Source organism: Mammaliicoccus lentus, from assembly GCF_002902755.1.
GTDB lineage: Bacteria > Bacillota > Bacilli > Staphylococcales > Staphylococcaceae > Mammaliicoccus > Mammaliicoccus lentus.
Window position 1 is genome coordinate 1 of the sequence record NZ_PPRS01000008.1, and the last position, 57,671, is coordinate 57,671.

The window sequence follows — 57,671 nt, forward strand, 5'->3', positions numbered from 1 at the left end:
AATAAAGTATTGATATCTATTTTAATATTTCTAGTCATAATAAAACTCCCTGCTAAGTTTTCACTATTTAAGTGTTTACTTAACAGGGAGCATATCAAATTGCATTGGTGGGATTTTTTGATGTAAAATTATTGGTGATCAACCTGTTCTTTAGGTTCAGATTTGCCTATTGTTAGGCTGAATAATATAACTACAACTGTAAAAACGATAGCATAAATAGTAGGGTTAAGAACGTTAATAGATGCTTCAGAACCGCCTAAACTATGTAATACAAAGTTAATCATTTGTGATAACAAGAATGCCCATATAAACGTCATAATATAATGCATATCTTTTCCTCCGTTACATTTAGTATCATACATTTCATTATAATTAACTTTTTATAAAATGTATACCTTTAATCATGAAAACGATTTAAATATTTGGGTAAAGTTAATTGACTTGTATGTAATAGTAAAAGTATGATAAATTAGTACCTGATAATAATAACAGATTATAAGTAGGTGTCTCTAATGGATATTGGTATAAAAGGTTTTGGTGCATATTCACCAGAACGTGTAGTAACAAACGCACATTTTGAAAGTTATTTAGATACTTCAGATGAGTGGATTAGAAAAATGACAGGTATTAAAGAAAGACGTTTTGCTGCGGAGGACGAAGATACAAGTGATTTAGCATATGAAGCTGCAGTGAGAGCTATTGAAGATTCTGGTCTTGATAAAGATGAAATTGAAATGATTATAGTTGCTACTTCTACTGGAGATAAACCATTTCCAACTGTAGCTACAACATTACAAAAAAGATTAGGTTTAAATAAAATCCCTTCAATGGATCAATTAGCAGCATGTACAGGCTTCATTTATGGAATTGTTACAGCTCAACAATTTGTTAGTTCGGGACTTTATAAAAATGTCTTAGTAGTAGGTGCTGATAAATTAACAAAAATAACAGACATGAATGATCGTAGCACAGCGATTCTTTTTGGAGATGGAGCTGGAGCAGCTGTCATTGGAGAAGTGTCTGAAGGAAGAGGTATACTCGGTGTTGAATTAGGTTCTGATGGGAATGGAGGACCATATTTATACCAAGATATGGACGCTAATACGATACAAATGAACGGCCGTGAAGTATTTAAATTTGCAGTGAGAATTATGGGGGAAGCATCTACTAAAGTTGTAGAAAAAGCAGGTCTTGAACCAGAAGATGTTGATATGTTTGTGCCTCACCAAGCGAATATTAGAATTATGGAGTCAGCAAGAGATCGATTAGGTATTGAGAAAGAAAAAATGAGTGTAACTGTTGATAGATATGGCAATACTTCAGCAGCTTCAATACCCTTAAGTATTGCATATGAAATAGAACAAGGTAAAATAAAAGATAATGATACTTTAGTCCTAGTAGGATTTGGTGGCGGCCTAACTTGGGGTGCCATAACGTTACGCTGGGGTAAATAGGAGGAAATTTAATAATGACAGAAAAAAAACGTGTTGTAATGACTGGTTTAGGAACGTTAAATCCTTTGGGTAATGACGTCCCTACAACATGGAAAAATGCAATCAACGGCGAAAACGGAATAGATAAAGTCACAAGAATTGATGTATCTGAATTTCCAGCTAAATTAGCAGGTGAATTAAAAGACTTCGATATTGAAAATCACATTCCTAAAAAAGAATACCGTAAGATGGATAGATTTACTCAATATGCGATTGTAGCTGCACGTGAAGCTTTAAAGGATTCTAAATATGAAATTACTGATGAGAATAGCAACCGTGTAGGAGTATGGATTGGTTCTGGTATAGGTGGTATGGAAACTTTCGAATACTCTCATAATATGTTGTTAAAACGTGGACCAAAACGTGTAAGCCCATTTTTCGTACCTATGATGATTCCAGATATGGCTACAGGACAAGTTTCTATTGATTTAGGAGCTAAAGGGCCAAATGGTTGTACTGTTACAGCATGTGCTACAGGTACAAATTCAATTGGTGATGCTTTCAAAATCATTCAACGTGGAGATGCTGATGTTATGATAGCTGGTGGAACAGAGGCACCAATTACTGAAATGGCTATGGCTGGTTTCAGTGCTAACAAAGCATTATCTACTAATCCAGATAGAGACTCAGCATGCCGTCCATTCCAAGAAGGAAGAGATGGATTCATTATGGGAGAAGGCGCTGGAGTTGTTGTATTAGAGTCATTAGAATCAGCTAAAGCTCGTGGGGCTCATATTTATGCTGAAGTTGTTGGCTACGGTTCAACAGGTGATGCATACCATATTACAGCACCATCTCCAAATGGTGAAGGCGGTGCTAGAGCAATGCAAGCGGCTATTGAGGATGCAGGTATTAAAGCCGCAGACATTCAATATTTAAATGCTCATGGTACAAGTACACCAATTGGTGACTTATACGAGGTATTAGCAATCAACTCTACGTTTGGCGAAGCAGCTAAAAACCTTAAAATAAGTTCTACAAAATCAATGATGGGTCATTTATTAGGCGCAACAGGAGCAGTAGAAGCTATTTTAACAGGCTTATCTATACAAAATGGTATCGTTGCACCAACAATAAATGCAACTTCACCAGACCCAGAAATTAACTTAGATATTACACCTAATGAAGCGGCTAATTTAGACATTGAATATGCAATGAGTAACAGCCTAGGATTTGGTGGACATAACGCAGTATTAATCTTTAAAAAATTTAAATAAAATAAGAAGCTGAGACATTTTTAACGAATGTCTCAGCTTTTTTGTGGATAATGTTTATGAATGTTGCAAGACGAGGTCCACGTGCAACATAGAAGGTCAAAATGTTGCAAGACGAGATCCACGTGCAACATACGAGGTCAAAATGTTGCAAGACGAGGTCCACGTGCAACATAGAAGGTTATAATGTAGCAAGACAGAGTCCACGTGCAACATACGAAGTCAAAATGTTGCGAGACAGGGTCCACATGCAACATAGAAGGTCAGAATGTTGCAAGACAAGGTCCACGTGCAACATAGAAGGTCAAAATGTTGCAAGACAGGGTCCACGTGCAACATACGAGGTCAAAATGTTGCAAGACAAGGTCCACGTGCAACATAGAGCTTAACAGCTGTTTACTAACATTATAATGAAACAGGCTGAGACATGATTTTGTCCCAGCCTGTTTTTTACTTGTGTGTTGAACTTTTGGCGCACTCTACATAAGGAAGCGCACTAGACAACTTACGGTAATTTATTGACCATATTAATTAACACGAACAATCAGCTAAACTAAAAATCCTATTATAATAGATATGATAAAAAATACAGTACTAACAACAACAAACGGTATCACCCAATCATATACATTTCTTTCTTTAAGATTTATATCCTTCATATTTGGATTCATTACTTCATCGTCTTCTAAATATGATTGTGAAGCTTTAGATTTCATGTGAAAGTTAAATTTACGTATTGCTTGTCTAGATACTTCTCCAACACCATCCTGTTTCATTGCAATAAGCCAACTAACTGCAAATAAAATAGTCATCATATAAAAGAAAATATTACTCGCTTGATCTAAATCCTTCATAAATACTAAACATAAAATTAAAAATATGCCTATGTAACTGAAGGTAAAAATACTCCAAAATTTCATAATTACCTACCTCTAACGTTAAGAATTAATTGTATTATAACAGATTGAAAAATATTTTTTATATTTTAAGAAACTTAATAAAAATATTTGTGTAATTTTACGTATGTATATTTTATGTATGCAAATACATATAAATTAATCCTTTACTTGTAAAAATAGGTAATTATTATACTAGTATTGTATATTTATACCTATAAAATGAATAATTGCTTCGCGTTGTCGCTTTATTGTGATAAAACAACAAGTAGATATTGGGTAATGCTTATTCAAAATTCAGAATATTCGTGTTGATTTAAGTTGAATAAATTCTGTATAATGTATATAAATATTTCTGAATATTAAAAGAAATATGAATTCGATAAGGGGATTGGAGGCAAAACAATGGTTAAGTACACTTTGAAACGTATTCTTTATATGTTCATATCATTGTTTTTAATTATGACGATAACATTTTTCTTAATGAAATTGTTACCGGGTTCACCGTACAACGATGAGAAATTATCAGAAGAACAAAAAGTTATTATAAACGAAAAGTATGGTTTGAATGATCCTGTATCAGTACAGTATGCAAATTACCTAAAAAATGTAGCTAAAGGTGATTTCGGTATTTCATTCCAATACGATAACAGAGAAGTTTGGAGTTTAATAAAACCAAGACTAGGACCCTCTGTTGAAATGGGTACATACGCGATGATTTTAGGTACAATTACCGGACTATTGCTCGGTATAGTGGCCGCAATCAAGCAAAATACGATTATTGACTATGGAGCAACCTTCTTATCAGTTATTTTCATTTCGGTGCCGTCATTCGTTCTGGCAGTGTTGCTACAATATGTATTTGCTGTTGAATGGCAAATCTTCCCTGTAGCAGGTTGGAGTGGATTTATGACTGCAGTGTTACCATCCTTAGCTTTAGCAGCAGGTGTAACAGCAACAATTGCACGTTATATACGTTCTGAAATGATTGAGGTATTGGGCTCTGATTACATAGAATTAGCGAGAGCTAAGGGGATGTCCAGTTCAAGAGTAATATTCGGACATGCTGTACGTAATGGTTTAATTCCAATTATTACAATTATTGTTCCAATGTTAGCTGGGATTTTAACTGGTACATTGACAATTGAAAACATCTTTGGAGTGCCAGGACTAGGTGACCAGTTCGTACGTTCAATTCAAACGAATGACTATCCAGTTATTATGGCATTAACATTACTATTCAGTTTCTTATTTATAATTTCAATCTTTATTGTAGACGTATTGTATGGTCTTATTGACCCTAGAATTCGTGTTGAAGGAGGTAAAAAATAATGGCTAATAACGATCATGAGAAAGATAAATTAAACAATAGCGGTTATGACAATGCCTCAATCACACATTCTACACAAGGGGTGCCGGCTGAAAAGTTTGTTCTTCACGGTAGAGACAAAGTGGTTGAAGAGAAATTTGAAAGAAAGAGTCGTACATTCTGGCAAGATGCTTGGGCTCAACTAAAAAGTAATAAATTAGCAGTAATTGGTTTAATAGGGTTAGTATTACTTACTTTATTATCACTAGTTGGTCCACTTATGAATGATCATAAGTTTAGTGACCAAAACGTGTCACACGCTAACTTGCCACCAAAAATACCAGTATTAGATCAAGTTCCTTTCTTGCCATTTGATGGTACAGATAGAGACGGCTTCGATGTTTACGAAGGATCTAATGTAAATGAGAACTATTGGTTTGGTACAGATGAATTAGGACGTGACTTATGGACACGTACATGGAGAGGTACGCAAGTATCATTATTCATCGGTGTAATAGCAGCAGCATTAGATATATTTATTGGGGTAATATACGGTGCTTTATCTGGCTACTTCGGTGGTAGGACGGATGATATCATGCAACGTATTGTTGAGATATTATCTTCAATTCCAAACTTAATTGTTGTTATCTTGTTCGTGTTATTATTCGATCCGTCAATGTGGACAATTATTTTAGCCATGTCCGTTACAGGTTGGCTAGGTATGAGTCGTATTGTTCGTGGACAATTCTTAAAACTTAAAGAACAAGAATTCGTAATGGCTTCAAGAACATTAGGGGTATCAAATTATAAATTAATCTTTAAACATATTTTGCCAAACACACTTGGACCAATTATTGTAACGTCAATGTTTACAGTACCAAGTGCAATATTCTTCGAAGCATTCTTAAGCTTTATTGGTCTAGGTATACCAGCACCACAAGCATCATTAGGTTCTCTAGTTGATACAGGAAGAAAGATGTTATTGATCTTCCCACATGAACTATTTGTTCCAGCTGTGGTATTAAGCTTATTAATCTTATTCTTCTATCTATTCAGTGATGGTCTAAGAGATGCCTTTGACCCTAAAATGCGTAAATAATAAGGAGGAAATGAATTATGGCTAAGAGAATTTTAGAAGTAAATAACTTAAAAGTTTCCTTCGACATTGACGCGGGGGAAGTACAAGCAGTTAGAGGTGTAGATTTTTATCTTGATAAAGGTGAAACACTCGCAATTGTTGGTGAATCTGGTTCGGGAAAATCAGTTACTACAAAAGCTTTAATGCAATTACTACCAAGTAAAGTAGGCAGAATAAAAGAAGGTTCTATTTTATTTGATGGTAAAGATTTAGCGAAGTTAGAAGAAAAAGAAATGCAAAAAATCAGAGGTAAGGAAATAGGGATGATTTTCCAAGATCCAATGACTTCATTAAATCCAACTATGAAAATAGGAAAGCAAGTTATGGAACCTCTTATTAAGCACCAAAAATTATCTAAAAGTGATGCTAAGAAAAGGGCATTAGATATTTTAGATTTAGTTGGATTGCCTAACGCAAAGAATCGTTTTAATAATTTCCCACACCAATTTTCAGGTGGACAAAGACAACGTATTGTTATTGCAACGGCATTGGCTTGTGATCCAAAAATACTCATAGCGGATGAACCTACAACTGCTTTGGACGTTACTATACAAGCTCAAATATTAGAGTTGATGAAAGAGTTACAACATAAGATTGATACATCAATTATTTTTATCACCCATGACTTAGGTGTTGTGGCAAACGTAGCTGATAGAGTGGCTGTAATGTATGGTGGACAAATTGTAGAAACAGGTTCAGTAGATGAAATTTTCTATAATCCGAAACATCCGTATACTTGGGGGCTTCTATCTTCTATGCCAAGCCTTGAAACATCTCATGAAACAGAGTTGCTTGCAATTCCTGGTACACCACCAGATTTAATAAAGCCGCCTGTAGGAGACGCGTTCGCTAGGAGAAGTGATTATGCACTGGATATCGACTACAAGGAAGAACCGCCATGGTTCCAAGTTTCACCTACACATTTCGTGAAATCTTGGTTGTTAGATGAAAGAGCACCAGAAGTAGACTTACCAGAAGCGGTTAAAAATAAATTAAAAGAAACACCTGACCAGTTTGATAAGCCGAAGCGTGTAGAAAGGGTGACGTTCTAATGGCTGAGAAAAAAGAAATATTAATCGACGTACAGAATTTGAAACAATATTTCAACGAAGGCAAGAAAAATGAAGTAAAAGCAGTAGATGATATTTCATTCCAAATATATCGTGGTGAAACATTAGGTTTAGTAGGGGAGTCTGGTTGTGGAAAATCCACAACTGGACGAACACTTATTAAATTACATGATGCAACGGATGGAAAAGTTATATTTGATAATGTTGATATTCAAAACATCAAAAAACGTAAAGATTTATTAAAGTTTAATCGACGTATGCAAATGATTTTCCAAGATCCATATGCGTCTTTAAATCCAAGATTAAAAGTAATGGATATTATTGCTGAAGGATTAGATGTACATAAATTAGTTTCTAGCAACGAAGAACGAAAAAAGCGTGTTTACGAATTGTTGGAAACAGTAGGTTTAAATAAAGAACATGCAAATAGATATCCACATGAATTCTCTGGCGGACAAAGACAGCGTTTAGGAATAGCACGTGCTTTAGCAGTAGAACCAGAATTTATTATAGCAGATGAACCTATTTCAGCTTTAGACGTTTCAATTCAAGCACAAGTTGTAAACTTAATGCAAAGATTGCAAGAAGAAAAAGGAATTACATTCTTATTCATCGCGCATGATTTATCAATGGTTAAATATATATCAGATAGAATCGGTGTTATGTACTTTGGTAAATTAGTTGAACTTGGACCATCAGATCAAATATATAAACATCCACAACATGAATATACTAAATCATTATTGTCAGCTATTCCATTACCAGATCCAGAATCTGAAAGAACAAGAACAAGATCATCATACGATCCTGACGTACATCAATATACTGATGATGAAGAGCTAGAATTGAGAGAAGTAGGGCCGGAGCATTACGTATATTGTTCTGAGAAAGAATTTGCTAAGAAAAAAGAAAATTACAACAAGACATTTAATTTATCAGAAGCATAATATGTACTAATAGAATTATTATTACAACTAATTATTAATAATTTGAAAGTGTAAAATAACAATTATTTGAAAATTGTGTGAATTTCTATTGTTTTTCATACATTTTTAAAATATAATATTATTAAAGCTTCTGAATTTTCAGAAGACAGAAAACAAGGGGGAGTAACTATATGAGGAAAAGACTTTCTGTACTCATGTCAATCTTAGTTGCAGCTGTACTAACACTTGCAGCTTGTAGTGGTGGAGGTTCCAAAAAAGATGATAGTGGAGGTAAAGGCGGCGTTAAAAGTGAAAAATCTGAAAACGTCTTAAACTTATCTTCAACATCTGATATACCAACGATGGATTCATCGTTAGCTACTGACCAAGTTTCATTCTTTACATTTAACCAAACTTTAGAAGGGTTATACGTGTTAGATAAAGATGATAAACCTGTACCTGGTGTTGCGAAAGGCGATCCAGAGAAATCTGACGATGGCAAGACTTGGACGATGAAGTTACGTGATGATGCTAAATGGTCAAATGGGGACCCTGTAACTGCTCATGACTTTGTATATGCTTGGCAACGTACTGTAGACCCAGACACAGCTGCTGAATATGCATATATGTTTGAAAACATCGAAAATGCATCAGAAATTACATCGGGTAAGAAAAAACCTGAAGAACTAGGCGTAAAAGCTATCGATGATCAAACTTTAGAAGTTAAATTAGTGAAAGACGTTCCATGGATGCAAAGTTTATTCGCATTCGGATCATTCATGCCACAAAATGAAAAATTTGTCGAAAAACAAGGCAAGAAATTCGGTACTACAGCTGACACAACATTATCAAATGGTCCATTCAAAATGACACAATGGAAAACAGAAGACAATTGGAAATTAGAACCAAATGATAAGTATTGGGATAAAGACAAAGTTAAACTTAAAGAAGTTAACTATAAAGTAGTTAAAGAAGTACAAACAGCTATTAATATGTACCAAACAGGTAAATTAGATATGGTAGGCTTAGATGCTTCAAATGTTAGTAAGTATAAAGATAGAGAAGACTTCTCTACTGAACTCAACTCATCTAACTATTTCTTTAGAATTAACAATACTAAGAATAAAGACTTAAAAAATGAAGATTTAAGAAAAGCATTTGCTAAATCAATAGACAAGAAAGAATATGTAAATTCTTTATTAAATAATGGTTCAGTTCCTTCTGATAAATTAATGGTTAAAGACTTCGTTAAAGATGAAGACGGGAAAGACTACATCGATGGTGTTAAATCTCCATTAAACTATGATAAAGAAGAAGCTAAAAAACTATTAGAAAAAGCTAAAAAAGCAACTGGTAAAGATAAATTTGATATTGAACTATTAACTTATGATCAAGATGAATCTAAAAAAGCTGCTGAATTTGTTAAAGAACAAGTTGAGAAAAATTTACCAGGTGTTACATTAAAAATTAAACAACAACCGTTTAAACAGAAATTAGCTTTAGAATCTAAAGGGGACTATGATATCTCATTTGCTGGTTGGGGTCCTGACTATCCTGATTCAACAACATTCTTAGACTTATTTAAGAAAGATAGTCCACATAACCAAACTGGATATTCAAATGCTGAATATGATAAAGCGTTAAAAGAAGCAAATACTGATGAAATGCTGAAAGAAGAAAATAGCGAAAAACGTACTAAAATGTTACAAGATGCAGAAAGTAAATTCTTAGAATCTGCTTCTATTGGGCCACTTTACCAACAAGGTGTAGCACGTTTACGTCAACCTTATGTTAAGAATTGGCAACCACATAAATTCGGTGGTGACTACTCACTTAAAGAAGTAGAAATCGCAGGATCTAAATAATCAAACAATTAAGGCAATCGATGGGAATATTGATTGCCTTTTTGTATAAGCTTCTTAATTAATTAACTGAAAGCTATTAAATCACCAAATGTAAGGGGAGTAATAAAATGAAGAGAAAACTCACAGCTTTATTTGCAGTGATAAGTGCGATTATATTAACGTTAGCAGCATGCGGTAGCAACGAAAAAGAAGATAATAGCGATAACATTAAACAATCTAAATCCAAGAACGAATTAAATTTATCTTCTGGCGATGATATTCCTACTATGGATCCATCATTAGCTTCTGACCAAGTTTCATTTACGACATTTACACAAACATTAGAAGGTTTATATGTATTAGATAAAGATGATAAGCCAGTACCAGGTGTAGCAAAAGGTGAACCTGAAAAATCAAACGATGGTAAAACATGGACGATTAAGCTACGTGATGATGCAAAATGGTCTAATGGCGATCCAGTAACAGCTCACGACTTTGTATTTGCATGGAGACGTACTGTAGATCCAGATACTGCTGCTGAATTTTCATATATGTTTGAAAACATAGAAAATGCAAAAGAAATTACAAACAGTGATAAAAAACCTGAAGAACTAGGCGTTAAAGCAATTGATGATCAAACATTAGAAATTAAACTTGTAAAAGATGTTCCATGGATGGAAAGTTTATTAGCATTCAGCTCATACATGCCGCAAAATGAAAAATTTGTGAAAAAACATGGTGATGATTTTGGTACAACAGCTGAAACAACTTTATCAAACGGCCCGTTTAAATTAACAGAATGGAAATCTGAAGATAAGTGGAAATTAGAGAAAAATGATAAATATTGGGATAAAGATAAAGTTAAACTTAAAGATGTTAATATCAAAGTTGTGAAAAATACACAAACAGCAATTAATATGTACCAAACTGGTAAGCTAGATATGGTAGGATTGGATGCACAAAACGTAAAAAAATATAAAGATAGAGAAGACTTCTCTACCCAGTCTACTTCAGGAAGCTATTTCTTTAGAATTAACAAAGAGAAAAATAAAGATTTAGAGAATGAAGATTTAAGAAAAGCAATAGCAACATCAGTAAATAAAAAATCTTATGTCGATTCCTTATTAAACAACGGATCTAAACCATTAGATACATTAATGATTAAAGATTTCGTTAAAGATGGTAAAGGTAAAGATTATATAGATGGTGTGAAATCACCACTGGAATTTGATAAAGATGATGCTAAGAAATCACTTGAAAAAGCTAAAAAAGATTTAGGAAAAGATAAATTCACAATAGAACTCTTAACATATGATGAAGATGAATCTAAAAAAGCAGGAGAGTTCGTTAAAGAACAAGTAGAAAAAAATCTTCCAGGCGTTACATTAAAAATTAAACAACAACCTTTTAAACAGAAATTAGCATTAGAATCTAAAAAAGATTTCGATATTTCATTTGCTGGGTGGTTCCCAGATTATCCAGACCCAACAACATTCTTAGATTTATTTACATCTGATTCACCTCATAACCAAACAGGCTATGCTAATGAAGAATATGATAAAGCTTTGGAAGAAGCGAATTCAGATGAAATGCTTAAAGAAGAGAACGAAGATAAGCGAATTGAAAAATTACAAGATGCAGAAACGCAATTTTTAGATTCAGCATCTATCGCGCCGCTATTCCAAACAGGATCAGCACGTTTAAGACAGCCTTATATCAAAAATTGGCAAAACCATAAATATGGTGGAGATTATACCCTTAAAGAAGTAGAAATAAAAGGTGCTAAATAATATTTAATAGATAGAACCTTACAAAGCTTAAATGTTTTGTAAGGTTTTTTTATTTTATAAGTGGAATCACTAAATATATGAACAAGAAGAACATAATTTATACATATAATAGAAAAATTAAGTTGCGACAAATTATAAATATCTTTATAATTAAAGAAAGTTCAGAAAATGACTGAATTTTCAAAAATCGAATAAGGGGATATGTTTATGAGAAAGAAGAGGTTGAGATTAATTTCATTAGTACTTTTGTCGATAACTTTAGTTTTGTCAGCATGTAGCGGGGGTGGAAAGGAAAAGAAGGACAGTGATGCTGCAGGGGATGGCAAGTCATTACGTCTTATTTCAATTTCTGATATACCATCGATGGATTCAAGTTTAGCAACAGATGCAACTTCTTTTGATGTATTGAATAACACAATGGAAGGTTTGTACAAATTAGATAAACATGATAAAGCTATTCCGGGTATAGCGAAAGGAGATCCAAAGAAATCTGATGACGGTTTAACTTGGACGATAGAATTAAGAGATGCTGAGTGGTCTAATGGAGAGAAAGTTACAGCAAATGATTTCGTTTATGCTTGGAGAAAGTTAGTTACGCCAAAGACAGCTTCTGAATATGCATTTATCATGTTTGATATCGAGAATGCTGAAGATATTAATAAAGGTAAAAAGAAACCTGAAGAGTTAGGTGTAAAAGCGGTTGATGATAAAACTTTAGAAATTAAACTTAATCGTGAATTACCTTATTATCAAGAGTTACTTACTTTCGGTTCATTTTTACCTCAAAATGAAAAGTTCGTTAAAGAAAAAGGAGATAAATACGGAACAACAGCTAAAGACACATTATATAATGGACCGTTTACTTTATCAGATTGGAAAACAGAAGATAATTATACTTTGAAGAAAAATGATAAGTATTGGGATAAAGGAAATGTAAAATTAGACAGTGTTAACTTCAAAGTTGTTAAAGAACCTCAAACAGCTTTAAATATGTATAATGCTGGTGATGTTGATGAAGCTTTAATACCAGCTGAAAACGTAAATAAATATAAAGACGATAAAGCTTATAATACCGAACTAGAAGCTAGAGTTTACTTTATGAGAATGAATCAAAAGGATGTACCAGAATTTAAAAATAAAGATTTAAGAATGGCAATTGCCCAATCGATTGATAGAGAACAATATGTTAAGAGTAATTTAAACAATGGTTCTAAACCAGCTAAAACATTAGTTCCGACCGAATTTGTAAAAGATACTAAAGGTAAAGATTATACTAAAGGCGTCGAAACAGAAAATAAATTTGATAAAGAATCAGCTAAAAAGCATTTAGAAAAAGCTAAAAAAGATCTTGGTAAAGATGAATTTACATTTGAATTATTAACTTATGATCAAGACAATGCCAAGAAAGACGCTGAGTACTTTAAAGAACAAATCGAACAAAATTTACCTGGTGTAAAAATTAAAGTTAAACAGCAACCGTTTAAACAAAAATTAAAATTAGAATCAAGTATGGATTATCAAATTTCATTTGGAAGATGGGCTCCTGATTATCCAGATGCTATGTCATTCCTAGAATTATTTACTAGCGATAATGTTATGAATGAAACTGGATGGAAAAACAAAGAATATGATAAGAAAATTGAGGATTCAGGAAATAAACTACTGAAGAAAGAGCAAGAACGTGTTGAAGCAATGCAAGATGCTGAGTCATTGTTATTAGATGAAGCGACTATTATACCTATTTACCAACAAGGTAATGCACGTTTAACTCAAAGTTATGTTAATGACATTGAAAGACATAAGTTTGGGGGAGACACAGACTTAAAGCATGCAAGTAAGCAAAAGTAACAAATCATAGTTTAAATAAATAGAAACTAAGGGGATGAGTTACATGTCAAAAGGTATAAAAATTTTATCGATATTGTTAACTGCAGTTTTAGTATTGAGTGCTTGTTCATCAGGAGGAAGCGGTGGAAAAAGTTCAAAAGATGGTCAAACATTAAACCTCCAAATCAATGGAGATGTTCCAACAATGGATTCTGCAATGGCTACTGATGGACTTTCATTTGATATGTTTTTCCAAACGATGGAAGGTTTGTATACATTAGATAAAGACGATAAAGCTATTCCGGCTGTCGCTAAAGGGGAGCCGAAAATCACTAACGACGGTAAAAAGTGGACAGTTAAATTAAGAGAAAATGCTAAATGGTCTAATGGAGACCCAGTTACAGCAAATGATTTCGTATATGCTTGGAGAAAAGTAGTTGATCCAGATACTGCATCTGAATATGCTTATATATTATTCGACATTAAAAATGCAGAAGAAGTCAATTCTGGAGATAAGAAGCCAGAAGAACTTGGTGTAAAAGCTATAGATGACCACACATTAGAGTTCGAACTAACGAAGTCATTACCATACTATAAAGAATTACTTTCATTCGGTACGTTTATGCCGCAAAATAAAAAATTCGTTGAGAAACAAGGCGATAAATATGGTACAACTTTGAAAAACACATTATATAATGGTCCTTTCAAAATGACTGAATGGAAAACAGATGACAAAGTTACACTTGAGAAAAACGATGAGTACTGGGATAAAGATAAAGTTAAATTGGATAAAGTTAATTACAAAGTTGTAAAAGAAGCTTCTACTGCAGTAAATTTATACGAAACAAATAAATTAGACATTGTTGAATTACCTGCAGAACAAGTTAATAAATATAAAGATGATAAAGGTTACACAACGGAATTAGATACAATAACTTATTATTTCAAATTAAACGAAGATAAAGTTCCAGAATTTAAAAACGAAGACTTTAGATTAGCATTTGCAAAAGCAATTGATAAAAAAGCTTATGTAAAAAATAATTTAAATAACGGATCTATTCCAGCTGATAACTTTGTGCCAAAAGACTTTGTTAAAGACAGTAAAGGTAATGAATACCAAGATGGCGTTAAAAATGAAAATCACTACAATGTGAAAGAAGCTAAAGAACATTTTGAAAAAGCTAAAAAAGAATTAGGGAAAGATGAATTTACGATTGAATTAATGACATACGACAAAGATACAGCTAAAAGAGATGCTGAATACTTCAAAGAACAACTTGAGAAAAATTTAGATGGTGTAAATATTAAAATTAAACAACAACCATTTAAACAAAAACTTGATGTTGTTTCTAAAGGGCAATATGAAATGTCATTAGAAAACTGGATACCAGACTATCCTGACCCGATGACATTCTTAGAGCTTTATGTAACAGATGGTTCACATAACAACACAGGCTGGTCTAATAAAGAATATGACAAGATTATTAAAGCAGCAGACTCATCACTAGCTGAAAATCCAGATAAACGACTAAAAGAATTACAACGAGCAGAAGGTATGTTGTTAAACGAAGCGGGTATTGTACCGCTTTACCAAGTTGGTGTAGCTCAACTACAAAAACCAAATGTTAAAAACGTCGTTAATCACCAATTTGGTGGGGTATCTACATTGAAAGAAGCATATATTGAAAAATAAAAAATAATGCACAAATATTAAATAAGAGTTACTCATTTAGACTATGATGTTTAGACGAGTAACTCTTTTTATTATGGAAGTAACAATAAAGATTTTTATTATAATTAAGAATTAATTTACGAAATCTAATGTGTATTATTAACATCGCTGTCATTATGAATACATTGAGGGCCTCGTTATTGACACGTTTGGTAAGAATAGTCAATAAGGCTACCGTTATTGTCTCATAAAGTTGTTCCTAAATTATATTATATATTGGCAGTAGTTGATTGGATTGAAAATGCGTTCAAATCAAGCTTTTTCAACATTGCCAGTGTCGTCTATGAAAACTTTGTATAAAATATTGAGAGTTATAACGAATTTGTCTAGTGCTGTCACTTGCTCGGATAGTAAGAGTATGTGACTACTGGATCAAACTATATCAAGCGCAACCTTATATGAACAAAATTATAGATTTAAAAAATAAGCATATCACTTTCAAACTGTATTAATCAGTTAAGTAATATGCTTATTTATTTTGAGTTAGGATTGATCTTCTAGTCTCATAATTTTATGGTTATTTTCTTTTTCTACCTAATCCCATTGCATTTTCCATTTTTTTAAGCGTCTTATTAGCGACTTTACTAGCTTTATCTCTACCTTGATCAAGGATTTCGTCTAGAATATCTTTGTTTTCATAGAAATAGTTATATTTTTCTTGGAAGTCTGTTAAGAATCGTTTAACTTCTTCTGATAAATCGGTTTTAAAATCTCCATAACCTTTGCCCTCATATTGTGCTTCTAATTCTTCAACAGTTTGACCTGTGATACTAGAGTATATGACAAGTAGGTTACTTATGCCTGGTTTGTTCTCTTTATCGTATTTAACAATACCATCAGAGTCAGTTACGGCACTTTTTATTTTTTTAGCGGCAACGTTTGGTTCATCTAATAATGAAATAAAGTTTTTCTGATTATCATCACTTTTACTCATTTTTTTAGTTGGATCTTGTAAGCTCATAATTCTTGCACCGAATTTCGGCATATGAATAGAAGGTTTAGTTAAAATATCATTGTATTTAGTATTAAAACGATCTACTACATTTCTAGTTAATTCTAAATGTTGTTTTTGATCGTCGCCTACTGGAACGATATTTGTATTATATAGTACAATATCAGCTGCCATTAAAGGTGGGTAAGTTAATAAACCTGCTGGGATACCTTGAAATTGTTTCTGAGCTTTATCCTTATATTGTGTCATTCTTTCCAATTCACCAATTGAAGATATTGTTGTTAAAATCCAACCTGCTTGAATGTGAGCAGGTACTTCAGATTGGATAAATAATGTTGCTTTCTCATGGTCGATTCCGGAAGCTAAATAAATAGCTGCTAACTTACGTGTGTTTTCACGTAATTTTAGTCGATCTTGAGGTACTGTTATTGCATGTTGATCTACAATACAGAAATAGCAATCATAATTATATTGAATTTCATTGAATTGTTTCAGCGCACCAATGTAATTTCCTATTGTAGGAATCCCACTAGGTTGGATGCCAGAGAATAAAGTTTCCATTAAAAAAATGCCTCTTTTCTACATAATTTCTTTCTACTATTATAACAGTATTTTATTAATTTGTAAGTTGTGTTATTCTTAATGAGTAGGGAAATGCGCAATTTACACTGAATTAATCAATAATTTATTCGCTTTTTAATGAATTATTAGTTTTTTCTCATTTAATTTTAATCTTTGAGTTATATAATATATTTATAGCGTTAAGATAGGAATTAAACAAAGTGAGCATTTATGTTTAACCTAGTGCTATATAGGGTAAATGATATATAAGTGGAATATAATCTTATAAAGTTCACTGACGTTTAACATAAATAATATTCAATTAGGAGAGTGAGATGTATGGTAACATTATTTACTTCACCAAGTTGCACATCTTGCCGTAAAGCGAAAGCATGGTTACAAGAACATGACATTCCGTATACGGAGCGTAATATTTTTTCAGAACACTTAACATTAGATGAAATTAAATCAATCTTAAAAATGACAGAAGACGGAACAGATGAAATTATTTCAACTCGTTCTAAAACATATCAAAAATTAAATGTGGATATCGATGCATTGCCACTACAAGAACTATATACAATTATTCAAGATAACCCAGGACTATTACGTCGTCCAATTATCTTAGATGATAAACGTCTACAAGTTGGTTATAACGAAGATGGAATTCGTCGTTTCTTACCACGCAAAGTGCGTACATTCCAACTTTTAGAAGCTCAACGTATGGTTGACTAATTTGGTCTAATATTAGAATTATGGCTCCTGTTTACAGGGGCTATTTTTGTGTATAAAAATAAAAGAAAATAGTTCGAACAAATTACTGTTAAAATGTAAGAGTTTATAATACAATGGATGTACTATTCCTAGAGTAAGGGAGTGTGACATTATGAGAATAGAACGAATTGATGAAACAACGGTAAAATTATTTATAACTTATCAAGACATCGAAGCACGAGGTTTCAAGAGAGAAGATTTATGGACCAACCGCAAACGTGGTGAAGAATTTTTCTGGTCAATGATGGATGAAATTAATGACGAAGAAGAATTCGTAGTCGAAGGCCCGTTATGGATTCAAGTGCATGCATTCGAAAAGGGTGTAGAAGTTACAGTTTCTAAGTCTAAAGGCGATGAACTGTTAAATATGACTGATGAAGAATCTAATGAACAATTAGAATATCAAGTCAATGATTTCTTATCTCAAGCACTCGATTCCGATCAAAATATTGGAGAACTCTTAAACGATCAAGATGAAGAAACTAGAAAGCAATTTGTTCCTAAAGATATAGGATTGCTTGTTAGATTTGAAGAGTTAGAAGATATTATTGAATATGCACATTATAATGAACATAAAGACTTAGTATTTACAGACTTATTATATATGTTAGACAACAAATATTATTATTATGTACAATTTGATCAAATAGATAATGAAGAAATTATTAATGATTTCTACGGACAACTATTAGAGTATGCAAATCCAACTCAAGTGTCTAAATTATATTTAGATGATTATGCTAAGGTTGTTATGAGTTATAATGTAATGGGTCAAATCACGAGATATTTTGAACCAAAAAATCAAATTAAAAATAAGTAATTTTAACACCTCTTTACGTTTAATAAAGTAAAGAGGTGTTTTTTTATGCTTATGGGATTAAATACTAGAAATGAACTTGTATATGCTCAACATGCAAAATCCAATGAATTGTATAGATGTCCTGAATGTAATTCAGAGTTAATTCTTAGACGTGGAAAGCATACTATTGCTCATTTTGCTCATAAATCTAATAGTTATTGTTTAAAAAACGTTTATAAGAAAGAAACTTTAGCCTATTTTGCATCTAAGCACCACATTTATTCAAGTTTAAATAAGAAAGTACAAATAGACATGGAATATTATTTGCATGAAATCGAACAAATACCAGACATATTGATAAATCGTAACCTTGTTATAGAGTTTCAATATTCACCAATTAATCTAGAGTTGTTAGATAGCAGAACAGCAGGATTTAGGGCTTTAAATTTAAATGTGATTTGGATAAGTAAACCGGCGAATGAGTATAATGGGATATTAAAGTTAAGTTATTTTGGAGCTGCTCTCATCAATCATACGCATCGAACACTTATTACATATGATTATAATCGTAAGTTGCTAATTAAATATGATCAATTACAATCATTAGATATTTCCCATTTTATTTATAGAAAGAATATCATAAAATGGGAAGATTTATTACAAACACATAATGTATCAAGAGTGCCAACATTTCTTTTGAATGATAATTTTTATAATAATTATCTTGGAAAATGTAGACAAACAAGAAGTGTTTTAGAACCAACTTTATCCTTATTATATCAATCTGGTCTCATACATAAGAATAGACCTAAATTTTTAGGAATAATTGTACCTGAACAATTATATATTTTAACGAATGCTATAACGTGGCAATGTTATTTATATTTAGAAATTAATAAAGGTACGTTTACTTTTGAACGTTTTAATTCTTTCATTAAATTTAGAACTTTTAATAATGTGAACTATTCCAAGGAAGACATTTTAAAAAGCGCCTTGAAGTCATATTTATCAATACTTAATAAAATGACTTTATCACGTGCAAAAAAATGAGATTAATGAGAAAATTATTAATATGAATGTCAAAGGAGGCTATTAATATGGCAAAATTAATTACTAGGGAAGAACAAGAAGAAAAGTACACTTGGGATTTAACAACAATATTTTCTTCAGATGAAGCATACGAAGAAGCTTTCAATGAATTAGAGTCTTATTTAGGGAAAGAACAACAGTATAAAGGACATTTGAAAGATAATGCTGAAACACTATATAACGCTCTATTATTAGATAGTGAAATTGACGAGAAATTAGGTAAAGTATATGTCTATGCACATTTAAAGCACGATCAAGATACTGCTAATGATAAATACGCTGGATATGAAGCAAAAGCTGCAACTTTAGCTAATAAATTTGCAAGTGCATGGAGCTTTATTTTACCTGAATTAATGTCTATAGATGAAGATACATTAAATCAGTTCGTTGAATCACATGACGGATTAAAGAGATACCAATTTGATATTGAAAAATTAAATAAAAAGAGACCTCATATTTTAGGCGATAAAGAAGAAAAAATATTAGCTGAAGCGGGCGAAGCATTGCAAACGCCAAGTAATGTTTTCGGTATGTTCAATAACGCTGATTTAACATTTAAACCAGCAATTGATAAAGATGGTAATGAACACGAATTAACGCAAGGAACATATATAAAACTATTAGAATCTGAAGATAGAGTATTAAGAAAATCAGCATACGATAATGTATATGAAGCTTATGGTAGTCATAATAATACTTTAACAGCTACTTTAAGTGGTAAAGTAAAAACAGCTATATTCAGTTCTAAAGTACGCAATTATGATTCTGCTAGACAACAAGCATTATCTAATAATTTCATACCAGAAGATGTATACGATAACTTAATTGAAACTGTACATAAACATCTACCTTTATTACACCGTTATACAGAATTAAGAAAAGAATTATTAGGTTTAGACGAAATGCATATGTATGATATGTATACACCATTAGTTCAAGATTCTTCATTTGATATGCCTTACGAAGAAGCTAAAGATTGGATGGTTAAAGCATTACAACCAATGGGGCAAGAATATATAGAAGTTGTTGAAGAAGGATTGAATAATAGATGGGTAGACGTTTATGAGAATAAAGGTAAACGTTCAGGTGGTTATTCATCTGGTGCACATTTAACTAATCCATTTATTTTATTAAACTGGACAGATTCAATTTCTGACTTATTTACGCTAATTCATGAATTCGGACATTCTGCTCATAGTTACTTTAGTCGTAAACATCAATTATCAAATGAAAGTGATTATTCAATCTTTGTAGCAGAAGTTGCATCTACAACAAATGAAGCACTTTTAAGTGAATACATGGATAAAAACTTAGAAGATCCTGAAAAACGTAAATATTTATTAAACCAAGAACTTGAAAGATTTAGAGCAACATTATTCAGACAAACAATGTTTGCTGAATTCGAATATTTAATCCATAAAATTGTAGAAGACGGCGAACCTTTAACGGCTGAAAGATTAAATAATGAATATGCTGAACTTAATAAAAAGTATTTTGGTGACGCTGTTATAACAGATGACAATATTGCTAAAGAGTGGTCTCGTATCCCACACTTCTATTATAATTTCTATGTTTATCAATATGCTACAGGATATAGTGCTGCACAAGCATTAAGCAAACAAATTTTAGAAGAGGGCGAACCAGCTGTTAAAAGATATATCAATGAATTCTTAAAAGCAGGAAGCTCAGATTATCCAATTGAAGTATTGAAAAAAGCTGGTGTCGATATGACATCTACACAACCAATCGAAGAAGCGATGGAAGTATTTGAAGAGAAATTAAATGCCTTTGAAAAACTGGTTAAAGGCGAATAAAAGCATGTACACGTTTCCAATATGACAAGTGTGTGACAAATAGAAAAATACGATGTTTTCTGTTGAATTATGTGTACATAGCATGTTATATTACGTATATGAAATTAATCACATAACAAACATACCCCTTTGTTTGAAGTGAAAAATTTCTCCCATCCCCTTTGTTTAAGCACCGTGTAATCAGACACGGTGTTTTTTATTTATTCGTTCATAGTTAACATCCCAAAAGTTATCTATTAGGCAATAGCCCAAAAGATTAATTAATCTTTCATGCATGAGTATGGGTGATTAAAATTCATACTCAAATTAAAAGGATTTATCCATTAGGTGAAAACCTACGGATAAATCCTTTTTTATTTCGGTATTAATAAGTAAGAATGTGATTTTGCGAATCAATAATATAAAAATAGTGACCTGAAAGTTGCAAGAGTAGCTCAACGTGCAACATAGAGTACTTCTTATCCCTAGATTTCTGAATAAAAGTGAATTATCATCGCTCCTCATACAAAAACAGCCAAAATTCTTATTATCTAAAGAATTTTGGCTGTTTTTATAATGCTTTCCCAATCCCGTTTGATTTGAGTCTAATAAACTTATTGTCCAAGGCTCAGTTTGTAAATTTCATTTCTTATATTTCCAGAAGTCTCCATGAATAGATTCTTGTTGTTCAATGTAACCTTGTAATTGTAATTTTTTAAGTTCTCTTTTTACAATTTTCTCTGGCCACTCATATATTGTTGCTATTTCTTGTTCGGAAACGAGTTTTTGTGATTGTATATATTCGATTAGTTTAGGTGGAAGTTGTTTCTCAACTTCTGTCCCGATTAATTCTTGAATGATATACGTATAAATATGATAAGGATATGTTCCTTCGACTTTTAAACCTTCTGAATGTATATCTTCATTAAAGAATACAAGGGAAGGTGTCATATTTACATCCATTTCTCGAGCAATATGCATGTCCGTCTGTAGACTTTCTGTTAAAGCTTGTTCTTTTAAATCATTTATAAAAACAGATAAGTCTATTCCCGATTTAAAAGCGCATTTTCTAATAAGTTCTGTTGTAATAATTTTTTCATGAGGTATAATCTCATTCTGAATTAAATTTAAAAATCTTGTAGCTCGATTATGTCCTTGTAATTCAGCAGCTTTAAAAGCTAGTGCTATATTATCAAATTCACATGTACTTTGAGCCTGACATTTAGTTAATACTTTAAGAGATGGGTTCAAAATCTGACGAATCTTTACGTATTTTTGATATTCTATTTTTAACTTTGCTAATGTAGAAGAAAGATTAAAACAATCTTCGCAAAATGGATCGAAAAATGAATATATTTCTATTTTGCTTGCTGGTGTTAAATCAGCATTACTTTGTTCATTAGCATGGATTAATCTTAATTCTTCGGCCATATTATCCACCTTCAACTATATTAAGCGTTAACCATGTGATTTGCAGTTAGCTTAAGTCTTTCAAATAAATATTCTTGTATATCTCTTTCTAAATGAGATGTCGTAAGTGCTTTTTCCATATTTTCTAACCATGCATCTCGTTCTTTAGTTGTTATTTTAAAAGGCATGTGACGTTGACGTAACATAGGGTGTCCATGTTCTTCTGTATATAAAGCAGGACCACCTAAAAATTGTGTTAAGAATTGTTTTTGTTTACGACTTGTTTCTGCAAAGTCACCAGGGAAAAGATGATTAATCCGTGTATCCTTTTCTACAAGGTAATAAAAGTGATCAATCATGTCGTATAAATCTTTGGGGTCGATTACTTCATATGGAGTCATAATTTCACCTTTTCTTGCTTATTTCAATCTTGATAATATTAATATAACATGTTCTTATATATTTAAAAGTAATTCGACTTGTAATCAAAACAAATTCATGTTGATTGACTTTGGGCGTCAAAAAAGCGTTTCACTTTGTTATCTGGTTTACGATTTTCAATTTGATGTTCAGCAAGTAGCTCTAAAAAGGCTTCTCTTCCTTTATTATAGTCTGTTACTTCAAATTCCAATTCGAAATCTTCTTTCCCTAAATATTCGCTATGATCTAAAACGAGAAGGCCTGTATCTAGGCTTTTTTCTAATCTATATGTGGTTAAGTCGCCCAAGAGCTTTAGTTCATTTAAGGGAACTTGTTGTTTATTTAATATTTCAGAAATATTTTTTGGTAAAAAATGTTTGTCTAACGGTTCATTTATTGGTGGTAAACTGTCTACTACTTCGTTGTACTCTAGTAAACCCACTTTTTGTGGTACTTTTAAAGTCATTTCATATTGCTTGTTTTTCTCACGTATTCTTAGTGCCATTTTTTGAGAAATGATATCGTGGTTTTCTGTATCTATGTAGTGATTTGTTTGTTTAAAAGGTTCGTTTTGTTTAAAATAATATTGTTTTAATGATGAATATTCTTCTCGAGTAAGTAAATTTTTAAACTCTATTTCTAATTCTTGTCCCATTGTCTTTAACACTTCCTTTAATACTATTATTATAGAAGATAATAGGTTAAACAAGTAATTATGTAAAAATAGAGTCATGTTATGAATCTTTAAATTAAAATGTGTTAAAATGAATGGGAATAAGGAGGAACAGTCATGCGTATTTATGTAAATGAAATTAAAATTAATGATAATCAAATACAATGTTATACTGACCAACCAACTGATGGATTAAAGCCGGCTGAACATATGATTGTTGATAGCGATAATCTTGCGTTTGTATATATGCTAGACAGTGGGGAGCAATATGATTATTTATTATTTGTCGAAGAAACATGGTCAATGATTCACGAGAATTTTGATAAAGAGGTCATCGTGAACGATCATTTAATATTAACTTCATTTAAAGAAGAAATGGAATTTTTACTAGACAACATCGCAGATAATCACAACTATGGTAAAGCATTTGTCGCTTCTGTAGAAGAAGCATTTGAATTAAACAAAGCGGAGTGATGGTTATGAATCAATGGGACGAATTTTTGGCACCATATAAACAAGCAATTGACGAGTTGAAGATTAAATTGAAGGGGTTACGTAAACAATACGAATCTTTAGATAGACCTTCGCCAATAGAATTTGTTACAGGTCGCGTAAAGCCAATTTCAAGTATTATTGATAAAGCAAATCAGCGTAACATACCTTTCGATAGATTAAAGGAAGAAATGTATGATATTGCAGGTTTAAGAATGATGTGTCAATTTGTTGATGATATAGATGTTGTTGTGGAATTACTAAGACAACGTCAAGATTTTGAAGTGGTAGAAGAACGAAACTATATTCAATACACTAAAGAAAGTGGATATCGTTCATACCACGTCATCATAAACTATCCTATTGAAACATTACATGGTAAGACAACTGTTTTGGCTGAAATACAAATTAGAACGTTAGCAATGAATTTTTGGGCAACAATTGAACATACTTTAAGATATAAGTATGACGGTGCTTATCCTCCAGAAATAAGGAATAGGCTTGAAAGAGCAGCAGAAGCAGCATTTTTATTAGATGAGGAAATGTCTGAAATTCGTGAAGAAATTCAAGAAGCTCAAAAATATTATTCTAGACAGAAAAGCAATAAACATAATCATGATTGAGGGGTGAATGCTGTGAAATATAATATTTTGTCAAAAGGTGACTCTAAGTCTAATGCGTTAATGTACAAAATGAAAAACCATATGACTGATTTTAATATGGTTCAAGATGAAGAATCTCCTGATATTGTAATTTCGGTAGGTGGAGATGGTACATTATTGCAAGCATTTCACCAGTATAGTCACATGCTAGGGGATGTAAGTTTTGTCGGCGTACATACAGGACATTTAGGTTTCTACGCTGACTGGCTACCGCATGAAGTTGAAAAACTTATTATTGAAATTAATAACTCTACATATCAAGTAATAGAGTATCCATTGTTAGAAGTAATTGTTCGTTATAAAAAGGGTGGATATGAAACAAGATATCTTGCTTTGAACGAAGCGACAATCAAAACAGATGATGGTGCGACATTAGTTGTGGATTTAGTATTGAGAGGAGAACAATTTGAACGCTTTAGAGGTGATGGTTTATGCGTATCTACACCGTCTGGCTCAACTGCTTATAATAAAGCATTAGGTGGTGCTTTAATACATCCATCTTTAGAAGCAATGCAAATTGCAGAAATCGCGTCTATAAACAACCGAGTGTTTAGAACAGTTGGATCACCACTAGTATTACCTAAACATCACGTTTGTCACATACATCCAGTTAATCAAGATACATTACAAGTTACGATTGATCATGTTAACGTTAAACATAAAAATATTGAGTCTATACAATATAGAGTTGCAAATGAAAAAGTGAGATTTGCTAGATTCAGACCTTTCCCATTTTGGAAAAGAGTGCATGATTCATTTATCTCAAATGAGGATTAACATATGAAAACTTTACAATATAATGCAACATCGACTATGTTGTTAAAGACATTTTTATATGACAAAGGCATATCTAAAAAGAGTTTAAGCGCCATTAAGAAAAATGGTGCTTTATTTGTTAATGGGGAACATGCAACTGTAAGAAAAGTATTAGAACAGGGGGATAAAGTAGAAGTATGTTTACCGAATGAAACGCCAAGCATTAATTTAGAGCCTTGTGATATTACATTAAATATATTATATGAAGACGAATGGTTAATTATAGTGTCTAAACCAGCTATCATTAATACAGCACCTTCGAGAGAACACCCGCACAATAGTTTAGTTGAAGCGGTGCTATACCATATGAATAAAAATGAAGAACAAACAATACCACATATCGTTACACGTTTAGATAGAGGGACAAGTGGTATAGTTATATTTACGAAACATCAACTATTGCACCATATGATGTCACAAACGGTTATTAATAAATATTATTTAGCAATTGTTCATGGTTTAGTGCAACGAAAAAGTGACGATATCATTGCACCTATAGCGAGAGCGAGACATTCTATTATAGAAAGAGAAGTTTCTGATTCGGGAAAATTTGCGCATACATATTACGAATTATTGAACCAAAAAGATACGCGCTCATTATTAAAATTACAATTATTTACCGGAAGAACACATCAAATCCGTGTTCACCTTTCACACATTGGCCATACTATTGTAGGAGATAATTTGTATGGTTCTGATGAAACAGCTTACTCTCACCAGCTATTACAATGTCATGTTGTGGAATTTGAACACCCAATTACGAAAAGAAAAATTTATATTGAAGATGATGTCCATTATCACTTATAATACGTAGATGTGCTATAATGAATTGAATTTTTTAAGAGGAGGTGGCAAGATTGGCAAACGAAAATAATGAGCAATATGTCGAAGATGAAGCATTTGATAAAGAACAGTTAGATGCTTTATTAGAGAACAATGATATTGATCAATTTCGAGAAGAATTTTTACGCTTACATACTTATGATCAAGGTGAATACTTTGAAATATGTGATGACACCTTTAAGCAAAAAATATATCAATTTCTTTCACCTAATGAAGTTGCGGATTTCTTTGAAACCACTGAATTAGATGACGAAGAATATGAAGAAATATTTCAAAATATGAATGCCAATTACGCGAGTGAAATGTTAAGTGATATGTCTTACGATAACGCAGTAGATATTCTAAACGTGTTATCTAGGAATAAAGTTGCCACTTTGCTCACGCTTATGAACCGGGAAGACGCACGTGAAATTAAAGCGTTACTTCATTACGAAGAAGATACTGCCGGCGGTATCATGACAACAGAATACATTTCAGTTTATTCTACAATGTCTGTAAAGGAAGCTATGTTTTATGTAAAAGAACAAGCGCCTCAAGCAGAAACAATTTACGTTATTTTTGTTGTAGATGAGAATAAAAAACTAGCTGGTGTCATTTCACTACGTGATTTAATCGTCGCAGAAAACGACGCATATATCGAAGAAATTATGAGTGAACGTGTAATTAGTTCTAATGTAGCAGATGACCAAGAAGAAGTAGCTCAAACGATGCGAGATTACGATTTAATTGCATTACCTGTTATTGATTATCAAGATCATTTATTAGGTATTATAACAATCGATGATATTTTAGATGTTATGGATGAAGAAGCAAGTGAAGACTACTCTAAATTGGCCGGTGTGTCTGATATAGACTCTACTAACGATACTGTGTTTCAAACAGCAATGAAACGTTTACCTTGGTTATTAATTTTAACAGTATTAGGTATGATTACAGCATCAATACTAGGCCAATTCGAAGAAACCTTATCTCAAGTAGCTTTATTAGCAGCTTTTATCCCAATAATTAGTGGTATGAGTGGTAACTCAGGCACGCAATCTTTAGCCGTTTCAGTACGTAATATATCCACAGGGGAAATTGATGAGCAAAGCAAATTCAAGCTCGCTTTACGTGAATCAGGCTCCGGTTTATTAACTGGTTTCTGCTGTGCACTTAGTTTATTTCTAATTATTATTTTATTATACAGAGAGCCAGTTTTGGCGTTGATTGTTTCCATCAGTCTTACAATTGCAATGACAGTTGGTACATTAATGGGAGCAATCATACCTATGTTTATGAATAAAATGAATATAGATCCTGCAGTAGCAAGCGGCCCGTTTATAACGACAATTAATGACATTATTAGTATGTTAATATATTTTGGTTTAGCAACTGCATTTATGTCATATTTAATATAAGGAGAAAAATATGGAACATTCTAGTTTTACTTCGCTAGTAATAGTGGTAGTAGCAGCATTTTTAACCCCTATACTAGTCAATAGACTTAAAATATCTTTCTTACCTGTAGTCGTAGCCGAAATTATAATGGGGATTATAATTGGTGATTCTTTATTTGGTCTAGTTAAAGAGGATGCTTGGTTATCCATTTTATCTACACTTGGATTTATCTTTTTGATGTTTTTAAGTGGTTTAGAAATTGATTTCAATGCATTTAAGTCAAAGAAACATTCAGAAGATGAAGAAGCGAATAAAATTCCAAGCAATTTATCTTTAATGACTATCGTCTTTTCAATGATTATGATTTTATCTATATTTTTAGCATTTGTATTTAAATGGACAGGTTTAATCGATGATGTTTTACTTATGGTTATTATCATTTCAACAATAAGTCTAGGCGTAGTTGTTCCAACGCTTAAAGAAATGAATATTATGCATACGAGCATAGGTCAGTTTATTTTACTAGTAGCAGTTGTAGCAGATTTAGTAACGATGATTCTATTGACTGTTTACGGTACGATAAACGCAAAAGGTGATTCACCGCTATGGTTAATAACGATTTTAATCGCATTTGGAATTGTATTTTACATAATTGGTGGCTATTTCATTAAATCACCGTTCTTAAAAAAGTTAACTTCAGGAACAACACAAATAGGGATAAGAGCAGTATTTGCACTTATTATACTATTGGTTGCTTTAGCTGAAGGCGTAGGGGCTGAAAATATACTTGGTGCCTTCTTAGCAGGTGTTATTGTTTCATTGCTTGGTCCAGATCAAGATATGATAGAGAAATTAGATTCATTTGGATATGGTTTTTTCATACCAATATTCTTTATCATGGTCGGTGTAAATTTAAACATACCTTCTTTAATAAAAGAACCAGGCTTGTTGCTTATCATACCTTTATTGTTTATTGCTTTCTTAATTTCAAAATTAATACCAGTAAGTATTATTGGAAAATGGTATGATATGAAAACAACAATTTCATCAGCATTTTTATTAACATCAACACTTTCTCTTGTAATTGCAGCTGCTAAAATTGCTGAACAATTAGGCACTATTTCACCTGAAATCTCAGGTATACTTGTGTTAAGTGCAGTTATAACATGTGTGTTTGTACCAATAGTATTCAAGAAGTTATTCCCAATACCAGAAGAAACTAAAGTAATTGTTAAAGTAAGTTTCATTGGTAAAAACCAACTGTCTATACCAGTTGCTCAAAGTATTCATTCACACATATATCAAACGACTATGTTCTTTAGAAAAGACTTAGCTGATCATCGTAATTTAGATGAAAGTATTAAAACACATGAGTTAGATGATTATGTTGAAGAAGAACTAATAGAGCTTGGGTTATTTAAATCAGATATCATTGTTTGTTCTGCAAATGATGATGCTATTAATAAAAAAGTAGCTTTAATGGCTCATAAACATGGTGTTAAACGAATTATTTGTAAGCAAGAAAACATTTCAGAAGATGATGAATTACACGATAAGAACATTGAATTCTTTAGTAGTTTCTTAAGTAATAAGATATTACTTAAAGGTTTAATTGAATCTCCAAACGTACTGAACTTATTAAGTAACGTAGAAACATCACTATATGAAATCGAAATGAAAAATCACAGTTACCACAATGTGTTATTACGTTCATTTCCTTTTGCAGGCGATATCATTTTCGTACGAATTATTAGAGGAAAAGATTCAATCGTACCGCATGGTGATACAGAATTACAATATGGAGATAAACTGATTGTTACAGGTTCGAAAGAATATGTATCAGAACTAAAACAAGATATGGAATTCATTTGATTTAAAGTGAAAATGAGGAGTGAAACTTGCTTCTCATTTTTGCTTTTTTCTAAATGAAAATAAAGGTATTATGCTTGTCAGGTGGTATGACCAGTGGTATCATTACCAGTGAATGTAAAGAATAATATACATATTAAAGGAGTTAAATGAATGTTTAATTTAGAAGGAAAAACATATGTCATTATGGGTATTGCTAATAAGAGAAGTATTGGTTTCGGCGTAGCAAAAGTATTAGATGAACTTGGTGCTAAATTAGTATTTACTTACAGAAAAGAACGTAGTAAAAATCAACTTGAAAAATTATTCGACGAACTAAAAAACCAAGATGAAGCATATTTATATGAATGCGATGTTCAACAAGACGATCACGTTGTAAATGCTTTTAAAGAAATAGGCGATAAGTTCGGTAAAATAGATGGCGTTTATCATTCAATTGCTTTCGCTAATATGGAAGATTTACGTGGTAGATTTAGTGATACAACAAGAGAAGGATTCTTACTTGCACAAGACATCAGTTCTTATTCTTTAACAATTGTTTCAAGAGAAGCTAAAAAACTTATGCCTGAAGGTGGCAGTATCGTTGCTACTACATACTTAGGCGGAGAATTCGCTGTTCCTAACTATAATGTTATGGGCGTAGCTAAAGCAAGTTTAGAAGCAAATGTTAAATATTTAGCAAGTGATTTAGGCGCAGATAATATCCGTGTTAACGCAATTTCTGCAGGACCTATCCGTACTTTAAGTGCTAAAGGTGTAGGTGGATTTAACTCTATCCTTAAAGAAATTGAAGAACGTGCGCCATTACAACGCAATGTAGACACAGAAGAAGTAGGTAAAACAGCTGCTTACTTGCTAAGTGATTACTCTAGCGGTGTAACTGGTGAAAATATTCATGTTGATTCAGGTTATCATATCGTAAAATAATTATTAGTTTGGGAAGTATACTAGTCTCATAAATAGTGCTCACAATTCGTTGTTGTTTAACCTTCGAATTGTGAGTTTTTATTTATATGAAATGATATTTAAAATGGGAGAGAGATTTCGTAACCCCGCCCCGGTCAGGATGACTAGGATTGAAAAAAGCTTGATATAAGTGCATTTTCAATTTAATTAGCTACTGCCACTATAATAAAGAGGTCTGATACATTGTAATGTTTCAGACTTAAATGCAAAAATACAGGCCGATAAAATAAATTATCGACCCGCAAACGCAAAAATACAGGCCGATAAAATAAATTATCGAACCGCAAAATGAATATAGCTTGAAAGAAGGGCAGCGTACACTAAAAAAGCCGAAACACGAACGCCGTGTTTCGGCTTTTTAAATAGTCATTATTTTAAATCATTATCTACTATTGGATCATCTTCTACCGTTCTCGATGCTGTTGAACTTATTGATTGTCTATGTGTGTATACATTTCTAACAATTGTCTTAATAACAGCATAAGTTGGTACAGCAATTAAAATAGCTACGAATCCTCCTAAATTACCAGCTGCTAATATAACAGTAATAATTGTTAGGGGATGAATGCTTAAAGTCTTACCCATAATATTTGGTGTAATAACATTACCTTCTAATTGCTGACAAATTAACGTAATAATACTTACCCATATAAACATCACTGGGTCTTGAATTATTGAAATAATGGCTGCTGGTATGAAAGCTAACCATGGTCCCAGGAATGGTATCATATTAGTTACTAATGCGAGCAAGGCAAGTAATAGAGCGTAGTCTAAGCCTACAAATGTATAACCGATATAAAGTAAGACACCTAAGATTAAACTGACTGTTACTTGGCCTTGTATATAAGCTTGTAGCGTTTGGTTAATGTCTTTACATAAATTAACTACGAACCACTTTGTACGTCCTCTAAATGGTTTAGCGATAAACGGGATAAATCTTTCATGATCTTTCAACATATATATTAAGAAGAAAGGTACTAAAATTAATAAGAAAAGTGTTGATACTAATGAAGATATATATCCAAATAAGTTTGAAAGCATATCTGTCACAATACCACTAATACTTTCTATAGAGTCATTAATTTTTTGAGAAATGTTATCTGGTAGTCTATCTCTTTGTTGTAAAGCATAATCTACTGCATTTTGTACTTCACGCTGGATGTAAGGCATGTTTCTAATTAAATTGTTAATTTGATCTGTTACTAGAGGTGCAACTATAGAAATGAACAACATAATAACGAATACTAATGCAATCATTAAAATAGTGATGCTGCCCCATCTAGGTATTTTTCTTTTTTCTAACATTTTTTGGAATGGTAAACAAATATAGAATAAGAAACCACCTAATAATAAAGGTAATAAAATCGATTGAACAATAACAATGATTGGATAAAAAATCTGATTAATTTCCATAAATACTTTTATGATTAGAAATGTTAGGAGAATGGCGATTCCTGAACGGAACCAAGCTTTATTTAACAAGAGCGTACCTCCTTTAATCTAGTTTTGTATACCATTATATTATAAGCGAAAAATGAAAATTGACAATGACAATTGGAAATACTTTTAAATCTATATTCGTAAATTAATCTATATTAATTTTAAGTTGTACGGATTAGAATAAATATTAATCTTTCATGAATAGAAAGTTAATAGTATTTTAAACTATATTAATATAAAAAAAGATTAAATCAACAAAGAAAACGCTTACAAATATTATAATTATTAAGTGAAAAAATATATTGATTGTGTTTTTATACATGGTATAATCATAACAAGATAATTTCCAAATTTTCAGAATTCAGAAATTATCTTACAGGCTTACAACAAAGGGGAGATTATTATGGAATCTATTGTTAGCTTTGCCAATGATATAGTGTGGAGTAAAGCCCTTGTATATGGTTTATTACTTACAGGAATTTTATTCTCATTTATGATGCGATTTTTTCAAATTAGACATTTTAAAGAAATGATAAGGTTAATGTTTCAAGGGGAAAAATCACCTACAGGTATTTCTTCATTCCAAGCGATAGCAGTTTCATTAGCTGGTCGTGTTGGTACTGGTAATATTGTAGGTGTTGCGACAGCGATTTTCATCGGTGGTCCTGGTGCAGTATTTTGGATGTGGGCAACCGCGTTCTTAGGTGCTAGTTCAGCTTTCATCGAATCAACGCTCGGCCAAATTTATAAAAGAGAAATTAAAGGTCAATACCGTGGGGGTCCTGCTTACTATATAGAAACTGGTATAAAGGGTAAAGCAGGAAAAATTTACGCAGTTATTTTTGCACTTGTTACAATACTTTCAGTAGGATTGTTATTACCTGGTGTTCAATCAAATGCGATTGCCTCTTCAATGAAAAATGCATTCGGTTTGAATGCGTGGATTATAGCTATTGTTTTAGCAATATTACTAGCGTTAATTATTTTTGGTGGTATTAAATCAATTGCAAATGTAGCAACGGCAGTTGTTCCGTTTATGGCTATTATTTACATAGGTTTTGCAATATTAATTATTATTCTTAATATAGATGCAGTTCCTTCGTTAATTGCGCTTATATTTAAATCAGCCTTTGGAGCTGAAGCAGCATTTGGTGGTATATTTGGTGCCATGATTGAGATAGGTGTAAAGCGTGGACTGTACTCAAATGAAGCAGGTCAAGGTACTGGGCCTCATGCCGCTGCTGCAGCAGAAGTTTCACATCCAGCAAAACAAGGATTAGTACAAGCGTTCTCTGTATATATTGATACATTATTAGTGTGTACAGCAACAGCATTAATGATTTTAATGACTGGTACATTTAATACTACAGATGGTGCTACAAATAAAGATGGATCGCCACATTTAATTCATGATAATGGAATTTATGTAGAAAGTGCTGATGGTAGTAAAGATGTGAGTGGTACAGCAATGTATGCACAAGCAGGGATAGATAAAGCATTCTCAGGAGATGACTACACATTTAGTCCAGGCTATTCTGGAATAGGTTCATATTTCATCGCATTAGCGTTATTCTTCTTTGCTTTCACAACTATACTCGCATATTACTATATTGCAGAAACCAACGTCAGCTTTATAGTCCCCTCCGACAAGCAGAAAATATGGATAAATCTTGTGCGGGTAGTGCTCATAGCTGCCACAATTTATGGTTGTGTTAAAACGGCGGATGTAGCATGGATGATGGGTGACTTAGGTGTTGGTATGATGGCGTGGTTAAATATTATTGCAATATGGATACTACACAAACCAGCATTACGAGCACTTAAAGATTTCGAAAGGCAAAAGAAAGAAAAAGGTTCAGGAAAATATGCAATATATAGACCCGATCCAAATGAAGTTCCAGATGCAAAATTTTGGCATGAAGATTATCCAAAACGTTTAAAAGAATTTGATATTAAAGAATAATTTATAAATATCAAACGCTTTCAAATATGCGCTCTCTACTGTACAATGTATTTATATGTATAGTTGGGAGCGTTTTTTATGGATAAAAAAGTAGGTCTAGTTGATCAAATTAATTTAGAAAGTAAATTTTTAGAAAGGGAAGTGACAGTCTCAATCTATTTACCCAAAGATTATACAGATTTGTATAAACATCATGTGATTATTACTTTTGATGGTCGTGATTTCTTCCAATTCGGCCAAATACATCGAACGTATGAAAAGCTAAGATCTGCGAATCAAATAGATAAAGCAATCATAGTAGGTGTTCACTATGAAAGTGTCGAAGAAAGAAGAAAAGAATTTCATCCAGATGGTTCGCATAGAAAAGAAATGTCAAAATTTGTTGTGAAAGAGCTTTGTCCTTATATTGATAAAACATTTTCTACGTTGAAAGTGGGAAATGCTAGAATACTATTAGGCGATAGTTTAGCAGCAAGCATTGCTTTATTAACAGGTCTAGAATACCCACATCATTTTAGTCAACTAGGTTTATTTAGTCCAATGATTAACGATACCGTTACAGAAAAATTTAAAGCGTGCTCATCATTAGGGTTGTTAAACATTAAACATTATATTGGAAAAGAAGAAAATCATTTTAAACTGATTAGTGGCAATTATGCTGATTTTCTTACGCCAAATAGAGCTTTTAGTGAACTTTTACAAAAATATAACATAACTTACGAATATAGAGAATTAGAGGGTGGGCACACATGGAAAACATGGAAACCACACTTAGAAGACATGTTAAGTTACTTTTTAAGTCATCAAAAACAGAAAAGTTTGATATAATAAAATAGAAGACAAACAAAGGAGGAAGTATCATTATGAAATTAGGCATCGTACTTATTCCATCAAAACCATTCCAAGAAGCAGTGAATGCTTATCGTAAAAGATACGATAAACACTATGCGTTAATTAGTCCGCATATTACTATTAAAGAAAAGTTTGACATTGAAGACAATGAACTAGACAAAGTTAAAGATAGACTTGCGGAAACTGCTAAACAACATCAACCAGTAAACATTCAAGTATCAAAGGCGTCTAGTTTTACGCCAACTAAAAACGTAATATACTTTAAAGTAACAAAAACAGATGAATTAGAAGCATTGTATAATGAATTTAATAATAGTGAATTCTATGGTGAAAGCACACATCCATTTGTCCCACATTTTACAATTGCACAAGGTCTTTCTAGCCAAGAGTTTGAAGACATCTTTGGGCAAGTTAAAATGGCTGGTATCAATCATTCAGAAACAATTGATACTATTAAATTAATGAAACAAAATGACGATGAAACATGGTCTGAAGAAGCATCTTATACATTAGGATAAAATTAAACAATATAAGACATAATTATATTATTTAAACAGATTATTCTAGAACTTAATTGTTCAATAAAAAAACAGAGGATATTCCACTTAAAATGGATATCCTCTGTTTTTTTATATAGTATTTGATCTTTTCTTTCTTCGGACATTTAAAAAGTATATACCATAAAATAAAGCTAAGAATAAAAAAATTAAACTTGAAGCATAAATTGTATAGTATACGTCAGCGAATATTTCTGAAATAACGCCACCTAGTATAGGTCCAATCATCGTACCAAAACCTTGTACGCTGTTGAATACACCCCATGTTTCTTCTTGTACTTTTGTATCTATATGACTAGCCATAAATGTATTCCATGCTGGCAATAATAGGCCGTAAATCGTACCGATTAATAGGGCGATTGTTATAACAATAAATAGCTGTGTTAATAAAGTTAATCCAAAAATAAATGAACTGTAAGCTAAGAAGCCTATAAAAATAATGATATGAGTAAATACTTTAGCGTATTTATCCATCAGTTTTGAAAAGAATAGCATCGAAATTGTACAACCAATACCACCAACTATCAAAATAATCGTATATTCTAAGGTTGTTACACCCATATGTTTAGTTGCGTATGTTGGTAATATTGGAACAAGCATTCCTATTGAAGCACCTTGTAAAAATATACCTGGGAATAATAATAAATGTCTCTTTGTAACATCTACAATTTCTGTTAATTGTTTTTTTACAGATTTATTTTCATAATCAGTCAATTGTACTTTAACAAAGTAGAACAATACCCAAGCGACTAATACACATATTGCCATCATAAATGAAAATTTAGTTGGATGTAATTTGAATAATAAATTCATAAATATCATACCTGAAAGCATACCGACTAACCAACTAAAGTAAACATAACCCATTTGTTTACCACGTGATGATTCTTCTACGCTTGAAAGCATAATCACCCATATAGGACTGACTGCAATTCCGAGTAAAATAGCACTCAGAATATAAATAACAGGTGATGGGAAGAAAATAATTAATGCTAAACTTGTAAATGCTAATAAAAAACCACTAGTTAAGATTACAGTTGGACCGAATCTTTTTAATAGAAAACCAATTACGAAATTTGTTAACGCGTCACTTATAAAATGTAAAGAAATTGCTGTAGAAGTAATACCAACAGTCACTTTCGCTGTAGTCGTTGGTAGAAATGGTAAATAACTTAATATATACATACCTCTAGCAAATTCCATCATAAATAAAATGACGAGCATTATCCAAAAATCTTTTTTATAGAATGATTTACCTGATGAAGTATTTGGCATACATAGGGACCTTTCCATAAATTTCATTGTAAGTAAGTGAATCGCTTAGTAATGAAAGTAAATCCTTACAAATTGTTTCAGTTGGTTTTTCTAAATAGTTTTCTTCTAGTAGTTGTGTCATTTCTTTAAGTTCTTCAGGTTGATTTACAAGTGAAATAACTAATTTAGTAGCTTCTTCAGGTGTGTTAGCAACTTTCCCATATCCTTTTTCACTAAAGTATTCAGCATTCTCTAGTTCTTGTCCTGGAGCAGGGTTAAGAAAAATTAATGGTAAGTGTCTAGCAAACGCTTCAGATATTGTTATACCACCAGGCTTCGTAATCATCAGTTGGCTAGAAGCCATCCACTCATTCATATGTTTTGTATAACCTAATATAAGTACGTTTTTATTACCTTTAAAGTATTGAGCTAAATCAGAGCGTAAAGATTTATTGTTTCCACAAATCATGACTACTTGAGAGTCTTTAGCATGCGCATCAATTTTTTCAATCATAGATGAAAAACCTGTAGAAACTCCAAATGCTCCAGCGGACATTAATATAACGCTTTTATTTGGATCTAAATTTTGTTTCATTAACCAAGCATGTCGATTGATAGGTTCTTCAAACTGTTTTGAAATAGGTATTCCTCTAACTCTAATCGATTCTGAGTCGATACCTATTGAATTAAACTCTTCTTTCAAATCTTTAGTCGCTACATAATAGCGATTTGAGTGTGGTGTAACCCAGTTTTTATGCAAACGATAATCAGTCATAACTGTAGCAATAGGTATGTTCAAATTAAATTGTTCAGTCAAAACAGATACTACTGGCGTAGGGAAAGTCAGTAATATTAAATCAGGTTTCTCTTTAATTAGTAAATTTAACAATTTATTTAATCCATAATATTTATAAAAACACTTATCTATTTGTTCAGGACGACTATAGTAGAAAAATTTATACATATTTCTAAAATATTTGAAGCTATTAATGTACCATTGTTTCGCAATAGAAGTCATAATAGGATGTGCTTCAAGAAATAAATCATGTTGAATGACAGTTAAATGATCAAGATTCATTTCACCAAATTGTTTCACAATACTATTCGTTACTTGTAAATGACCGTTACCAAAAGAACCGGTAATAATCAATAATTTTTTGTTTTGAGAAACCATTAGCCACACTCCGTATTTGTATTTATTATCTATGATAGTTTAACGTATTTTCCTTAATTTGTGAAAAGATATTGCATTTATTACATAATCTATACAGTTTCTTATGATTATCTCAACATTTTTATCAATAATTGTTTAGTTAATATGATATTTTTATTTAATTTTGATTTTGAGTAATCTTGAGAAAGTAATACAGGTAACATCACACTAATCGTTTGACTAGCCATCATTCGAAAGGCTAAATCAGCGGGTATATCTTTATCAATTTGATTATTGTCTTTTAAATTTTGAATATATTGAGAAATAGTGGGTCCGATTGATTGCTTAACAACATCAGTCATTATATTACGAAAATCTGTATTATACATTATTTCTCCAAAAATTATTTTTATTATATTTTTATTATTATCAATGAATTTTATTCTATTATCTACAAATGTGTCAATAAATGCATCTAAATTATCACATTTTGATAATTCTGAACTGAATTCTTTTAACACTTCAGGAGCAACTACCGATTTATATAAAGGTAATAATCCTGCATATAATAATTCATTTTTTGTTTTGAAATGTTTATATACAGTGCCTTCAGAAACTTTTGCCATTCTCGCAATGTCTTTTGTCGAGGTATTATAAAATCCACGTTCACTAAATAATACCGTTGCGCTATTTAATACTGCTTTTTGTTTTTCACTTATTTGTGATTGCTTTTTTAGTTGTTCGTTCATAATTTCTTTAATAGAGCGATTCATAATATAAACCTACACTTTCCGATATCTTTTCATACCTAATATATTTAAGACTAGCAACAAGACAAATATTAGGAAGAGAATAATCCAATTCACATATATATCTGATATTTCATAACCTCTGATCATAACGTTTTGGATTGCATCGCCAGCGTAATAAAGCGGCATTATATGTGCAATATATTGCAATGTTTTGTGCATTGAGTCTACTGGTATTATACCCGCAAAAAACACTTGTGGAACAATAGCTAGAGGTATAAATTGAATCATTTGAAATTCAGATGATGCAAAAGTTGATAATAACAAGCCTAAAGTTAAAGCAATAAATGAAATCAATATATTTGTTATAAATACGAGCGCAATATTTCCTTCTGTTGTCATCTGTAATACATATATTGAATAAATAACAATTAATGCTGTTTGAATAACAGCAAATGTACCATAACCAATTATATAACCTATAATAATTTGATATTTCTTAATTGGAGAGGATAGTGTACGGTCAAGTGTGCCTGAAGTTCTTTCTTTCAGTAAGGAAATACCTGAAATTAAAAAGGTAAAGAAAAATACAAAGAATGCAATTAAAACTGGGCTGATTGTATCAAAATAATTCGTATCTTTATTGCCATGCAAATAGTGATTTGATGTTTCAATTTTTTCAATTTTTGGTTTGTCTTGTTGAGGTAAATCTTGTTTTATGTTGTCTGGTAACTTTTTCGTTATTTCACTTAACATTTTACTTTGATTATTTAACGCATTTGTTAACTGATTGATATTTTTACTGACTAAAATTTGATTAACCTTTAACTTTAATTGATTCGTTACACTAGGGTCTGAATTTTCATAAGTAATAGAATACTCGTGATTACTTTCTTCTACAAAACCATCTAGGTCATCATTTTTAAATTTATCTTTTAAATTTTTATAATCATCATATTGAACTGTTTCAATGTTTTTATCATGTAATTGGTTTATTAAATGTTCATTAGCTTGATACGTGCCGATTTTTAACTCTTTAGATTCATCTGAGTAATTAAACAAGAAATAAATTAATGTTAAGATGAGCAGTGGGGCAACGAGCAGAAGCATTAGTGTACGTTTATCTCGCAACACTTGTTTAAATATTCTTGTTGCTATATTAAGCATCTACACCATCTCCTAACTCAAGAAAAACTTCTTCTATCGTGTTGACTTTAAATGATGATTTTATTTCATCAGGTGAACCGTAAGAAATAATATTGCCGTCTCTCATTAATAATAGTCTGTCACATTTATCCGCTTCATCTAACACGTGAGTCGTGACGAGTATCGTTTTTCCTTTATTACGTTCCTCAAATAAATCGTTCCATATAGATTTTCTTAATTTTGGGTCTATACCTACAGTAGGCTCGTCTAAAATTAATATTTTTGGGTTTTGAATAAAACTAATAGCGAGTGAAAGTCTTCTTTTCATACCTCCAGAAAAAGCACTTACTTTTTTCTTGCGTTCATTATATAAATTCACCATCTCTAAAGCACGTTGTATATTAGTTTGTAAATTTTGTTCTTTAGTAATATATAATTTTCCAAAGAATAACATGTTCTCGTAAGCAGTTAAATCTTCGTATAATGCATCACTTTGCGCCATATATCCAATTGAACGTAAAATTTTACGGTTAGGTATGTCCACATCTTCAATCGTAATATTACCTGAATCAATGGCTTCCATTCCTAAAATACATTTTATGAGCGTTGTTTTACCAGCACCAGAAGGGCCAATTAAACCTGTGATACAACCTGGTTCAAAATGTGTTGTCATATCATTTAATATATTAACTTTTCCGTATGACTTAGTTATATTATCTACTTTTATCATTTTGAACACCTCTTTTAATTTAAAAGTGAGTACTCACTCATATTACAACTAGATATATCTTAAGTCAAAACTATAAAATCATATAAAGAAAGTGTATAATAGACCTATTGAAAATAAAGGAGAAATAACGATGAAAGTTGAGACGTTATTAAACAAAATAAAATTAAAGCAAGTTTATGGGAATACAAACCAAGAAGTAAACGATATTACAACTGATTCTAGAACTGCAACTGAAAAATCTATATTTGTAGCCTCCCGAGGTTATACAGTAGATAGTCATGAATTTATCCCTAATGTTATTGAACAAGGGTGTACTGTAATCGTAAGCGATAGATATATTGAATTATCTGAAGAAGTACTATTAATTGTTGTAAAAGATACATTAAAAATAGCAAGTATTTTTAGCCATATAATTTTTGAATATCCAAGCCAAAAATTAAAAACAATAGGTGTTACTGGAACGAATGGTAAGACGACAATAGCAACGATGGTACATCATTTAACTAGAGCGCTTGGTAAAAATAGTGCTTATCTTGGAACAAATGGGTTTCAAATTAATGAAACTGTAACGGAGGGTGTGAACACGACACCAGAAACAGTTACATTAACTAAACATATATCCGAGGCTGTTAAGCAAGAATGTGAAAGCATGACTTTTGAAGTATCTAGTCATGGTCTAGTAATAGGTAGACTAAGAGGCGTAGAGTTTGATATTGCGATATTTTCAAACTTAACACAAGATCATTTAGATTTTCATGGCACAATGGAAGCATATGGTCATGCCAAATCATTATTATTTAGCCAATTAGGCCAAGACTATAGAAAAGACAAATTTGTCATATTGAACGCTGATGATGCTTTTTCTAAAGAGCTAGAGCCGGTTACTCCATTTGAAATATTTACATATGGAATAGACAATGAAGCTGATTTTATGGCTCAAAATATTAATGAATCTATCAATGGCGCGACATTTACTTTAACAACGCCATTTGGTGAATATGAAGTTGAATCTCCGTATTTAGGTAAATTCAATATTCTTAATTTATTAGCGAGCCTTCTTGGTGTTTGGGTGCAAAGTTATGATTTAAAAGAAATCATTAAAGCTGTTAAACAGATGCCCCCAGTTGAAGGACGTTTAGAAGTATTAGATAAAAACCTACCGATTGATTTAATTATTGACTATGCACATACATCTGATGGTATCGATAAATTAATTGATGCTGTAAAACCTTTTGTTAAGCAAAAATTGATATTCTTAATAGGTATGGCTGGAGAAAGAGACTTAACAAAAACACCTGAAATGGGTAAAATAAGTTGTCGAGCAGATTACGTTATATTTACACCGGATAATCCAGCAAATGATGATCCGAAAATGTTAACAGCAGAATTAGCTAAAGGAGCGACACACCAAAACTATGTAGAATTTGAAGATAGAGCAGAAGGTATTAGACACGCTATTGAAATTTCAGAACCAGGAGATACAGTGGTATTAGCATCAAAAGGAAGAGAACCTTACCAAATTATGCCAGGACATATTAAAGCACCTCATAGAGACGATTTAATTGGTCTAGAAGCAGCTTATGAAAAATATGGAGGTAAACCTAGTGAAGATTAGAGAAAGTCATTCTGATAACTTAAAATGCAAAGTTTTTATATATGAGAATAAAAAGGAAGAATACTTTGTTATTTCTATTCCAGATTTATTTTGGTCTATCCAAATCGATTATGACTTATTCGGTGAATCATTAATTGAACATCTATACCTACATTTATTTAATGTATTAGATGAAGAAGACGCAAACGAATTAGCGAATAGAATTAGCCATTGGACATCCGAATTATAAGGAGAAATGAATTGTGAAAATAAAAGAAGAAGTAGAAAGTAGAAAAACCTTTGCGATTATATCGCATCCAGATGCCGGTAAAACGACGTTAACAGAGAAATTATTACTATTCGGTGGTGCGATAAGACAAGCAGGTACCGTTAAAGGTAAAAAGTCAGGAAAATTTGCTACGAGTGACTGGATGAAAGTAGAACAAGAGCGTGGTATTTCAGTAACCAGCTCTGTTATGCAATTTAATTACGATCACTATAATATCAATATTCTAGATACACCAGGACACGAAGACTTTTCGGAAGACACATATAGAACATTAATGGCTGTAGACAGTGCTGTCATGGTAATTGACTGTGCTAAAGGGATAGAGCCCCAAACTTTAAAATTATTTAAAGTATGTAAAATGAGAGGAATCCCTATTTTTACGTTTATTAATAAACTTGACCGTATGGGTAAAGAACCATTTGAATTACTTGAAGAAATTGAAAAAACTTTAGAAATTGAAACATATCCTATGAACTGGCCAGTTGGAATGGGTCAAAATTTCTTCGGTATTATAGATAGAGAAGAGAAAACTATTGAGCCATTTAGAGATGAAGAAAATGTACTACATTTAAATGATGATTATGAATTAGAAGAAGATCATCCAATTAAAAATGATTCACAGTTTGAACAAGCTATTGACGAATTGATGTTAGTTGAAGAAGCGGGTGAAACATTCGATAAAGAAATGTTGCTTGCTGGAGAGTTAACACCTGTATTCTTTGGTTCTGCATTAGCTAACTTTGGTGTACAAAACTTCTTAAATGCCTATGTAGACCATGCACCAATGCCAAATGGTAGAAAGACCGAAGAAGGTGAAGTAGTTGATCCATTTGATACAGATTTTTCAGGCTTTATATTCAAGATTCAAGCAAATATGGATCCAAAACATAGAGATAGAATCGCATTTATGCGTGTCGTGAGTGGAGCCTTTGAACGAGGTATGGATGTAACATTGCAAAGAACGAAGAAAAAACATAAAATCACACGTTCAACTTCATTTATGGCTGATGATACACAGACTGTTAACCATGCAGTGAGTGGGGATATAATCGGACTGTATGATACTGGTAATTATCAAATAGGAGATACACTTGTAGGAAATAATCAGAAATTCCATTTCGAAAATTTACCACAGTTTACACCTGAAATCTTTATGAAAGTTAGTGCGAAAAACGTTATGAAACAAAAACATTTCCATAAAGGTATTGAACAATTAGTACAAGAAGGTGCTATTCAGTTGTATAAAACATTACACACGAACCAAATTATACTCGGTGCTGTTGGACAGCTACAATTTGAAGTATTCGAACATAGAATGAAAAACGAATATAATGTTGACGTTGTAATGGAACAAGTTGGTAAGAAAATAGCTAGATGGATTGAAAACGAAAAAGATATTAAAGATAATATGAACTCTAGCCGTTCAATATTAGTAAAAGATCGTTATGATAATTTCGTATTCTTATTTGAAAATGAATTTGCTACAAGATGGTTTGAAGATAAATTCCCAGAAATTAAATTATATAGTTTGTTATAAACAAAAAAACAATGTATAATAACGAAGAAAACTAAATAGACCTACGACTTTGTCGAAGGGGAGTAACTTTAGAATGTAAATTCTAGCATATTATCGTCATTACGAAACGCAAGTTTCCGGTAATATGGGCATGTTATAAATGTTAAGTGAGACCTTTGCCTTTTATTAGGCATGGTCTCTTTTGTTTTGCAAAATAAAAATTGGAGTGTGAGGATGATGGATCCAAGTTTATTGCTCAGCTATGGTTGGGTTTTAGTCGTATTGGTCTTTCTTGAAGGTTTATTAGCTGCAGATAATGCAGTTGTAATGGCAGTAATGGTAAAACATTTACCTGAAGATTTAAGGAAAAAGGCATTATTTTATGGTTTATTAGGTGCATTTGTTTTCCGTTTTATTTCGTTATTCTTAATCAGTTTCTTGGCTAATTTCTGGCCAATTCAAGCAGCAGGGGCACTTTACCTTATTTATATGTCTGTTAAGAACTTAATAGATTTTAAAAAGCATAAAGATAAAGAGATTAAAACGCCCGATGATGTTGAAGAAAGTGATGAGAACTTTACCGAAGAAGAATTCCCTTCTGATAGTGAAGGTCATCATAAATTGAAGAAGAACTTCTGGATGACAGTATTAAAAGTTGAATTTGCAGATATCGCATTTGCTATAGACTCTATGTTAGCGGCATTTGCAATCGCGGTTACATTACCAGCTTTAGGTATTCATTTTGGCGGAATGGACTTAGGACAATTCAGTGTAATGTTCATCGGTGGTATGATGGGTGTAATCATTATGAGATTCGCTGCAACATATTTCGTAGAATTATTAAATAAATATCCGAACTTAGAAGCAGCAGCTTTCGCTATAGTTGGTTGGGTAGGTATAAAGCTACTCGTTATCGTATTAGCACACGATGAAATTGCATTGATACCACATGATTTCCCACATGGTATTGTATGGCAGTCTATTTTCTGGACAGTTTTATTGGCATTAGTGATTATCGGCTGGATTACATCAGTTCGACATAATAAAAAATCTTCATAACTAGTTATTTACGAGGGAGTGAGATAGAGTTCTCATTTTGCTAAAAACTTCGTAGCCCACCATAGGTAGAATTACTAGTAATGAAAAAAGTTTGATATAAGCACTTCGTTAATTTAGTTTTTGTCATTATTAATTAAATTATGCGAAGTGCTTTATTTTTTTATAAATATGGAGTTGATATACTGGTCTAACGTGCAAGAAATTCGAGACAAGCCCGTTACATTTTCTAACGAGCTAGTGTTTTTAAACAAGCCCGTTAGCGTGATATTATCTACGATTTAGTTAAGTGTTGACGCTTGAGGGAATAATATGAGTTAGGAAATACGTCCTAACCAATTGTTTTTATCAACAAAGAAGAGCTTATATAAAATTTTTACCTATAGCCAAAAGTACAAGTTTAAGGTAATGTTAATTTTTCGTAAATTTATTATAAATTTTTATGTGCAAATTTGCTTGAATGCAATGGATTTAGGTTAAATAATTTTGCATTATATGGCATAATAGATACATTAAGTGTTTTGGTTGAGGAGGACAAGAAATGTCACAAAAGAAACATGTCATTCCTAGAAATGAATATAAGAGACAAAGACGTGAATTCTTTCATAATTCAGAACGTGAGGAAAGAATTAGACAAGAACGTAAAGAAGACGAATTAAGACGTGCTCATGAAAAAGAACAACAAAAGAAAAACGAACAACGTGTTAAAGAAAATATGCAAAAGGCACGTATTGAAAAATTAACAAAAGAAGAAATTAAAAAGCAGAAAGAAGAATCAAAGGATCATCCAACGTTAGATTTAGATGATGAAAGATTAGAATCCAGTCATGAAGATAAATTTTCTAAAGAAGGTTCATCTATTGAAGATGATGTTTCCTCAACAGAAAATACTGAAGATTCATTTGAAAATCTAAAAGATAACCAAAATCTAGATGATTCAGAAGAAAACAAATATAAGAAAGTACATAATCAATCAAATAAGCTGAATAATAAGCAAGAAAATGAATTCGAAATAAATAAACAACTCGGCGCCGAACATGATGAAAAGGTAGAAAAGAAATCTCAAAATGATAAAAATATACTTAATATCATCTTATCGAAAATTGAAAAGCATTGGCCGATAATCGCTATTGTATTAGCTATTATACTTATATTCATATTAGTTTGGAGTATATTCCAAAATGTTAACCCACCAAATGAAAGTCGTAAATCTATAGAAGAGAAGCAATCTCAAAAAGGTTTCCAAAAACCAATAACAAATGTAATGGAAGCTGTTGAGAAGTCTAAAAACTCTGTAGTTGGTGTTTCTCATGAGGATTCAGATATCTCAAGTAAAACTGAATCCTCTCAAAAAGAGAAAGAAGAAAATAGCGGTGTAGGATCAGGTGTAATTTATAAAGTAGAAAATAATAAAACATACATAGTGACAAATTCACACGTTATATCTAATGATAAATCACCAGTTATTAGTGGTGAAAATGGTAAAAGGTATAAAGGTACTGTAGTAGGGTCGGATCAATGGTCTGATATTGCTGTTGTTACAATTCCCACAGATAAAGATGCTAATTTTAAACCAATTAAATTTGAAGACTCTGATAACTTAATACTTGGAGAATCAGCTATTGTTATTGGTAGCCCATTAGGGGCGGAATTCCAAAATAGTATTTCTACAGGTGTAGTTTCTGGTTTAGATAGAACCGTTCCTATTGATTTTAATGGGGATGACGAATATGATTGGGAAATAAAAGCAATACAAACTGACGCAGCTGTAAACCCTGGTAATTCAGGCGGGCCTATATTAGATGCACAAGGTAATTTAATTGGTGTAGTATCATTAAAAATTGATATGCCTAATGTAGAGGGTATGGCTTTTGCTATTCCTTCAAATGAGTCTGCTGAATATATCAAGAAATTAGAAAAAGATGGTAAAATCAAACGACCAGAAATGGGCATTATGGCTCAAAATTATAAAACTTTAAAATCTGACGAACAATCGCAAATAACACTGCCTAGTAAATATAACTCTGGTATGGTTGTAACTGGTATTGATGAAAAAGGCAATGCTCAAAAAGCGGACGTTAAATTCCATGATGTTATTGTAGAAATGGATGGCAAGAAAATAGAAAATAACCTTGAATTCCGTAAAGAATTGTATAATAATCATAAGTCAGGTGAAGAAATTAAGCTTAAACTTATCCGAGAGGGTAAAGAAATAACTAAGACATTAACTTTAAAATAAATAGAGGTGACAATTTGTGTCCATTATTAAATACTTTTTTCAAAAAATGACGCCGCAACAAGGTATTGTTTTGTATTATTTGGCCGCAATAATTGTCGCCTTTTTATTATTGAATTTACCTTATGTTGTAAAACCAGGTGTAAATATTGAGCCTGTAGATACTTTATTTGTAGCAGTGTCTGGAGTCAGTGTTACAGGACTAACTCCTGTAGTTATTGGAGAAACATTTACGACTTTTGGACAAGCAGTTATATTAGTCATACTGAATATTGGTGGTATTGGTGTTATGGCTATAGGGACATTGCTCTGGGTTATATTAGGTAAGCATATAGGACTTAGAGAAAGACAGCTTATTATGCTAGATAGTAATTCAACTGCAATGAATGGCGTTGTAAAATTAATATTAGATATTGTAAGAACGATTTTAATGATAGAACTTATTGGGGCTATTTTATTATCTTTTTATTTTTATAAAGATATTGGGTCTGTGAATGAAGCTATACATCAAGGTATCTTTGCTTCAGTTTCTGCCACGACGAATGGTGGACTAGATATTACTGGAGACTCTTTAGCACCATATGCGAATGATTATTTTGTTCAAACGATTATAATGTTGCTTATTATGCTAGGCGCAATAGGTTTCCCTGTTTTAATAGAAGTTAAAACTTATATGAAAAATACTATACCAAACTTTAGATTTTCATTGTTTACGAAAATTGCGAGTGCTACATATTTATTTTTATTTGTATTAGGTACGATAGTCATTTACCTATTTGAATTCTCAAATACATTTAAAGGAGCTACTTGGCATAAATCATTGTTTTATGCGATGTTTCAATCATCTTCAACACGAAGCGCCGGTTTATCAACCATAGATTTAACTCAATTTTCAGAAGCCACCAACTTTTTCTTAGGGGGTTTAATGTTTATCGGTTCATCTCCAAGTTCTGTTGGTGGAGGTATTCGTACAACAACATTTACTATACTAGTATTATACTTAGTTAACTTTAGTAATGGACGAACGACAATTAAAGCTTTTAATCGGGAGGTACATCCGATAGATATACAAAGATCATTTGCCGTTATTTCATTAGCATTAGCTATCACATTTGTCGGTGTACTTGCCATTGTGAGGTTCGAAGATGGTAAATATGATTTATTATCTATTTTCTTTGAAACCATGTCGGCATTTGGTACATGTGGCTTGTCCATGGGTATTACAGATGGATTGCAATTAGGATCGAAAATAGTAATCATGATACTCATGTTTATCGGTCGCGTAGGATTATTATGTTTCGTTGTAATGTTAGGTGGAAAATCGGCGCCAGATAAATTCCATTATCCTAAAGAACGTATCCAAATAGGTTAGTATTAAAAAAGGAACTTTTCGTTTAGAAATTTTAACGAAAAGTTCCTTTTTATTTTTAATCTGCTAATGCTATTAGAGTTCTATTACATATTTAGTTTTTAGAAACTGGTAAGGAAATAGTAAATGTTGTTCCTTCTCCTTCTTCAGAATGAACGTATATTTTTCCGTTCCAATCTTCTATTAATTTCTTACTTAAATATAGGCCAAGGCCACTTCCTGAAGATTTCGTTGTGAAAAATGGCTCAAATATGTTTTGGATTGTTTCTTTTGTAATACCCGTACCATTATCTTTAAATTCTAGTGTTATATTGTTGTTAGAATCTATGTTCAAATTAATAGTTATATTTGCATTTGTTGTTTGTAGTAAAGCGTCTTTAGAGTTTTGGAATAAGTTTATCAATATTTGTTTCAATTGGTCTTCTGATAAATATGAATAAACAGGTTTATCAGGTAAGTTGAGTATAACGTTGATATTATTCTGTTCAAGTTCATACTCTAAGAATGCTTCCACATCTTGGATTGTTTGTACGATATTAATATTTTTATACTCTAGGTTTGTTGGTTTACCTAAATATAAAAACTGTGTAACGATATCATTTATACGTTCTAGCTCTTCGGTTATTATATTGAAATGTGTATCTAATTTATTTTTATCATATTTCATTCTCGTTAATTCTATAAATCCATTGATACTAGTTAAGGGATTTTTAATTTCATGAGCAGTATTTGCAGCTAATGTCCCTATTAGTCTAAGTTTTTCATTATTTGCTTGTTCTATTAAACGCTCATGTTCTATTCTTTCTAAGCGACTTTTATACACTAATGCAACGATTGTTAATAATAAAAATATAACTAAAAATATTAATAGACTTGGAATTACTATTCTTGAAATGAAAAAGTATTGTCCAGAAATATTTATCAAGAATGGTAAGTCTTTATATACATAGTTGATGGATTTAGAGTTTTTAAATTCAGGTCCAATTTGATAAATTTCTGTTCCATTAATCGATTGAATATTAATATTAAATCGGTTTGAAATAAGTTTTATCTCATCTTGAAATGCGTTCATATTAATTTCAACAGCTGATGTATAATCTTTATTTTTAACTTTTAGTTGAGTTGTTAATAGTAGTATATCTGAATTTTTAAGAGATTTCTTTTTAGTTCTTAATTCGTCTTTATTAGAAACTGGAAAACGATGTTTATAAGTCTGATATTCTTCTATATCTGTATATCCCTTACCTTTAGAGTCATATACAATATTATCTTGATTATCTATTATGTAAATGTGATCAATCCATGTGTATCTCGTATGATTATCTTCTAAAAATTTATTTATAAAGTCTTCATTATTTGTATTAGATAATATAGTCGTTAAAGACTCTGAAATACTATCTGCTTGAGTAATGAAAGTTCCTATTTTTAAATCTATGATCTCTTTTGTAGCATCTAATCTTTGATGTATTCTAGTGGTATAATTTTTATTTAATACCCAGCCAATTAATACTGAAACAGTTAAAGCAAAGATTATATTTAGAATGATTATTTTTTTAAATGATTTCATAAACGTCTCCTACCTCTGTTGATGTTATTCTACCAAATTAGCAGAAAAAAACATAACTCTTTTTAAAAATGGTAAAATAAAAGTAAAAGGGGGAAAAACATTGAATACTAATGAAACTGTGACAATTGATTTGTTAGCTACTTCTGACTTACATGGACAAATAGGTAGGACAGGAATAAGTGGTAATATATTAAAAATGGCTACTTATGTTAAGCATAAGCGTAAGACAAATCACCATGTATTATTGCTTGATAATGGTGGTATGTTATCTGGTTCAATGTTTGCATTTTATTATGCTCAAATTGCGCCATATAAACGTAATCCAATGATTAAGATTATGAATGATATGAAATTTGATGCGAGTGGGGTTAGCCCAGATGAATTTAACTTCGGGTTAGATTTTTTAAATCGTTCAATTGCTTTAAGCCGTTTCCCATGGTTAGCAGCTAATATAGAACATAGCAAAACAAAAGAACCTTATTTTACAACACCTTACACTATAAAATATGTAGATGGAATTAAAATAGGAATTATAGGATTTACTTCAAGCGGTTTAATGGAGAATAAAAATGTAGAATTAGAGAACGAAGTAACTGTTGGAGAATCTATGGTATCAGCTAAGAGATGGGTGAGGTATTTACATGAGAAAGAAAGCCCTGACTTTTTAATTATGCTGTATCATGGTGGATTAAATACTTATACAGATAAAAGTAATTACAGAGCTTATTATAGTCATAATGCTGAAAATATGATGAAAAGCACTGAAGGTGTGAACGTTATTATAACAGGGCATCAAGAGCATGTAGTTGATATGAAAGTGGCTGAAACTCACTTTATCCAACCAGGAAAAGATGCGACTAATATCATTGATATGTCTATACAATTTAAGAAAAGAACAAATTCTGTAGAAATCATAGACTCTTCTATTAAGCATGTTGAAATTTCAAGTTATCCTGAAGATAGAGACTTATTAGAACTTACTTATTTTGATCAAAAAGCTGTACAACACTGGGCAGAACTACCTGTAGTAGACATGCCAGTTATATTAGATTATAAAGATATAAAAGATTTGTTTATAGAGCCACATGTATTTATTCAATGCATTCAAAATAGTATGCAGAGAGCATTTAACAATGTGGATTTTGTTTGTGCACAAATAGGTAATCCTGAAGGTAAAGGTTTAAGGGGTGAAATTCAAAATAAAGATGTCTATCATTCTTATATTCACACGGATAAGCCAATCAAAATCACTTTATCAGGCAAAGAAATAAAACGTATTCTTGAGAGAACAGCTACAGCATTAAGTAATCAAAATGGTGAAGTTTATTATAACGAGGAGATTCTTGAACCTACATTGATGACCGTTTGGAAAGGGTTTAACTATACAGTTAATATAAATAAACCAATTGGTCACCGCATAGTTATGGAAGATGTTGATTTAGAAAGTGAATATATAGTTGTCATGACAGATTATTTATATAGAAATGTAAAAAATATTATTTCAGGAAATGATTATGTTATGTCTAAAAAGACAGTCATTGAATATATAATAGAAGAATTATCAGAAACTAAAGGTAGAATAGAACTAGACCATCATTTTGAAATCATAAAATAAAAACAACAATCCATTGATTAATTTGGCAATGGATTGTTGTTTTAAATTTTGAATTAAACTTGTATGTTTCAAAATATTTTAACTAAATATAATTACGAGTATGATAATAGCTGCTACTTGAGCTATATATGATGTAATAATTCGTTTCGTGTAAAAATATAAAGTAGACAATATTAATTGAGCTAATAAAATAAATACAAAGATAGGAATATTACCTAAGTATAAAAATAATGAGCTTGAAGCTAATGCGGCGATTACAATTGCAATAATAGGTTGAGATAGTTTTTGTTGCAATTGATTTTGTAATATTGTTCTAATATATAGTTCGTGACAAGGAATTGCGATTACAATAGTTACAAGCATTTGCCATTTATAGAAAACACCAGCGCGCATTAATTCTTTAAATAGTGCTTCATAAGACAGACCACTATAAATGAGTGATAATAAAAGCTGCAATAAGACTAAAAATATTGCGCCTATTAAACCGTACCCAATAGATTGTAATAATCGTTTAGATTTAATTTCTCTTTGGTAAAATATATAGCTTATTCCAGCAATTAGCATAATACCAGTATATAAATACCAGAACACTTCTTTTTCACCTTTCATAATAAATAATAAAATATGAAAGAGGACGAAGCTTGAAATAAACCATATTAATTGAGCATTAATTTGTTTTTTCACTATTATCCCTCATTAGAAATTATAGTATAACGCTTATGGTTTACTACTGTTTTTTCTGGTAATTCCAAACTTTCGAAGTTATCCATAATTGTTAAATCTACGATAACTGAGTTTTCATTAATTTTTTCAACGCGTCCTTTTAAGCCATCTTGAAATTCTATGATATTTCCTACTTCTGCAATTGTCATTTTAATCCTCCTAAATAATACTAAGAAACATTATACTAAATTACCTATACATATAAAAGTAAAATGTGAATATACCTCTATATTATCACAAACATTTCATACATATGATTAATTCAACATATGGTAATATAATATTGAGGCTGATTGGGGAAAAATAAGGAGGAAATATGAATGAAATTTATAAGTAACAATGGTATTACCGATCCAATGATTAACTTGGCTATGGAAGAATATGTACTCACTTCTTTGCCTAAAGACGATAGCTATTTCTTATTCTATATTAACCAACCATCTATAATTGTTGGTAAAAATCAAAATACAATTGAAGAAGTTAATCAATCTTACGTTGAAGAACATAATATCAAAGTTGTAAGAAGGATTTCTGGCGGTGGAGCAGTCTATCATGATTTAGGTAATCTAAATTTCAGTTTTGTAACGAAAGACGATGAAGATAGCTTTCACAATTTTGCTAAATTCACACAACCAATAGTAGATGCTTTAAATGAAATGGGTGTTAAAGCTGAATTATCTGGTCGAAATGATATCCAAGTAGGAGAAAGAAAGATTTCAGGAAATGCAATGGTTAAACAAAGAGATAGAATGTTCTCTCACGGCACTTTAATGTTGGATAGTGAAATAGAAGAAGTTGTAAATGCATTACGTGTTAGTGAAGCAAAAATTAAATCAAAAGGTATTAAATCAATTCGATCAAGAGTTGCAAACATTCAAGAATTTCTTGAAGAGCCTATGGATATTGAAACATTTAAACAGCGTATTCTAACTTCAATATTTAAACAACAAGGTAGTGAAGAAGTAGAAGAGTATCACTTAACTCAAGAAGATTGGGATAAGATTAACGAACTTAGTCAAAATAAATACCAAAAGTGGGAATGGAATTACGGTAAAAATCCTAAATATAACTTTGAAAGAAGTCACAAATTTGATAGAGGACTTATTCAAATTAAATTGGATGTTAAGAAAGGTAATATTGAACATGCAGCTATTTTCGGTGATTTCTTTGGTGTAGGGGATGTTAAAGATATTGAAGATGCTTTAATAGGAGTACAACATCAAAAATCATCTATTACTGAAGCTTTAAAAGATGTAGATGCATTTTATTATTTTGGTGATATCAAAAAAGAAGATATTATTGATTTAATGTTATAAAGAAAGGAGACTATTTTTGATTTGGGTCAAAAGTAGTCTCCTTTTATGTTCTAGTATTTAAATGACAATTCACGATTGTAAATCCTCCAATTGAATTAATTCTTCACTGTATTGATCGAACAATTCATTATTTCGATTTACAAGTGCTTCATCAATTAAAATAGCTAATTCACGCTTTCGATTTTCACGAAGTGCAGAGTCAATAACAAGTTCAACTGATAAATCATTTAAGTTATTAACAAACGTTTCTAGACTTTGGTGTTTAACTTGTGAATATTGTTTCATTTTCAACAACCCCTTGACTTTATTTGTTAAAATTATAGCGTATTTATTTTCTAAATGCAATGAATATTCAGAAATTTTAAAAACTTTCGCTATTTGATTGAAAAGCTAACTATAGACCTCTATATTTATATTATAATTAAGTGTTTGTAATATTCAAACTTTTATGCTCAACCTTATTTTACCATGTGAAAATAATAAAATAAAATATTAATAATGTAAAGATATGTAATTTTTTATTAAAGGAGAGAAATTAAATGTTTAAATTTAAAAAGTGGGACCATATACAATTATCAGCACCTAAAGGATCTGAAGATACAGCAAGAGAATTTTATGCAAATAAATTAGGATTTAATGAAATAGAAAAACCGAAATCTTTACAAGGTAACGGCGGTGTTTGGTTGAATATTAATGATATAGATTTACACATCGGTATTGAAGAGGAATTTAATGCTTTAAAGAAAGCTCATCCAGCTATTAATATTGAGAATTTAGAAGCATTTAAAATTTATTGTGACGAAGTGAATATTAAATATCAATCTGATGATAGATTTCCAGGGGCAAAAAGGATTTTTATTAGAGATCCCTTTAATAATAGATTAGAGTTCATAGAAAAAATATAGAATTTTAATAAAAAAGTATTGACCATAATTTAATATTTGTATATATTTAAATTAAATAAAAAGAAAAATTGCTAAGGGAGGAGGGAAATTAAATATAGTATAAAATTTTTAATAAAGTAGTATAGTAATACAAATAATTGTAAAGGAGGTCGTCTATGGAAAAATATATTATTAAACAAAATACTGTTTATATACATGGTATAAAAATAGATAATCATATTGTTCATTCTGAAATATGTGAAGCAGGAAAAGATCCGTTTATGGTAAAATCAAAGCCACAAGAAATAATGAATCAGTCATGCCGTTTTTATGGCGAACATTTCAATGAAAGAAAGCAATTTACAAAAAGACTTACGAATATCACAAGTAAACCTCCAATATTAGTTTCACCTATCATTTCTACTTATTTCTTTTGTACAAACTCCGAAAGAACTCCAGAAAATACTTGGTTAAATCTTCTTTATGTTAAAGAATTCATCCCATTAAAAGGTAATAAAACAAAAATTATATTAGAAAAAGCACCTTCCATTATATTTAATATATCTAAACATGTTATAAATCATCAATATTTGAATTGCACATGTTTACATTATAGAAATCATCGTAAAAATTTATTCATTAGAGAACTTAATTCTGTGAATTTAGGGTTAAATCAGGAGGGATATAATGTGCTAGATGTTATTGATTTTTATTTAAATAAAAATAATTACAAAAAATAAATGGATAATAATAAATAATGGGATATGTGACACTAGAAGTGTAAATATTCCGTTATTTATTTTAAGTTTACTCTTGAAATTATGACCATGCTTGATATAATAGTATTTGTGCTTGATAAAATCATATTAATCCACAGTAGCTCAGTGGTAGAGCTATCGGCTGTTAACCGATCGGTCGTAGGTTCGAATCCTACCTGTGGAGCCATGGAGATGTACTCAAGTTGGCTGAAGAGGCGCCCCTGCTAAGGGTGTAGGTCGTTCTGCGGCGCGAGGGTTCGAATCCCTCCATCTCCGTTATATAGTCTGTAACCATTATGGTTGCAGGCTTTTTTGTTGTGTGAAAATAAGTATTACATCTATTTTGTAAATGATTTTATTATTGAGATAGATATTTTAGCCTCTATAAGTTTCAATTTAATAGATAATACTAAAATCAAGATTTCAAGATATATAATAAATAAATGATATATAAATTAATTCATAAGAGAATTTATGCATTAAATTCTATATTAATTTATAGGAATACTGAATGAAAAATATAAAAAATAAGTATTGAAAAAAATGTAAAATTAATATAATATAAAAAAGTGAGAAGTTCCTCACAATAAATGTAAAATCATTAACTTTCACCTTGAATAATCATATATTGAAAGTGGGAATTAATGAATTTTATAAGTTATATATTTTAGATATTATACAAGAAAAAGGAGAACAAGATGAAGTATTTTGAATACTGGAGAAGAACATTCGATTATAAAGGTCAATCGCAATTAACAGATTTATTTATTTATATAGGGATTAATATTTTAATATTAGCTTTTATATTTATATTCGCGCTATTAGGTCCATTAACTTGGGAAAATGCACTTGTTAATTTATATTATATTTGTCTAGTATTAATGTTATTCCCAACTGCTTCATTGTTAGTTAGAGTTATAAAAAGCAATAAAAAAACTAATAATCAATTAAAATAGTGTTAGTAAAAATATTGATTCATAAGTAGAGGAAATCTTTAAAAGATTTCCTCTTTTTTATTAAGAAATATATTTCCAAAATATAAAAGTGTATAATGTATAATAAATTTACATTTAAGGGGTATACACATGACTGTTAAATTAGTATTTATGAATCAAGCTGATTTTGCTGACTTTAAAGAACATTCTTTAATGAGTTTTGCGAATGAACAGGTTAAAAGCGGTGCTTATGAAAAAGAAAATGCTATCGCTAGATCAAGGAAGTATTTTGACGAATTGTTGCCTGATGATTTGAATACGAAAGAACATAAAATATTTACTGTTTATAAAGATGAATACAAAGTGGGTATGTTATGGATTAGGGTATTTGAAAAGAACCATGCATTAAGAGCATTTGTTTATGATATTGAATTATTTGAAGAATTTAGAGGACAAGGTATAGGTACTCAAACAATGGAAGCACTTAATGAATACTGTAAAGAAATGGGTGTGGATACTATTAACCTACATGTGTTTGGACATAATAAAAGAGCTTTATCAGTGTATGAAAAAGTAGGTTTCAAAACAACAAATTATTATATGGAAAAGAAATTGTAATATAATGGACTTTGTAAAGATAATAGTTACGGAGTGATAATTTTTGTTGAATTTGAAAGAATCGCGTCATATGTATTTAAAAGGTGAAGATAGGGCAGTGCTGTTGCTACACTCATTTACAGGCACTACAAGAGACGTTAAAGATTTGGCTTATAATCTAAACAAACAAGGATTTACGTGCTATGTACCGGCTTATAAAGGGCATGGGCTTAGTATCGAAGCGTTTTTAGATTACCAAATCGATGATTGGTGGAATCAAGTCTTAAAAAGCTATCAGTTCTTAATAGATGAAGGTTATGAAGAAATTAACGTTTTAGGCGTATCCTTAGGTGGTTTATTTTCATTGAAACTCTCAGAAGAAAAGGATATAAACAAAAGTGTTATTATGTCAGCACCTAACAAAAAAGATAATAATAATATTAAGAGAAGAATAAAAAGCTATGGTGAACGGATGAATTACATACAAAATTTAGACGAGAATGAAAGCAAAAGACAAATAGCTTTGATAGATACTTACGATGAAGGTGCAACTAAATTTTGTGATTATATAGAAGATATCATGACTAATTTAAATAAAATACAAAATCCAATTAGCATTAAGTATGGTGAGCGAGAT

The 57,671-nt window shown here is 31.3% G+C and carries 53 protein-coding genes and 2 tRNA genes (1 of these 55 running past the window's edge); 39 read left to right on the forward strand and 16 right to left on the reverse strand.

All coding sequences use genetic code 11. From position 1 onward, the window contains the following. Positions 1-128: 128 nt before the first annotated feature. Positions 129-329, reverse strand: coding sequence for a YjzD family protein (locus CD135_RS04340; protein WP_016999321.1), 201 nt, complete (start codon positions 327-329; stop codon positions 129-131). Between the two features lie 183 nt (positions 330-512). On the opposite strand from CD135_RS04340, the gene CD135_RS04345 reads away from it, so the two are divergent. Both CD135_RS04345 and fabF read left to right on the forward strand, forming a co-directional pair. Continuing rightward, complete coding sequence (locus tag CD135_RS04345; protein WP_064205090.1) at positions 513-1,454, forward strand: beta-ketoacyl-ACP synthase III; 942 nt, start codon at positions 513-515, stop codon at positions 1,452-1,454. A 14-nt stretch (positions 1,455-1,468) separates the two neighbouring features. Further along, positions 1,469-2,710, forward strand: a complete 1,242-nt coding sequence (gene fabF / locus CD135_RS04350) for a beta-ketoacyl-ACP synthase II (protein WP_070045157.1) — start codon at positions 1,469-1,471, stop codon at positions 2,708-2,710. A 545-nt stretch (positions 2,711-3,255) separates the two neighbouring features. On the opposite strand, the gene CD135_RS04355 is transcribed toward fabF, so the two are convergent. Then, a complete protein-coding gene (locus CD135_RS04355; protein WP_064204847.1) occupies positions 3,256-3,627 on the reverse strand; it encodes a DUF3899 domain-containing protein in 372 nt (123 codons plus the stop codon). A 381-nt stretch (positions 3,628-4,008) separates the two neighbouring features. Here CD135_RS04355 and opp3b point away from each other — a divergent pair, with 381 nt between their 5' ends. The 8 genes from opp3b (at position 4,009) to CD135_RS04395 (ending at position 15,200) form a co-directional block, all read left to right on the forward strand. Then, complete coding sequence (gene opp3b / locus CD135_RS04360; protein ID WP_016999393.1) at positions 4,009-4,935, forward strand: oligopeptide ABC transporter permease; 927 nt, start codon at positions 4,009-4,011, stop codon at positions 4,933-4,935. Further along, positions 4,935-6,011 carry an oligopeptide ABC transporter permease gene (opp3C, locus tag CD135_RS04365; protein ID WP_016999392.1) on the forward strand — a complete coding sequence of 359 codons (1,077 nt, stop codon included), beginning with the start codon at positions 4,935-4,937 and terminating at the stop codon, positions 6,009-6,011. The genes opp3b and opp3C overlap by 1 nt, the downstream gene beginning before the upstream one ends. A gap of 17 nt (positions 6,012-6,028) precedes the next feature. Beyond that, positions 6,029-7,102, forward strand: coding sequence for an ABC transporter ATP-binding protein (locus CD135_RS04370; protein ID WP_016999391.1), 1,074 nt, complete (start codon positions 6,029-6,031; stop codon positions 7,100-7,102). Continuing rightward, a complete protein-coding gene (locus CD135_RS04375; protein WP_064211100.1) occupies positions 7,102-8,067 on the forward strand; it encodes an ABC transporter ATP-binding protein in 966 nt (321 codons plus the stop codon). Before CD135_RS04370 ends, CD135_RS04375 begins: the two co-directional genes overlap by 1 nt. 170 nt (positions 8,068-8,237) lie before the next feature. Next, positions 8,238-9,911 (forward strand): peptide ABC transporter substrate-binding protein, encoded by a 1,674-nt coding sequence (locus CD135_RS04380; RefSeq protein WP_016999389.1) that lies wholly within the window; start codon positions 8,238-8,240, stop codon positions 9,909-9,911. Between the two features lie 107 nt (positions 9,912-10,018). Beyond that, complete coding sequence (locus CD135_RS04385; protein ID WP_070045156.1) at positions 10,019-11,680, forward strand: peptide ABC transporter substrate-binding protein; 1,662 nt, start codon at positions 10,019-10,021, stop codon at positions 11,678-11,680. A gap of 207 nt (positions 11,681-11,887) precedes the next feature. Then, positions 11,888-13,528: a peptide ABC transporter substrate-binding protein gene (locus CD135_RS04390; protein WP_064204853.1), complete on the forward strand. Its 1,641-nt coding sequence runs from the start codon at positions 11,888-11,890 to the stop codon at positions 13,526-13,528. A gap of 43 nt (positions 13,529-13,571) precedes the next feature. Further along, a complete protein-coding gene (locus tag CD135_RS04395; RefSeq protein ID WP_064204854.1) occupies positions 13,572-15,200 on the forward strand; it encodes a peptide ABC transporter substrate-binding protein in 1,629 nt (542 codons plus the stop codon). A 556-nt stretch (positions 15,201-15,756) separates the two neighbouring features. Here the strand turns inward: CD135_RS04395 and trpS are convergent. Continuing rightward, the gene (gene trpS, locus CD135_RS04400) at positions 15,757-16,752 is read right to left on the reverse strand and encodes a tryptophan--tRNA ligase (protein ID WP_064204855.1); all 996 of its coding nucleotides are present in this window, start codon (positions 16,750-16,752) and stop codon (positions 15,757-15,759) included. Between the two features lie 339 nt (positions 16,753-17,091). On the opposite strand from trpS, the gene spxA reads away from it, so the two are divergent. The 4 genes from spxA to pepF all read left to right on the forward strand — a co-directional run bounded on the left by spxA (position 17,092) and on the right by pepF (position 21,228). Next, on the forward strand, positions 17,092-17,487 hold the full coding sequence (spxA, locus tag CD135_RS04405; RefSeq protein WP_103268889.1) for a transcriptional regulator SpxA: 396 nt from the start codon (positions 17,092-17,094) through the stop codon (positions 17,485-17,487). Between the two features lie 151 nt (positions 17,488-17,638). Continuing rightward, complete coding sequence (gene mecA, locus CD135_RS04410; protein WP_016999379.1) at positions 17,639-18,346, forward strand: adaptor protein MecA; 708 nt, start codon at positions 17,639-17,641, stop codon at positions 18,344-18,346. 45 nt (positions 18,347-18,391) lie between these two features. Continuing rightward, complete coding sequence (locus CD135_RS04415; RefSeq protein ID WP_103268890.1) at positions 18,392-19,375, forward strand: competence protein CoiA; 984 nt, start codon at positions 18,392-18,394, stop codon at positions 19,373-19,375. A 47-nt stretch (positions 19,376-19,422) separates the two neighbouring features. Continuing rightward, positions 19,423-21,228 carry an oligoendopeptidase F gene (gene pepF, locus CD135_RS04420; RefSeq protein WP_070045154.1) on the forward strand — a complete coding sequence of 602 codons (1,806 nt, stop codon included), beginning with the start codon at positions 19,423-19,425 and terminating at the stop codon, positions 21,226-21,228. Between the two features lie 621 nt (positions 21,229-21,849). Here the strand turns inward: pepF and CD135_RS04425 are convergent. The 3 genes from CD135_RS04425 to CD135_RS04435 form a co-directional block, all read right to left on the reverse strand. Then, on the reverse strand, positions 21,850-22,638 hold the full coding sequence (locus CD135_RS04425; RefSeq protein ID WP_016999376.1) for a DsbA family protein: 789 nt from the start codon (positions 22,636-22,638) through the stop codon (positions 21,850-21,852). A 20-nt stretch (positions 22,639-22,658) separates the two neighbouring features. Then, entirely contained in the window at positions 22,659-23,018 is a 360-nt protein-coding gene (locus tag CD135_RS04430) for a globin domain-containing protein (RefSeq protein WP_064211107.1), read from the reverse strand. A gap of 95 nt (positions 23,019-23,113) precedes the next feature. After that, entirely contained in the window at positions 23,114-23,692 is a 579-nt protein-coding gene (locus CD135_RS04435) for a CYTH domain-containing protein (protein ID WP_103268891.1), read from the reverse strand. Positions 23,693-23,827: 135 nt separating this feature from the next. On the opposite strand from CD135_RS04435, the gene CD135_RS04440 reads away from it, so the two are divergent. From CD135_RS04440 to fabI, 7 genes are all read left to right on the forward strand, one after another. Beyond that, a complete protein-coding gene (locus CD135_RS04440; protein ID WP_016999373.1) occupies positions 23,828-24,184 on the forward strand; it encodes a UPF0738 family protein in 357 nt (118 codons plus the stop codon). A gap of 5 nt (positions 24,185-24,189) precedes the next feature. Continuing rightward, the gene (gene yjbM, locus CD135_RS04445) at positions 24,190-24,825 is read left to right on the forward strand and encodes a GTP diphosphokinase (protein WP_103268892.1); all 636 of its coding nucleotides are present in this window, start codon (positions 24,190-24,192) and stop codon (positions 24,823-24,825) included. A gap of 12 nt (positions 24,826-24,837) precedes the next feature. Continuing rightward, positions 24,838-25,641 (forward strand): NAD kinase, encoded by an 804-nt coding sequence (locus CD135_RS04450; RefSeq protein WP_016999371.1) that lies wholly within the window; start codon positions 24,838-24,840, stop codon positions 25,639-25,641. A gap of 3 nt (positions 25,642-25,644) precedes the next feature. Beyond that, a complete protein-coding gene (locus CD135_RS04455) occupies positions 25,645-26,487 on the forward strand; it encodes an RluA family pseudouridine synthase (RefSeq protein ID WP_070045152.1) in 843 nt (280 codons plus the stop codon). Between the two features lie 50 nt (positions 26,488-26,537). After that, a complete protein-coding gene (mgtE, locus tag CD135_RS04460; protein ID WP_103268893.1) occupies positions 26,538-27,920 on the forward strand; it encodes a magnesium transporter in 1,383 nt (460 codons plus the stop codon). Between the two features lie 10 nt (positions 27,921-27,930). Then, a complete protein-coding gene (locus CD135_RS04465; RefSeq protein ID WP_064204861.1) occupies positions 27,931-29,772 on the forward strand; it encodes a cation:proton antiporter domain-containing protein in 1,842 nt (613 codons plus the stop codon). 150 nt (positions 29,773-29,922) lie between these two features. Beyond that, positions 29,923-30,696, forward strand: coding sequence for an enoyl-ACP reductase FabI (gene fabI / locus CD135_RS04470; RefSeq protein WP_016999367.1), 774 nt, complete (start codon positions 29,923-29,925; stop codon positions 30,694-30,696). A gap of 408 nt (positions 30,697-31,104) precedes the next feature. Here the strand turns inward: fabI and CD135_RS04475 are convergent, their stop codons facing one another. Beyond that, on the reverse strand, positions 31,105-32,217 hold the full coding sequence (locus CD135_RS04475; protein WP_017000866.1) for an AI-2E family transporter: 1,113 nt from the start codon (positions 32,215-32,217) through the stop codon (positions 31,105-31,107). Between the two features lie 361 nt (positions 32,218-32,578). Here CD135_RS04475 and CD135_RS04480 point away from each other — a divergent pair, with 361 nt between their 5' ends. From CD135_RS04480 to CD135_RS04490, 3 genes are all read left to right on the forward strand, one after another. Then, positions 32,579-34,138, forward strand: coding sequence for an alanine/glycine:cation symporter family protein (locus tag CD135_RS04480; RefSeq protein WP_017000865.1), 1,560 nt, complete (start codon positions 32,579-32,581; stop codon positions 34,136-34,138). Positions 34,139-34,216: 78 nt separating this feature from the next. Then, the gene (locus CD135_RS04485; protein ID WP_017000864.1) at positions 34,217-34,966 is read left to right on the forward strand and encodes an alpha/beta hydrolase; all 750 of its coding nucleotides are present in this window, start codon (positions 34,217-34,219) and stop codon (positions 34,964-34,966) included. 35 nt (positions 34,967-35,001) lie between these two features. Then, positions 35,002-35,508 carry a 2'-5' RNA ligase family protein gene (locus CD135_RS04490; RefSeq protein WP_017000863.1) on the forward strand — a complete coding sequence of 169 codons (507 nt, stop codon included), beginning with the start codon at positions 35,002-35,004 and terminating at the stop codon, positions 35,506-35,508. Positions 35,509-35,619: 111 nt separating this feature from the next. Here CD135_RS04490 and ltaA read toward each other — a convergent pair whose 3' ends face one another. From ltaA to CD135_RS04515, 5 genes are all read right to left on the reverse strand, one after another. Then, on the reverse strand, positions 35,620-36,822 hold the full coding sequence (ltaA, locus tag CD135_RS04495; protein WP_103268894.1) for a lipoteichoic acid biosynthesis MFS flippase LtaA: 1,203 nt from the start codon (positions 36,820-36,822) through the stop codon (positions 35,620-35,622). Further along, on the reverse strand, positions 36,800-37,975 hold the full coding sequence (locus CD135_RS04500) for a diglucosyl diacylglycerol synthase (protein ID WP_103268895.1): 1,176 nt from the start codon (positions 37,973-37,975) through the stop codon (positions 36,800-36,802). The genes ltaA and CD135_RS04500 overlap by 23 nt, the downstream gene beginning before the upstream one ends. A gap of 107 nt (positions 37,976-38,082) precedes the next feature. Then, entirely contained in the window at positions 38,083-38,727 is a 645-nt protein-coding gene (locus CD135_RS04505) for a TetR/AcrR family transcriptional regulator (protein WP_103268896.1), read from the reverse strand. A gap of 9 nt (positions 38,728-38,736) precedes the next feature. Next, positions 38,737-39,870, reverse strand: coding sequence for an ABC transporter permease (locus tag CD135_RS04510; protein WP_103268897.1), 1,134 nt, complete (start codon positions 39,868-39,870; stop codon positions 38,737-38,739). Next, complete coding sequence (locus tag CD135_RS04515) at positions 39,863-40,579, reverse strand: ABC transporter ATP-binding protein (RefSeq protein ID WP_017000858.1); 717 nt, start codon at positions 40,577-40,579, stop codon at positions 39,863-39,865. Before CD135_RS04515 ends, CD135_RS04510 begins: the two co-directional genes overlap by 8 nt. 130 nt (positions 40,580-40,709) lie before the next feature. Here CD135_RS04515 and CD135_RS04520 point away from each other — a divergent pair, with 130 nt between their 5' ends. The 6 genes from CD135_RS04520 (at position 40,710) to CD135_RS04545 (ending at position 48,642) form a co-directional block, all read left to right on the forward strand. Then, positions 40,710-42,194, forward strand: a complete 1,485-nt coding sequence (locus tag CD135_RS04520; protein ID WP_070045147.1) for a UDP-N-acetylmuramoyl-L-alanyl-D-glutamate--L-lysine ligase — start codon at positions 40,710-40,712, stop codon at positions 42,192-42,194. Continuing rightward, positions 42,184-42,423, forward strand: coding sequence for a YueH family protein (locus CD135_RS04525; RefSeq protein WP_017000856.1), 240 nt, complete (start codon positions 42,184-42,186; stop codon positions 42,421-42,423). Before CD135_RS04520 ends, CD135_RS04525 begins: the two co-directional genes overlap by 11 nt. Positions 42,424-42,436: 13 nt before the next feature. Beyond that, the gene (locus CD135_RS04530; RefSeq protein ID WP_103268898.1) at positions 42,437-43,999 is read left to right on the forward strand and encodes a peptide chain release factor 3; all 1,563 of its coding nucleotides are present in this window, start codon (positions 42,437-42,439) and stop codon (positions 43,997-43,999) included. Positions 44,000-44,215: 216 nt separating this feature from the next. Next, the gene (locus CD135_RS04535; RefSeq protein ID WP_026023726.1) at positions 44,216-45,037 is read left to right on the forward strand and encodes a TerC family protein; all 822 of its coding nucleotides are present in this window, start codon (positions 44,216-44,218) and stop codon (positions 45,035-45,037) included. A 538-nt stretch (positions 45,038-45,575) separates the two neighbouring features. Further along, positions 45,576-47,273, forward strand: coding sequence for a S1C family serine protease (locus tag CD135_RS04540; RefSeq protein ID WP_103268899.1), 1,698 nt, complete (start codon positions 45,576-45,578; stop codon positions 47,271-47,273). Between the two features lie 16 nt (positions 47,274-47,289). Further along, positions 47,290-48,642, forward strand: a complete 1,353-nt coding sequence (locus tag CD135_RS04545) for a TrkH family potassium uptake protein (protein WP_070045146.1) — start codon at positions 47,290-47,292, stop codon at positions 48,640-48,642. 91 nt (positions 48,643-48,733) lie between these two features. On the opposite strand, the gene CD135_RS04550 is transcribed toward CD135_RS04545, so the two are convergent. Beyond that, positions 48,734-50,206 (reverse strand): ATP-binding protein, encoded by a 1,473-nt coding sequence (locus CD135_RS04550; RefSeq protein ID WP_064211114.1) that lies wholly within the window; start codon positions 50,204-50,206, stop codon positions 48,734-48,736. Between the two features lie 100 nt (positions 50,207-50,306). Here CD135_RS04550 and CD135_RS04555 point away from each other — a divergent pair, with 100 nt between their 5' ends. Continuing rightward, positions 50,307-51,821 carry a bifunctional metallophosphatase/5'-nucleotidase gene (locus CD135_RS04555; protein WP_064211115.1) on the forward strand — a complete coding sequence of 505 codons (1,515 nt, stop codon included), beginning with the start codon at positions 50,307-50,309 and terminating at the stop codon, positions 51,819-51,821. A 78-nt stretch (positions 51,822-51,899) separates the two neighbouring features. Here CD135_RS04555 and CD135_RS04560 read toward each other — a convergent pair whose 3' ends face one another. Continuing rightward, complete coding sequence (locus tag CD135_RS04560) at positions 51,900-52,505, reverse strand: CPBP family glutamic-type intramembrane protease (RefSeq protein ID WP_064204873.1); 606 nt, start codon at positions 52,503-52,505, stop codon at positions 51,900-51,902. Between the two features lie 2 nt (positions 52,506-52,507). Then, the gene (locus CD135_RS04565; RefSeq protein WP_017000707.1) at positions 52,508-52,693 is read right to left on the reverse strand and encodes a YkvS family protein; all 186 of its coding nucleotides are present in this window, start codon (positions 52,691-52,693) and stop codon (positions 52,508-52,510) included. A 171-nt stretch (positions 52,694-52,864) separates the two neighbouring features. Between CD135_RS04565 and CD135_RS04570 the strand changes: the two genes are divergently transcribed. Continuing rightward, positions 52,865-53,860 carry a lipoate--protein ligase gene (locus CD135_RS04570; protein WP_064211116.1) on the forward strand — a complete coding sequence of 332 codons (996 nt, stop codon included), beginning with the start codon at positions 52,865-52,867 and terminating at the stop codon, positions 53,858-53,860. 69 nt (positions 53,861-53,929) lie between these two features. On the opposite strand, the gene CD135_RS04575 is transcribed toward CD135_RS04570, so the two are convergent. Further along, the gene (locus CD135_RS04575) at positions 53,930-54,145 is read right to left on the reverse strand and encodes an IDEAL domain-containing protein (RefSeq protein ID WP_017000704.1); all 216 of its coding nucleotides are present in this window, start codon (positions 54,143-54,145) and stop codon (positions 53,930-53,932) included. Positions 54,146-54,399: 254 nt separating this feature from the next. Here CD135_RS04575 and CD135_RS04580 point away from each other — a divergent pair, with 254 nt between their 5' ends. The 7 genes from CD135_RS04580 to CD135_RS04610 all read left to right on the forward strand — a co-directional run. Beyond that, a complete protein-coding gene (locus CD135_RS04580) occupies positions 54,400-54,765 on the forward strand; it encodes a VOC family protein (RefSeq protein ID WP_070045142.1) in 366 nt (121 codons plus the stop codon). A 155-nt stretch (positions 54,766-54,920) separates the two neighbouring features. Beyond that, positions 54,921-55,484, forward strand: a complete 564-nt coding sequence (locus CD135_RS04585) for a competence protein ComK (RefSeq protein ID WP_070045141.1) — start codon at positions 54,921-54,923, stop codon at positions 55,482-55,484. A gap of 130 nt (positions 55,485-55,614) precedes the next feature. Further along, positions 55,615-55,689, forward strand: a tRNA-Asn gene (locus CD135_RS04590). A gap of 1 nt (position 55,690) precedes the next feature. Next, positions 55,691-55,778 (forward strand) — tRNA-Ser (locus CD135_RS04595). A gap of 422 nt (positions 55,779-56,200) precedes the next feature. After that, on the forward strand, positions 56,201-56,458 hold the full coding sequence (locus tag CD135_RS04600; protein WP_070045140.1) for a hypothetical protein: 258 nt from the start codon (positions 56,201-56,203) through the stop codon (positions 56,456-56,458). 129 nt (positions 56,459-56,587) lie between these two features. Then, positions 56,588-57,055, forward strand: coding sequence for a GNAT family N-acetyltransferase (locus tag CD135_RS04605; RefSeq protein WP_103268900.1), 468 nt, complete (start codon positions 56,588-56,590; stop codon positions 57,053-57,055). A gap of 70 nt (positions 57,056-57,125) precedes the next feature. Next, positions 57,126-57,671, forward strand: the 5' portion of a protein-coding gene (locus CD135_RS04610; protein ID WP_082894576.1) for an alpha/beta hydrolase. Its footprint extends 153 nt past the window's final position; 546 of the gene's 699 nt are visible here — the first part of the coding sequence; it begins with the start codon at positions 57,126-57,128; its stop codon lies beyond the right edge, outside the window.

Coding starts and splice junctions, on each gene's coding strand:
- CD135_RS04340 (WP_016999321.1), bottom strand. CDS start 329: ATGCATTATATTATGACGTTTATATGGGCATTCTTGTTATCACAAATG.
- CD135_RS04345 (WP_064205090.1), top strand. CDS start 513: ATGGATATTGGTATAAAAGGTTTTGGTGCATATTCACCAGAACGTGTA.
- fabF (WP_070045157.1), top strand. CDS start 1,469: ATGACAGAAAAAAAACGTGTTGTAATGACTGGTTTAGGAACGTTAAAT.
- CD135_RS04355 (WP_064204847.1), bottom strand. CDS start 3,627: ATGAAATTTTGGAGTATTTTTACCTTCAGTTACATAGGCATATTTTTA.
- opp3b (WP_016999393.1), top strand. CDS start 4,009: ATGGTTAAGTACACTTTGAAACGTATTCTTTATATGTTCATATCATTG.
- opp3C (WP_016999392.1), top strand. CDS start 4,935: ATGGCTAATAACGATCATGAGAAAGATAAATTAAACAATAGCGGTTAT.
- CD135_RS04370 (WP_016999391.1), top strand. CDS start 6,029: ATGGCTAAGAGAATTTTAGAAGTAAATAACTTAAAAGTTTCCTTCGAC.
- CD135_RS04375 (WP_064211100.1), top strand. CDS start 7,102: ATGGCTGAGAAAAAAGAAATATTAATCGACGTACAGAATTTGAAACAA.
- CD135_RS04380 (WP_016999389.1), top strand. CDS start 8,238: ATGAGGAAAAGACTTTCTGTACTCATGTCAATCTTAGTTGCAGCTGTA.
- CD135_RS04385 (WP_070045156.1), top strand. CDS start 10,019: ATGAAGAGAAAACTCACAGCTTTATTTGCAGTGATAAGTGCGATTATA.
- CD135_RS04390 (WP_064204853.1), top strand. CDS start 11,888: ATGAGAAAGAAGAGGTTGAGATTAATTTCATTAGTACTTTTGTCGATA.
- CD135_RS04395 (WP_064204854.1), top strand. CDS start 13,572: ATGTCAAAAGGTATAAAAATTTTATCGATATTGTTAACTGCAGTTTTA.
- trpS (WP_064204855.1), bottom strand. CDS start 16,752: ATGGAAACTTTATTCTCTGGCATCCAACCTAGTGGGATTCCTACAATA.
- spxA (WP_103268889.1), top strand. CDS start 17,092: ATGGTAACATTATTTACTTCACCAAGTTGCACATCTTGCCGTAAAGCG.
- mecA (WP_016999379.1), top strand. CDS start 17,639: ATGAGAATAGAACGAATTGATGAAACAACGGTAAAATTATTTATAACT.
- CD135_RS04415 (WP_103268890.1), top strand. CDS start 18,392: ATGCTTATGGGATTAAATACTAGAAATGAACTTGTATATGCTCAACAT.
- pepF (WP_070045154.1), top strand. CDS start 19,423: ATGGCAAAATTAATTACTAGGGAAGAACAAGAAGAAAAGTACACTTGG.
- CD135_RS04425 (WP_016999376.1), bottom strand. CDS start 22,638: ATGGCCGAAGAATTAAGATTAATCCATGCTAATGAACAAAGTAATGCT.
- CD135_RS04430 (WP_064211107.1), bottom strand. CDS start 23,018: ATGACTCCATATGAAGTAATCGACCCCAAAGATTTATACGACATGATT.
- CD135_RS04435 (WP_103268891.1), bottom strand. CDS start 23,692: ATGGGACAAGAATTAGAAATAGAGTTTAAAAATTTACTTACTCGAGAA.
- CD135_RS04440 (WP_016999373.1), top strand. CDS start 23,828: ATGCGTATTTATGTAAATGAAATTAAAATTAATGATAATCAAATACAA.
- yjbM (WP_103268892.1), top strand. CDS start 24,190: ATGAATCAATGGGACGAATTTTTGGCACCATATAAACAAGCAATTGAC.
- CD135_RS04455 (WP_070045152.1), top strand. CDS start 25,645: ATGAAAACTTTACAATATAATGCAACATCGACTATGTTGTTAAAGACA.
- CD135_RS04465 (WP_064204861.1), top strand. CDS start 27,931: ATGGAACATTCTAGTTTTACTTCGCTAGTAATAGTGGTAGTAGCAGCA.
- fabI (WP_016999367.1), top strand. CDS start 29,923: ATGTTTAATTTAGAAGGAAAAACATATGTCATTATGGGTATTGCTAAT.
- CD135_RS04480 (WP_017000865.1), top strand. CDS start 32,579: ATGGAATCTATTGTTAGCTTTGCCAATGATATAGTGTGGAGTAAAGCC.
- CD135_RS04485 (WP_017000864.1), top strand. CDS start 34,217: ATGGATAAAAAAGTAGGTCTAGTTGATCAAATTAATTTAGAAAGTAAA.
- CD135_RS04490 (WP_017000863.1), top strand. CDS start 35,002: ATGAAATTAGGCATCGTACTTATTCCATCAAAACCATTCCAAGAAGCA.
- ltaA (WP_103268894.1), bottom strand. CDS start 36,822: ATGCCAAATACTTCATCAGGTAAATCATTCTATAAAAAAGATTTTTGG.
- CD135_RS04500 (WP_103268895.1), bottom strand. CDS start 37,975: ATGGTTTCTCAAAACAAAAAATTATTGATTATTACCGGTTCTTTTGGT.
- CD135_RS04505 (WP_103268896.1), bottom strand. CDS start 38,727: ATGAATCGCTCTATTAAAGAAATTATGAACGAACAACTAAAAAAGCAA.
- CD135_RS04510 (WP_103268897.1), bottom strand. CDS start 39,870: ATGCTTAATATAGCAACAAGAATATTTAAACAAGTGTTGCGAGATAAA.
- CD135_RS04515 (WP_017000858.1), bottom strand. CDS start 40,579: ATGATAAAAGTAGATAATATAACTAAGTCATACGGAAAAGTTAATATA.
- CD135_RS04520 (WP_070045147.1), top strand. CDS start 40,710: ATGAAAGTTGAGACGTTATTAAACAAAATAAAATTAAAGCAAGTTTAT.
- CD135_RS04535 (WP_026023726.1), top strand. CDS start 44,216: ATGGATCCAAGTTTATTGCTCAGCTATGGTTGGGTTTTAGTCGTATTG.
- CD135_RS04540 (WP_103268899.1), top strand. CDS start 45,576: ATGTCACAAAAGAAACATGTCATTCCTAGAAATGAATATAAGAGACAA.
- CD135_RS04550 (WP_064211114.1), bottom strand. CDS start 50,206: ATGAAATCATTTAAAAAAATAATCATTCTAAATATAATCTTTGCTTTA.
- CD135_RS04565 (WP_017000707.1), bottom strand. CDS start 52,693: ATGACAATTGCAGAAGTAGGAAATATCATAGAATTTCAAGATGGCTTA.
- CD135_RS04570 (WP_064211116.1), top strand. CDS start 52,865: ATGAAATTTATAAGTAACAATGGTATTACCGATCCAATGATTAACTTG.
- CD135_RS04575 (WP_017000704.1), bottom strand. CDS start 54,145: ATGAAACAATATTCACAAGTTAAACACCAAAGTCTAGAAACGTTTGTT.
- CD135_RS04580 (WP_070045142.1), top strand. CDS start 54,400: ATGTTTAAATTTAAAAAGTGGGACCATATACAATTATCAGCACCTAAA.
- CD135_RS04585 (WP_070045141.1), top strand. CDS start 54,921: ATGGAAAAATATATTATTAAACAAAATACTGTTTATATACATGGTATA.
- CD135_RS04600 (WP_070045140.1), top strand. CDS start 56,201: ATGAAGTATTTTGAATACTGGAGAAGAACATTCGATTATAAAGGTCAA.
- CD135_RS04605 (WP_103268900.1), top strand. CDS start 56,588: ATGACTGTTAAATTAGTATTTATGAATCAAGCTGATTTTGCTGACTTT.